Genomic DNA, 50,280 nt, shown 5'->3' on the forward strand with positions numbered 1-50,280 from the left:
GTCGCGCCGCCGGCCGGGCGATCCACGAGTTCCGGGTCACCGAGCGAGGCTGACCCGACGGTCGGGCCGACGAGGGCCCGACCGCGTCACCAGGTGTGGGCGACGTCGATGACCAGGCGCGACCGGTCTCCGGGCCCGTCGAGCTCGGTGACCTTGAAGGGCAGGCGGGCCCGCGTGCCGATGCCCATCGTGGACTGGCCCTCCCAGCTGCCGCCCCAGGCCACCTGGCGGAGAGTGCGGTAGCCCGTGGTGTCAACCAGCTCCTTGCGGTTGGCCGGCGAGTAGGTCGGGTCGAAGTCGTCGTCGTAGGCCGGCGTGCGGACGACGACCTGCAGCTTGGCGCCTCCGCGCAGCGGGATGACCGTGCCGCTGCCGTCCTCGGAGAAGGTCGGGACGTAGCGGACGTCGTAGGAGAGCGAGTGGCGCGGCCGGTCGACGTCGACGACGAGCCGGTCGAAGCACGCGTGCCGCCCGGAGCGGACGTCGGTGAGCGTGCCGAGGCTGTAGTGCCGGTCGTTGGCCTTGGCCAGCGACCCCCACGGGGTGCTGCAGGCGGTGCTGCCCGAGGTGGCCGGTGCAGCCGCCGGGGCGGTGAGCAGGAGTGCCGCGGCGGCCGCGGTCAGGCCGACCCCGATCCGCACGCTGGTGGTCGTCGTCATGATGGTGTTCCCCCCTTGGGTCCGACGGGGGCGTCGTTGCCCCGCGTCGTGAGCACAGACGTGCGAAGGGGGCGGAAGGTTGCCTCGGAGGGCAATGGAGCGGGCGACGGGAATCGAACCCGCGTAGCCAGTTTGGAAGACTGGGGCTCTACCATTGAGCTACGCCCGCGCGCTCGCCCTCGAGTCGGCCTGCGGCGCAACGCGTGGAAGAGCAGGGTTAGCCTAGTGCCCGCTCGCGCCCCGATCACAATCGGGGCCGCGCGGGGTATGGCGCAGCTTGGTAGCGCGTCCGCTTTGGGAGCGGAAGGCCGTCGGTTCGAATCCGGCTACCCCGACCACCTGTCACGCTCCGACGAGCAGCCGCACGCGGACGAGGTCGAGGACCTCGTCGAGCGCCTCCCTCGTCGGCTCGCCCTCGCGATCGACCAGGTGCGTCGTGAGGACCGAGTGCGGGGCGCCGAAGCCGTCGGGGTTGGCGGCCGCGTCCGGCAGCTCGATCGCGACGAAGGCATCGCCCAGCCGGCGCCGCAGCGTCGCGAAGCGCGTGCCCGGCGAGAGCCGGTCGCCCTCGAAGCGCACTCCGAGCACCTGCAGCCCTGCGGCACAACGCTGCTCGACGACCGCCAGGTCCGCCTCGCTGATGTCCGTGGTCTCCCTTCGCCTGCGGCCGAGGGGGAGCGAGGGCTGGGAGAGCACCGGGGCGAGGACGCTCTCGTCGGTGGCCATGGCCAGGGCGAAGCCGCCGGTCAGGCACATGCCCACGGCACCGACCCCCGGGCCACCGCAGCGGGCGTGCTCCGCCCGGGCGAGGGCGCGCAGCCACGGGATGACCGGTGAGGTGCGCCCGAGCGCGAAGAGAGAGAACTCCCGGCTGATGCACACCTGCGCCGCCGTGCGGAGGGCACCGGCCGCGACGCGCCGGGAGGACCCCGCGAGGGCGTCCCGGCCGGGGACCCCGAAGAGGACGGGCAGCACGACGGTGCAGCCCAGGTCGCGCACCCGTCGGGCGAAGCCCGCGACCTGCGGGGTGATGCCGGGGAACTCGGCGATGACGACGACTGCCGGCCCGGTGCCCGAGCGCAGCACCGGGTGGTCGGTGCCGTCGTGGCGGAAGGACGTGCGCGTGAAGTCCTCGAGCCCGTCGTCGGCCATGGTCAGAACTGCTGGTAGCCGGGGGTGCTGGGGCCGGTCGAGCCGCTGAGGGCCGCGACGAGCCCGGAGCGGCCGCCCTCGCGGTCGAGGCTGCGCTCGAGCCGGGTCGCCACGCGGCGGCTGGGCCACACGTGCCAAGCCATGCAGAGCAAGGACCAGAAGGCGCCGATGAGGTACGGCCACGCCGACCCGGTCGAGAAGGCCCACGCGAGGGCGAGGATCGCCGGGGCCTCGGTGATCGCGAAGCGCAGGATCGTCGTCTGCTGGAGGGCCTCGAGACCGGTCCTGAGGGCCGACTCCGGGTCGGCGTCGGGGCGGACCGCCTCGGTCCGGTAGCCGACGACCTCGGCGACGACGAAGGCGAGGACGTTGATCCCGAAGAGCGCCGCCGCCTCGACGGGCGAGGTGTACTCGCCCGTCCCGAGGGCGACGACGGCCACGACCGCGAAGATCACGAGACCCCCGATGAGCGCGCCCGAGAGGATGCGTACGGCCTGCAGGCGCTGCTGGATGGTCGCCTGATCGTTGGTCATGGGCCCAACGTAGCGGCGCATTCGGCCTGCGGGCGGCCAACGGATAGAGTGGCTGCTTGTGTCCCGGACCTCCGGGACGGTGCGTGCGCGCCCGAGGGCCGTCCAGCGGACCCGACAGCTTGCGCCGCAACCCCCTTCGTCGTCCAGATCGTGTGGAGTGCCCCCAGTGAAGAGTGCCGTCGAGAACCTCAGCCCGACCCGGGTCAAGCTGACCGTCGAGGTCCCGAGCGAGGAGCTCCAGCCGCACGTCGACGCGGCCCTGAAGTCCATCGGGAGCCAGATCCAGGTCCCCGGCTTCCGCGCCGGCAAGGTCCCGGCCCGCATCATCGAGCAGCGCGTCGGCAAGGGCGCGGTCATCCAGGAGGCGGTCAACGAGGCCCTGCCCGAGTTCTTCGGCAAGGCCGTCGACGAGACCGGTGTCGAGCCGATCGGCCAGCCCGAGGTCGACATCACCGAGGTGCCGATGACCGACGGCGAGGAGCTGAAGTTCACCGTCGAGGTCGACGTGCGCCCCGAGGTCACCCTGCCCGACTACGACGGTGTCGAGATCTCCGTCGACAACCTCGAGGTCACCGACGAGGACGTCGAGGCCAAGCTCACCGAGCTGCGCGAGCGCTTCGGCACCCTCGTGGGCGTCGACCGCCCCGCCGCCACCGGCGACTTCGTCTCCATCGACCTCAAGGCCACCATCGACGGCGAGGACGTCGACGCGGTCGAGGGCGTTTCCTACGAGATCGGCTCCGGCAACATGCTCGAGGGCCTCGACGACGCGCTCGTCGGCATGTCCACGGGCGAGACCAAGGACTTCTCCGCTCCCCTCGCCGGTGGCGACAAGGCCGGCCAGTCCGCCGACTGCACCGTGACCGTCCAGTCGGTCAAGGAGCGCGAGCTGCCCGAGGTCGACGACGACTTCGCCCAGATGGCCAGCGAGTTCGACACCGCCGAGGAGCTGCGCGCCGACCTGGCCAAGCAGGCCGAGCAGTCCAAGAAGTTCGAGCAGGGCATCCAGGCCCGCGACAAGGTCCTCGACCACCTGCTGTCCAACACCGAGATCCCGCTGCCCGAGGGCATCATCGAGGCCGAGGTCAACCAGCACCTCGAGCAGGAGGGTCGCCTCGAGGACGACGAGCACCGCGCCGAGGTCGACGAGTCGACCCGCTCGACGCTCAAGACGCAGTTCCTGCTCGACGCCCTGGCCAAGGCCGAGGAGATCGAGGTCGGCCAGCCCGAGCTCGTCGAGTACCTCATCATGCAGTCGCAGCAGTACGGCATGGACCCCAACCAGTTCGCCCAGCTGCTCGACCAGCAGGGTCAGGTCGAGTCCATGGTCTCCGAGGTCGCCCGCCGCAAGGCGCTGGCCGCGGCCCTCGACAAGGCCAAGATCGTCGACGCCGACGGCAATGCCATCAACCTCGACGACATCGTCCCCGAGGGCGAGCGCACCGGTGACGTCGAGGAGCTCGCCGACGACGAGGCCGAGACCGTCGAGGCCGAGGGCACCGACGAGCAGGCCTGAGCCTCCAGCACCCCGACGAAGGGGGGTCCCCGCCACGGCGCGGTGACCCCCCTTCGTCCTGTCCCGAAAGGGGAGACCCGATGACGACCGGCGCCCGCAATGCCGTGCTCGCGACGTTTGCGGTCAACGGGCTCGGCTTCGCCTCGTGGGCCTCGCGGATCCCGGCGATCCGCGCCCAGCTCGACCTGACGCCCGGCGAGCTCGGCCGCACGCTCCTCGTGGGCGCGCTCGGGTCCGTCCTCGCGCTGCCTTTCGCCGGCCGTGTCATCACGGGCGTCGGCGCCGCACGCACCGTGGCCATCGGTGTCATCGTCGTGGCGGCGGGTCTGCTCGGCCTGGGCGCGGCCGTCGACGTCCTCGCCGACGTGTGGGCCACCGCCGCCGCGATCTTCGTCATCGCCGTCGGGATCTCCCTGTGGGACGTCGCGATGAACCACGAGGGCGCCGCGGTCGAGCAGCGACTCGCCCGCACGGTCATGCCGGTCTTCCACGCCTGCTTCTCCGGCGGGACCGTCCTCGGGGCGCTCGCCGCCGCCGGCCTGGTGCGCCTGGGCGTGCCCGTCCTCGGTCACCTCGCCGGCGCGGCGCTCGTCGTGCTGCTCGTCGGGCTGTGGGTGCCCCGACGGTTCCTGCCCCGCGGGCTCGAGGTGGCCGAGGGCGACGGGAGCGTCGCCGACCGGCCCGCCAGCGCCTGGCGCGAGCCGCGCACCCTGGCCATCGGTCTCGTCGTCCTCGTCGCGGCCCTCACCGAGGGCACCGCCAACGACTGGATCGCGCTCGCGGTCACCGAGGGGCACGACCAGCCCGAGGAGATCGGGGTGCTCGCCTTCGCGACCTTCCTCGCCGCGATGACCGCCGGTCGCCTCCTCGGGGCCCGGCTGCTGGACCGCCACGGCCGGGTGCCGGTGCTGCGGGTGCTCTTCGGCCTGGCCGCGGTGGGCTCGCTGCTCGTCGTCCTCGGCGACACCCTGGCGGCCTTCGTCGGCGTCGTGCTGTGGGGCGTGGGAGCCAGCCTGGGCTTCCCGACGGGCATGAGCGCGGCGGCCGACGACCCGCAGCGGGCCGCGGCCCGCCTGTCCGTGGTCTCGACGATCGGCTACCTCGCCTTCATCGTCGGGCCGCCGCTGCTGGGACTCCTCGGCGACCACGTCGGCGTGCTCCGCTCGCTGCTCCTCGTCGGCCTGCTCGCCGTGCCGGCGGTCCTGGCCGTGCCCGCCGTGCGAGAGCGCGGTGCCTCCCGGAGCCGACCGCGGACGGCCCCGCCGACCTGAATCCGCATTACCTTAGGGTGATGCGGACATTGAACGCGTGTTCAACCGCCCGTCACGAGGAGGACGCATGACCGACGGCACCTTCGTCTCGCCGTACCCCGTCGAGGACCCGCAGGCCTTGGCCGAGCTCGAGCGGGCGCAGGGCGATCTCGCCCGCGCGGTGGGCCGGCTCGTCGACGCGACCGTGCGCACCCGCCACGAGGGGCCGGTGCTCGACGAGGTGACCGCCCGGGTCGACACGCTCGTCGACCGGCTGCTCGAGCAGGCGCAGGAGGGTCCTCTCGGCATCGAGACGAGCAGCGACGGCCGCCTGCGCGACCATGCCAACCCGATGCTCGGGATGCGCAACCCCATCGCCCCACCCCTGGTCATGACCGACGACGAAGGGGGAGTGACGTGCACCTTTTCGCTCGGAGCCGCCTACGAGGGGCCGCCCGGGTGCGTCCACGGCGGCCTCGTGGCGGCGGTCCTCGACCAGGTCCTCGGGACGGCGGCGGCCCGGCGCGGGGTCCCGGGCCTCACGGCCTACCTCAACACGACCTACCGGCGCCCCACGCTGCTCGGGACCGACCTCGTCTGCCGCGGCCGCATCGACCGGGTCGACGGGTGGAAGATCTTCGCCAGCGGCGAGATCGTCGACCCGCAGGGCGAGGTGACCGCCGAGGCCGAGGCGCTCTTCATCGTCCCCCGATGGGCCCGGGAGCACCTCGGTACCCCGACCGGTGACGCCGGCGACTTCGCCCCGCCGGCCGGGGAGACGGGGGACTCGCCCACGCCGTAGCGTGGGGCGACATGAGCGAGTTCGACCCGCCCGCCGACCAGCCCGAGGCCCTCGAGGTCGAGGAGGACGGCGCACCCAACTTCGCCCAGGTCTTCTTCCCGGCGCGACCCAAGGCGCTGCGGCCGCGGGCCCGCCTTCGCCCCCAGGGGGCACCCTCGGCCGCGCAGGTGCGCTCGGGCGAGCCGCTCGGGTCCAACCCGGTCTACGTCGACTGGCTGCGCGGGCAGTCGATGCTCCAGGACGCGAAGGAGATCGCCGCGCAGTTCACCGGTCTCGGGTCGATGTGGCAGAACCCCTTCGCCCAGCCGGACCCGCGGGCGGCCGTGCAGACCGCGTCCGTGTGGTTCACCGCCTACCCGATCTCGATGATCACCCGGCCGGGCACCTCCTTCCTCGCCTCCCTCGCCGACCCGCGGCTGTGGCAGACCTTCCAGCAGATCGGCATCCACGCCCTGCACACCGGGCCGGTCAAGCGGGCCGGTGGGCTCTCGGGGTGGAGCCCCACGCCGAGCGTCGACGGGCACTTCGACCGGGTGGCCACGCACATCGACGAGCTCTTCGGCAGCGAGGACGACTACCGCGAAATGTGCCGGGTCGCCGCCGGCCACGAGGGCACCGTCATCGACGACATCGTCCCCGGGCACACGGGCAAGGGCGCCGACTTCCGGCTCGCCGAGCTGGGGGTCGACGACTACCCGGGGATCTACCACATGGTCGCGATCCCGCCGGAGGAGTGGCACCTGCTGCCCGACGTGCCCGAGGGGCGTGACTCGGTCAACCTCGACGAGGCGGCCGAGGCGGCCCTGGCCGACGCGGGACACATCGTCGGCGAGATGCAGCGGGTGATCTTCCACGTGCCGGGCCTCAAGGACACCAACTGGTCGGTCACCGCCCCCGTCACCGGGCCCGACGGAGTGACCCGACGCTGGGTCTACCTGCACTACTTCAAGGAGGGGCAGCCCTCGATCAACTGGCTCGACCCCACCTTCGCCGGCATGCGTCTGGTCATCGGCGACGCGCTGCACAGCCTCGGCGACCTCGGCTCCGGAGGGCTGAGGCTGGACGCCAACGGCTTCCTCGGGGTCGAGAAGACGCTCGACGTCGGGCCGGCGTGGTCCGAGGGGCACCCGCTGTCGCAGGCGGCCAACCAGCTCATCGGGTCGATGGTGCGCAAGGTCGGCGGCTTCACCTTCCAGGAGCTCAACCTGTCGATCGAGGACATCCGCGACACCGCGGCGGGTGGGGCCGACCTGTCCTACGACTTCGTCAACCGGCCCGCCTACCACCACGCCCTGGCCACCGGTGACACCGAGTTCCTGCGGCTGACGCTGCGCGAGGCGCACGATCTCGGGGTCGACGCCGCTGGTCTGGTCCATGCCCTGCAGAACCACGACGAGATGACCTACGAGCTCGTCCACTTCGCCAGCCGGCACCGCGAGGACACCTACGACTTCCGGGGCGAGGAGGTCACCGGCGAGGACCTCGCCGCGACGGTCCGGCAGGAGCTGACCGATGCCCTGACCGGGGAGGCGGCGCCCTACAACCTCGTCTTCACGACCAACGGCATCGCGTCGACGACCGCCTCGGTCATCACCGCAGCGCTGGGTCTGCGCGACCTCGACGCGCTCACCGACGACGACGTCGAGCGAGTGACGCGGGCCCACCTGCTGCTCGCGATGTTCAACGCCCTGCAGCCCGGGGTCTTCGCCCTGTCGGGGTGGGACCTCGTCGGCGCGCTGCCGATCCCGCCCGAGGAGATCGAGCCGCTGCTGCGCGAGGGGGACACCCGCTGGGTCCACCGCCCGGCCTACGACCTGCTCGACGTCGCCCCCGAGGCGAACGGGTCCGCCTCCGGCATGCCGCGGGCACGGGCGCTCTACGGTCCGATCGACGCGCAGCTGGCGGACACGCGCTCCTTCGTCTCCCGGCTCAAGGACCTGCTGCACCTGCGCGGCTACTTCGCCATCGCGACGACCCGCCAGGTCGACGTGCCCGATGTCGCCCACCGCTCGATGCTCGTCATGGTCCACGAGTACGAGCAGGTTCCCGGGCAGCTGCAGGTGACCGTGCTCAACTTCTCCGGTGACCCCATCAGCGGCACCGTCATCAGCGAGCACCTCGAGCCCGGCGCACGGCTGATGGACATGGGCGACGGCTCGGCCGTCGGTGAGGTCGACCAGCTCCACGGCTTCCACGTCGAGCTCGACGGGTTTGCCGGCCTCTCGCTCCTGGTGACGCCGCCGAAGGGGTGAGCACCCCCCTTCGTCATGGTGTTGCGCTCAGGGCGAACACGTGCCGAGGGCGGGAAACATGCGCGGGGAGCGGGCGTTAGGGTCAGTGAAAGTCGTGAACACGAGAGCAACCGCCGACACGGCGGAGAAGCGAGTGAGCGTGAGCAACAGCAGCGAGATCGTCGCAGCCGGCCCGCAGGGCGGGATGGGTCTCGACGACCACATCTACCAGCGCCTCCTCAAGGAGCGCATCATCTTCCTCGGGTCCGATGTGCGTGACGACAACGCCAACGCCATCGCCGCCCAGATGCTGCTCCTCGCGGCCGAGGACCCCGAAAAGGACATCTGGCTCTACATCAACAGCCCCGGTGGCTCGATCTCGGCCGGCATGGCGATCTTCGACACCATGAAGTGGATCCCCAACGACGTGGCGACCGTCGCCATGGGGCTGGCCGCCTCGATGGGCCAGTTCCTGCTCTCGGCGGGGACCAAGGGCAAGCGCTACGCGACCCCCCACGCCCGCGTCATGATGCACCAGCCCTCGGGCGGCATCGGCGGTACCGCCTCGGACATCAAGATCCAGGCCGAGCAGATGCTCTTCGTCAAGACGCAGATGGCCGAGCTCATCGCCGAGCACACCGGCCAGACCGTGGAGCAGATCCACCGGGACTCCGACCGCGACCGCTGGTTCGGCGCCCAGGAGGCCAAGGAGTACGGCTTCGTCGACCACGTCTTCGAGCGCTCCGACCAGGCCGGTCAGGGCAACAACCCCGTCAGCGACTGAGCCCCGACCCGCGAGCCTTCCAGGAGACACCATGAACTTCGACGCACAGCTGCGCACCCACCAGCCGGGCTCGGCCCCCCTTCGCCCCGGGCCGTCCAGCCGCTACATCCTGCCGAACTTCGAGGAGCGAACCTCCTACGGCATGAAGCGGATGGACCCGTACACCAAGCTCTTCGAGGACCGGATCATCTTCCTCGGCGTGCAGGTCGACGACGCCTCCGCGGACGACATCATCGCCCAGCTGCTGGTGCTCGAGTCGATGGAGCCCGAGCGCGACATCCTCATGTACATCAACAGCCCCGGCGGTTCCTTCACCGCCATGACGGCGATCTACGACACGATGCAGTACATCCGCCCCGACATCCAGACCTTCGTCATCGGTCAGGCCGCGTCGGCGGCGGCGGTGCTCCTCGGTGCCGGCGCCCCGGGCAAGCGCTTCGCCCTGCCCAACAGCCGCATCCTCATCCACCAGCCGGCGCTCGCCGGCGGTGAGTACGGTCAGGCCTCCGACATCGAGATCCAGGCCAACGAGGTGCTGCGCATGCGCACCTGGCTCGAGGAGACCTGGGCCAAGCACTCGGGCAAGACCGCCGAGGAGGTCCGCGAGGACATCGAGCGCGACAAGATCCTGTCGGCCCAGGAGGCCAAGGACTACGGCCTCATCGACGAGGTGCTCACCCCGCGCAAGGCCTCGCTCGAGGACTGAGCCACACGCGGCGACCGAGCCACCACGACGCAGGGCCCCGGACCAGTCCGGGGCCCTGCCTCGTACCCGGGGACCCGAACGCATGACGGCGGAACCGGCGGGCCGGCCGTGACGTCCAAGGGTCGTGCGACGCCTGCTCCTGCCGCTCCTGGCGGCCCTGCTGGCCCTGCCGGTCGTGGTCCTCACCGCGCCCGCGGCTCAGGCCTGCTCGTGCGCCGTGAGCAGCCCGTCGCGGCTCGTCGAGCGGGCCGCGCTCGTCGCGCAGGGCGAGGTCGTCGCCCGCGACGACCACACGAGCGCCGACGGGATGGCCGGCTCGCGCTACGACGTCGTCGTGCGCCGTGAGTGGAAGGGCCCCGGGCAGCCGCGGATCGCCGTCGTCAGCCGAGATCACTCCGCCTCGTGCGGCGTGCGGTTGGTGGTGGGTCGGGAGTACCTGCTGCTGGCCACACGCAGCCGTGGAGCCTGGCGGGTCGACCTGTGCGGTGGGACGACGATGCTCTCCGCGGGCGCCCGGCAGGGCACGGTCACGGTCGCCGACGTCGAGGCGCGACTCGGTGCGGGGACGACACCGACGACGAGGCCTGCTGCTGACGAGCCGGGGGAGTCGCGGGCCGCCGACGACCGGGGGTGGTGGACCCTGGCGGGAGGTGTCGCCGGCCTCCTCCTCGGGGTGCTGCTCGTCGCGCTCGTCGTCGCGCTCGTGCGCCGGGGACCCGGGCGCCGCGCCGGCTGACCGGTCGTTCCGCTGTCAGCGGACAAGGGCGACGCGCCGTGGCGAAGGGGTGTCCAATGGGATGGCGGCCGCAGCCCGTTGGGTACGGTCGGTGGCACGCGACCAGATCGGTCGAGGCGAGTGAGAGGACACCCTGACGTGGCACGAGTCGGAGAGAGCGGCGACCTGCTCAAGTGCTCCTTCTGCGGCAAGTCCCAGAAGCAGGTGAAGAAGCTCATCGCCGGCCCGGGCGTCTACATCTGCGACGAGTGCATCGACCTGTGCAACGAGATCATCGAGGAGGAGCTCACCGACTCGGGTGACCTCGGCCTCGACGAGCTGCCCAAGCCGCGCGAGATCTACGACTTCCTTGAGACCTACATCATCGGTCAGGACAAGGCGAAGAAGGCGCTCGCCGTCGCCGTCTACAACCACTACAAGCGGATCCAGGCCGACGAGGGCGCGGTCGTCAAGCGCGACGAGGACCACGTCGACATCGCCAAGTCCAACATCCTGCTCATCGGGCCCACCGGCTGCGGCAAGACCTACCTCGCCCAGACCCTCGCCCGCATGCTCAACGTCCCCTTCGCCATCGCCGACGCCACCGCTCTCACCGAGGCCGGCTACGTCGGTGAAGACGTCGAAAACATCCTCCTCAAGCTCATCCAGGCCGCGGACTACGACACCAAGAAGGCCGAGCAGGGGATCATCTACATCGACGAGATCGACAAGGTCGCCCGCAAGTCCGAAAATCCGTCGATCACGCGCGACGTCTCCGGCGAGGGCGTGCAGCAGGCCCTGCTGAAGATCCTCGAGGGCACGACGGCGTCGGTGCCGCCCCAGGGTGGGCGCAAGCACCCGCACCAGGAGTTCATCCAGATCGACACGACCAATGTGCTCTTCATCGTCGGCGGTGCCTTCGCCGGTCTCGAGAAGATCATCGAGTCGCGCGTCGGCAAGAAGGGCCTGGGCTTCGGCTCCGAGCTGCACAAGGCGACCGACCTCGCCGAGGCGATCACCGACGTCATGCCCGAGGACCTGATGAAGTTCGGCCTCATCCCCGAGTTCATCGGTCGCCTGCCGATCATCACCACGGTCACCCCGCTCGACCGCGAGGCCCTGGTGCAGATCCTCGCCGAGCCCAAAAATGCCCTCGTCAAGCAGTACCGCAAGATGTTCGAGATCGACGGGGTCGAGCTGGAGTTCACCGACGACGCCCTCGAGGCGATCGCCGACTCGGCGATCGCGCGCGGCACGGGTGCCCGTGGTCTGCGCGCGATCATGGAGGAGGTCCTCCTGCCCGTCATGTTCGACACCCCGAGCGATGACGGCATCAAGCAGATCGTCGTCAGCGCAGAGGTTGTGCGCGACAACGTCCTGCCGACGATCGTGCGGCACGAGGAGAGCGGCAAGCGCAAGCACAAGCGCTCCGCCTGACGCGACCGCGCTGGTCGACGAGCCTGACAGGATGTGGGTGTGAACGCGCCCTTCCGTCTCGTGCAGGGGTCTTCCGGTCCGCGCCAGCAGAGCCCGACGACCTGCGGGTCGGCCTGTGCGACGGTCTCGCGGATGCTCGTCGACGCCCCCTTCGCCCGGTGGATCGTCGCGGGTGAGGGCAGCCCGGTGCCCGGCGCCGAGGGCTCGACGACCGCCGAGCGCTTCGCCGCGTGGGAGCGGGTCGTGCACGCCCGGACCAACGGCTGGCGCGGCCCCGGGGGCGGCTTCGTCCTCGCCTGGCCGCAGGCCTTGGGCACGCCACCGTGGGGGCTCAAGCACGAGCTCGAGCACGGGGCCGCCCGCGTCGGCACGCGATACCGGGTGATGTCGGTCCGCGCCCACTCCGAGGAGTCGCTGCGTGCCCGCTACCGTCGTCTGCTCGACCTCGTCGTCGACGGCGAGCCGGCGGTCCTCTACGTCGGTAACCGCCTGCTGCCCCGGCACGTCACGCTCGTGCTCCCGGGGGAGCGGCCGGACGTGCTCGACGTCTACGAGCCGGCAAGCGGCACGGTCCAGGTGCTCGACGAGGAGGCCTTCGCCCACCGGCGGCTGCGCCTCGGTGGCTGGTCGGTGCCGTGGATCCTCGTGCAGCCGACCGGGCACCGTCGGGTGCACGACGCCGCGCCGGCGCCGAGCGCGTGGCGGGTGCCGCGGCTGGCTCCCGAGCCCGACCTGCTGCGCGAGGCCGGACGCTAGTTCTTCGGCGGCTTGACGAAGGGGATGAGCTCGACGTCGCGCAGCTCGACCTCGTCGCCCTCGGCGTAGTCGAAGCCGCCCGTCAGGCGCCCGGCTGCGCGCAGGTCGACCTCACCGGCGCGCACCCGCTCGGCGGTCGCGGCCGGAGCGACGAGAGTCGCCGAGGTGATCTCGCTGCGCATGCCGACCTTGGCGTCGGACTTGGCCTTGCGCACCTGGCTCAGGGCCGTGCCGACGGCCGCGAGGACGTGCGGGTCACCGGCGTCGGCGAGGTCCAGCTCGCTCGCCTCGGGCCAGGTCGCGCGGTGCACCGAGCCCTCCTGCCACCACGACCAGACCTCCTCGGTCGCGTAGGGGAGGAAGGGCGCGAGCAGTCGCAGCAGGACCGACAGGGCCAGCCGCAGCGCGGCGCGCGCCGACGGGTCGCCGCCGTGGGCGCGGTCCTTGACGAGCTCGATGTAGTCGTCGCAGAAGGTCCAGAAGAAGGTCTCGGTGACGTCGAGCGAGCGGGTGTAGTCCCACGCCTCGAAGCCGGTGGTCGCGTCCTTGACCACCTGCCCGAGGGCGGCGAGCATGGCGCGGTCGAGCGGCTCGGTGACGACCGAGGACAGACCCTGGCGGTCGTCGAGCTCGGGCTCGCCGAAGCCGAGCGCGAACTTGCTGGCGTTGAGCAGCTTGATCGCCAGACGGCGGCCGATCTTCATCTGGCCGGTGTCGTAGGCCGCGTCGGTGCCCAGGCGACCGGAGGCCGCCCAGTAGCGCACGGCGTCGGCGCTGTGCTCGACGACGACGTCCTCGGGCGTGACGACATTGCCCTTGGACTTGCTCATCTTCTTGCGGTCGGGGTCGAGGATCCACCCGGAGATCGCGGCGTTCTTCCACGGCGCGCTGCCGTGCTCGAAGTGCGCGCGCACGACGGTCGCGAAGAGCCAAGTGCGGATGATGTCGTGGCCCTGCGGGCGCACGTCCATCGGGAAGACCTTGCCGAAGAGGTCGCTCTCGCCGCGCTCGCCTGCGAGCCAGTCACCGGCGATCTGCGGGGTGAGCGAGCTGGTCGCCCAGGTGTCCATGACGTCGGGGTCGCCGGTGAAGCCGCCGGGCTGGTCGCGCTGGTCCTCGGTGTAGCCCGACGGCACCTGCGTCATCGGGTCGATGGGCAGCTGCTCCTCGGTCGGCACGAGCGGGCTCTCGTACTGCGGCTGGCCGTCACCGTCGAGGGCGTACCAGACGGGGATCGGGATGCCGAAGAAGCGCTGGCGGGAGATCAGCCAGTCGCCGTTGAGCCCGGCCACCCAGTTCTTGTAGCGCGACTTCATGAAGTCGGGATGGAAGTCGATCTCGTCGCCACGGGCCTGCAGCGCCTGGTTGAGATCGGCATCGCGACCGCCGTTGCGGATGTACCACTGGCGCGAGGTGACGATCTCGAGGGGCTTCTCGCCCCGCTCGTAGAAGTTGGCCTTGCGCTGGGTCTTCTGGGGCTCGCCGTCGAGGTCACCCGAGGCGCGCAGCGCCTCGACGACGACCTCGCGGGCGGAGTGCACGGTCTTGCCGGACATCTCCGCGAAGGTGGCGGCGCCCCCTTCGCTCTGGATCCAATCGGGGGTCTCGCCGAGGATCCGGCCGGCCCGGGTGACGACGGAGCGGGTCGGCAGCTGCAGCTCGCGCCACCAGATGACGTCGGTGAGGTCACCGAAGGTGCAGCACATCGCGATGCCGGCACCCTTGTCCATCTCGGCGGAGGGGTGGGCGACGACGGGCACCTCGACCCCGAAGAGCGGGGAGGTCACCGTGGAGCCGAAGAGCCCCTGGTAGCGCTCGTCGTCGGGGTGGGCGATGAGCGCGACGCAGGCCGGCAGCAGCTCCGGTCGGGTCGTCTCGATGTGGACGGGACCGTCGGCGCCGTGGAAGGCGACGCGGTGGTAGGCGCCCGGGTAGTCGCGGGCCTCGAGCTCGGCCTGCGCGACGGCGGTCTGGAAGGTGACGTCCCACAGTCCGGGGGCCTCGGCCGTGTAGGCCTCGCCGCGGGCGAGGTTGCGCAGGAAGGCGGTCTGGGCCGTCGCGCGGGAGCGGTCGTCGATGGTCCGGTACTGGATCGTCCAGTCGAGGCTGAAGCCGAGGCGGCGGAAGAGGGACTCGAAGGCCTCCTCGTCCTTGACCGTCAGCTCGTCGCACAGCTCGATGAAGTTCTGCCGGCTGATCGGTACCTGGTCGGCGGCCTTGATGGTCTTCGTCGTGCCCTCGAAGGGGGGCGTGAAGTCCGGGTCGTAGGGCAGCGAGGAGTCGCCGCGCACGCCGTAGTAGTTCTGCACCCGCTTCTCGGTCGGCAGGCCGTTGTCGTCCCAGCCGATCGGGTAGAAGACGTTGAGCCCGCGCATGCGCTTGTAGCGGGCCATGCAGTCGGTGTGCGTGTAGCTGAAGACGTGCCCCATGTGCAGCGACCCGCTGGCGGTCGGCGGCGGGGTGTCGATGGAGAAGACCTGCTCCCGGGCACCCTCGCGGTCGAAGGCGTAGGTGTCCTGCTCACGCCATACGGCGCCCCACGTGTCCTCGAGGCCGTCCAGCGAGGGACGGTCCGGGATGCGGGCTGCGTCGGGGGCGGGGGAGTGCTCGGTCATGGGGTGGATCTTCCCATCACCGGTGTGGCGCGGACCAATCGGTCCGTGCCTGCTCCGGCGACCTACGAGACCGTAGGCTGCAGTCATGCGCCGACCCGAGCCCCTGTACCGCGCGATCATCATCGTCGCGCGGACCATCTTCCTCATCAACGGCTACCGCTTCACCATCAGGGGCGACCGCAACGTCCCCAAGCGTGGCGGCGCCGTCATGGCGATCAACCACACCGGGTACATCGACTTCGTGCTGGCCGGCCTGGGAGCACGACGCAGCAACCGGTGGGTGCGCTTCATGGCGAAGAAGTCGATCTGGCAGCACAAGGTCGCCGGGTTCTTCATGCGGGGGCTGAAGCACATCCCGGTCGACCGGCACGCCGGTGGGGCGGCCTTCAAGGAGGCCGTGGCCAAGCTCAAGGAGGGCGAGGTCGTCGGTGTCTACCCCGAGGCGACGATGTCGCGCTCCTTCGAGATCAAGGAGCTCAAGAGCGGCACCGCCCGCATGGCGCAGGAGGCGGGCGTGCCGATCCTGCCGACGATCGTGTGGGGAGCGCACCGGATCTGGACCAAGGACGTCCCCAAGCGTCTGGGGCGCACCAACTTCCCGATCCACATCACCATCGGCGACCCGATCCCCGTCGGGCCCGACGACGACGTCAACGAGGTCACCGAGCGGCTGCGCGAGGTCATGAAGCAGCTCCTCGACGAGACCATCGCGGCCTACCCGACCCTCACCGGTGACGAGCTGCGCTTCCACCCGGCCCGTCTCGGCGGCACGGCCCCCACCTACGAGGACGCCTGGGCCAAGGACCACAAGGACATGACCCGCACCAAGGACCAGTTCACCAAGGACTGACGGGCGAAGGGGGAGCCGCGCACCTCACGCGGTGAGGGCCAGATCCTCTCCGGCGAGCCGTGCGTAGGCTCCGCCCCGCCGCAGCAGGGCCAGGTGCTCGCCCCGCTCGACGACCCGCCCGCCCGAGAGGACGAGGATCTCGTCGGCGGCCTCGATGGTGCTCAGCCGGTGGGCGATGGTGATCGTCGTGCGGCCCCGGGCCAGGGCATCGAGGGCCGTCTGCAGCTCGCGCTCGGTGTCGTTGTCCAGGGCGCTCGTCGCCTCGTCGAGGACGAGGACCGCCGGGTCGCGCAGCAGGGTGCGGGCGATGGCGATGCGCTGCTGCTCTCCGCCGGAGAAGCGGTGCCCGCGTGCGCCGACGACCGTGTCGAGCCCCTCGGGCAGCGCCGCGACGAGGTCGGCAGCCTGGGCGGTCGCGAGGGCCTGCCACAGCCGAGCCTCGGTGGCCTCGGGGTCGGCGAGCAGGAGGTTGGCGCGCACCGTGTCGTGCGCGAGGTAGGTCTCCTGGGTGACGATGCCGATGACCTGGGTGAGGGTCTGGGGGTCGATGTCGCGCAGGTCCACCCCGTCGACGGTGATCCGCCCGCTCGTCGGGTCGGCGAGCCGGACGAGCAGCGAGGCGAGGGTCGACTTGCCGCTGCCGGTGGCGCCGACGAGCGCGAGGTGCGAGCCGGCGGGGATGACGGCGTCGATGCCGTCGAGGGCGAGCCGGTCGCCGTCGGGGTAGCCGTAGCCGACGCCCTCGATGCGCACGTCGCCGCGCACCGTCGTCGGGTCGAGGTCGACCGGAGCGGCCGGGGGAGTGACCTCGGGCTCGAGGTCGAGGTAGCCGAAGACCCGGCTGAAGAGCGCCATCGAGGCCACCCACGAGGCGCCGACGTTGAGCAGGCCCATGATCGGCCGGAAGATGCCCGACTGCAGCGTCGTGAAGGCGATGATCGTGCCGATGGTCATGCCGCCGCTCGTCGCGGGGAAGCCGGCAGCGAGGTAGATCAGGGCCGGGATCGCGGCGAAGACGATCGACATCGTCGCCATCCGCCAGCGGCCGGCGAGCTCGCTGCGCACCTCGAGGCCGACGAGGTCGGTCGAGGTCTGGGTGAACTCGCGGGCTCCGCGCCCGGACGTGCCCAGCGTCTTGGACAGCAGCGCACCGCTCACCGACAGCTCCTCGGTGACCTGGGCCTGCAGGTCGGACAGCCGGCGCTGCCGCTGGGAGGTGATCTCGCGCCGGGCCAGCGCCACCTTGCGGGTGGTCCAGATCGCCGGCGGCAGGACGAGGAGCGAGAGGAGCGACAGCCGCCAGCTCAGGGCGGCCATGGCGACGGCGGTGGCGACCGCGGTCGTGAGGTTGGAGGCGATCGAGACGGCCGTGCTCGTCACGATCGACTGCATGCCACCGATGTCCTGGGTGATGCGCGAGGTGATCTCGCCGGAGCGGGTACGGGTGAAGAAGCTCATCGACTGCCGCTGCAGGTGGGTGAAGACGTCGGTGCGCAGCCGGTGCATGACGGCCTGGCCGACGCGCGTGGAGATCCACGTCTGCTGCACGCCGATGAGTGCGGTGGCGATGGTGACGAGCAGCATGCCGCCGACGGTGAGCAGGAGCAGGCGCACGTCCTGGTGGGGGAGCGCATCGTCGATGACGGTGCGCAGGAGGAAGGGGGAGGCCATCGAGATCAGCGAGCTGGCCACGATGAGCGCCACCACCGCGGCGACCTGCCAGCGGTAGGGGCGGAAGTAGGCGATGACCCGCCGCGCGCTCACGGGGCTCTCGGCGAGCTGGGCGCGGTCGCGCGGGTCGATGCGGCGGGGTCCGTGCCCGCCACCGGTCTTGGGGGATGTCGTCGGGGTGTCCATGCGGGCCCCTTTCATTCGTCTCAGTTCGTGATGCTGAGGTTACCTCACTATGAGGGAAGGGAGCAACTCGGCTACCGTGGTCGTCATGACGAAGCGGGTGGCCGGGTCGGCCTCGGAGGACCTCGGCGAGCAGCTGCTGCGGGTGGCCCGTGGCCTGCGCCGGGCGTGGATGGTCGACCTGTCGGAGCACGACCTGTCACCCCACGAGGCCCGCGCCCTGCGCGTGGCGGCGGACCGCGCGGAGGCGCCGCGGCTGCGCGACCTGGCCGACTCCCTTCGCATCGCCCCGCGGTCGGTGACCGACGTCGTCGACGCCCTCGAGGGCAAGGGGTATGTCAGCCGCGAGCCGGACCCGCACGACCGCCGGGCGAGCGTCGTCGTCGTCACCGACGCCGGGCGCGCGGTGCGCGCCGCCGTGCACGAGGCCCGCCGACGCAGCGTCGGTGACCAGATGGGAGCGCTCAGCGCCGAGCAGCGCGCGGCGCTCGCCGACGCGCTGACGACCCTCGAGCAGGGGCTGGACTGAGTCAGACCGAGCTGTGCCCCAGGTGGGCCAGCGCCTGCCGCAGCAGCGCCCCGTGGCCACCCGACATCTCGGCGAGCAGCCCGGTCTCGCCGGCCTCCTCGGGCGTGAGCCAGGCCAGGTCGAGGGCATCGTGCTGGGGCGCGCAGTCGCCGCGCACCGGCACGATGAAGCTCAGGGCCACGGCGTGCTGGCGCGGGTCGTGGAAGGGCGTGACCCCCGGCGTGGGGAAGAACTCGGCGACGGTGAAGGGCGCCGGGGAGGCCGGCACCGACGGGAGCGCCATCGGACCGAGGTCCTTCTCGAGGTGGCGCACGAGGGCGTCGCGCAGCCGCTCGTGGTAGTTGACCCGGCCGGCGATGAGCTCGCGCTCCATCGTGCCGGTATCGGAGGCGCGCAGCAGCAGCCCGACCGACGTGACGTCGCCGTTGTCGGCGACCCGCACGGGCACCGCCGCGACGTAGAGGATCGGCACGCGGCCGCGCACGTTGTCGAGCTCCTCGCGGCTGAGCCACGCTTCCTGACGGTCGAGGTCGGTCGGCATGGCGCCATCCTCGCACGCGGTTTCGAGCCTCCGTCGGTGCGTCCTACACTGGTGCCACAGGCGTCTGAGCCGTCATCAGCGGCGAGCCTCCGGCAGAACGGGAGCGGCAGCTCCTCACTAGACCCGGACGGGTGGTCACGTCACGACCGATGGACCAAGGAGCGGTCCACTCCCTTCGTCGCGAAGGGGGTGGACAAGCGGGGTGGTACCGCGGTGGCCGACCGGCCGCCGTCCTCGTGGCAGTTGACGAGTTGACCCGCCGAGTACCCCGGAGCCGCCGCGATGACCTACCCCAAGGTCTCCACCACCGACGCGACCACCGTCGCCTCCTCCCCGAGCTTCCCCGACATCGAGAAGCACGTGCTGAACTACTGGGAGGCGGACGGGACCTTCCAGGCCTCCGTCGACGCCCGTGACGCCGGCACGGACGGCAGCAACGAGTTCGTCTTCTACGACGGACCCCCCTTCGCCAACGGTCTGCCGCACTACGGCCACCTGCTCACCGGCTACGTCAAGGACGTCGTCCCGCGCTACCAGACGATGCGCGGCAAGCGGGTCGAGCGGCGCTTCGGCTGGGACACCCACGGTCTGCCCGCCGAGCTCGAGGCGATGCGCCAGCTCGGGCTGAAGACGACCGACGAGGTCCGCGAGCTCGGCATCGAGAAGTTCAACGAGGCCTGCCGGGAATCGGTGCTCAAGTACACCGGCGAGTGGCGCGACTACGTCACCCGCCAGGCGCGCTGGGTCGACTTCGACAACGACTACAAGACGCTCAACCCCGGCTTCATGGAGTCGGTCATGTGGGCCTTCAAGTCGATGTACGACCAGGGGCTGGTCTACGAGGGCTTCCGCGTGCTGCCTTACTGCTGGCAGGACGAGACGCCGCTGTCCAACCACGAGCTGCGCATGGACGACGACGTCTACCAGATGCGCCAGGACCCGGCCGTCACCGTCGGCCTGCGGATGGACTCCACCGGTGCGGACCCGGTGCTCGACGGTGCCCACCTGGTCGTGTGGACGACGACCCCGTGGACCCTGCCGAGCCACCTGGCCGTCATGGTCGGCTCCGAGATCGACTACGTCGTCGTCGAGGCGCCCGTGCCCGGTGTCGAGGGTGCCACCGCGAAGTACGTCCTCGCCGAGGCACGACTGGGCCACTACGCCCGCGAGCTCGGCGACGAGCCGACGGTCCTCGGCCGCTACACCGGTGCACAGCTGCTCGGCCGCACCTACACGCCGCCGATGTCCTACTACGCCGGCCACGAGGGTGCCTTCCGCGTCGTCGCCGCCGACGACGCCGTGACGACGACCGACGGCTCGGGTCTCGTCCACACCGCCGGCGCCTTCGGTGAGATCGACAAGGAGGTCACCGACCGCGAGGGCATCGCCGCCGTCATGCCGGTGGCCAAGGATGGTCGCTTCATCGCGCCGGTCACCGACTACGAGGGCATGCTCGTCTTCGACGCCAACGGTCCGATCATCGACGCGCTCAAGGCGACGACCCGGGGCGAGCGGGCCGACTCGATCAGCGAGGGCACGATCCTGCTGCGCCGCGAGTCCTACGAGCACTCCTACCCGCACTGCTGGCGCTGTCGGCAGCCGCTGATCTACAAGGGCGTCGAGTCGTGGTTCGTCGAGGTCACGGCGATCAAGGACAAGATGCTCGCCAACAACGAGCAGATCACCTGGACGCCCGACCACGTCAAGCACGGCCAGTTCGGCAAGTGGCTGGAGAATGCCCGTGACTGGTCGATCACCCGCAACCGCTTCTGGGGCAGCCCGGTGCCGGTGTGGAAGTCCGACGACCCGGCCTACCCGCGCATCGACGTCTACGGTTCCTTCGAGGAGATCGAGCGCGACTTCGGGCGGCTGCCGCTCGGCGCCGACGGCCAGCCGGACCTCCACCGTCCCTTCGTCGACGAGCTGACCCGGCCCAACCCCGACGACCCGACCGGCAAGAGCACGATGCGCCGTGTCGAGGACGTGCTCGACGTGTGGTTCGACTCGGGCTCGATGAGCTACGCGCAGGTGCACTACCCCTTCGACAACGCGGAGTGGTTCGAGCAGCACTTCCCGGCCGACTTCATCGTCGAGTACATCGGGCAGACCCGCGGCTGGTTCTACACGCTGCACATCCTCGCGACCGCGCTCTTCGACAAGCCGGCCTTCTCGTCGGTCATCAGCCACGGCATCGTCCTGGGCAACGACGGGCAGAAGATGTCCAAGTCGCTGCGCAACTACCCCGACGTCTCCGAGGTCTTCGACCGCGACGGCGCCGACGCGATGCGCTGGTTCCTCATGAGCAGCCCGATCCTGCGCGGCGGCAACCTCGTCGTCACCGAGCAGGGCATCCGCGAGGGTGTGCGGCAGGTGCTCATCCCGCTGTGGAACAGCTACTCCTTCTTCGCCCTCTACGCCAACGCCCTCGGCGACGGCTACGAGGCGAAGTGGTCGACGGACTCCACCGACCCGCTCGACCGCTACCTGCTGGCCAAGCTGCGCGAGTTCGTCGAGGACACCACCGCACGCATGGACGCCTACGACATCGCCGGCGCCTGCGACAGCACCCGCTCCTTCACCGACGTGCTGACCAACTGGTACATCCGGCGCAGCCGGGAGCGCTTCTGGGCCACCGGTGACGACCGTGCGGATGCCGAGGTCGCCTGCGACACGCTCTACACGGCACTCGAGGTGCTCTGCCGCATCGCCGCCCCCCTTCTGCCGCTGATGACCGAAGAGGTCTGGCGCGGGCTCACGGGGGAGCGGTCGGTGCACCTGGCCGACTGGCCGAAGGTCGAGGACCTGCCGGCCGACCACGACCTCGTCGTCGCCATGGACACCGCCCGCGCGGTGTGCAGCTCGGCCAGCGCGCTGCGCAAGGCCAACAAGCTGCGCAACCGCCTGCCGCTGCGGGACCTCACGGTCGTCGTGCCCGACGCGGCGAAGCTCGCGGACTTCGGCGCGATCGTCGCCGACGAGGTCAACGTGCGCCAGGTGAGCCTGCTCGACATCACCGACCCGGCGGCGGACTTCGGCGTGAGCCAGAAGCTCACCGTCAACGCCCGCGCGGCCGGCCCGCGCCTGGGCAAGCAGGTGCAGGTCGCGATCAAGGGCTCCAAGACGGGCGACTGGTCCGTCGCCGACGACGGCACGGTCACCTCGGGTGGCATCGAACTGGTCGAGGGCGAGTTCACGCTCGAGACCGTCGCCGCCGATGACGAAGGGAGCCACCGCGCCACCGCGATGCTCCCGGGCTCTGTGGGCGGCTTCATCGTGCTCGACACCGAGGTCACCGACGAGCTGGCGGCCGAGGGTCTGGCGCGCGACGTCATCCGGGCCGTCCAGGAGGCGCGCAAGCAGGCCGGACTCGAGGTCTCCGACCGGATCAGCCTGACGATCACCGGCTCGCAGCAGGTGTGGCAGGCGACCGTCGCCCACCAGGGCCTGATCGTCGACGAGACCCTCGCCGGTCAGTTCGGCTCCGCTCCCAACCTCGAGGCGCTGCCGCTCGGCGACGGCGCCGTCGAGACCGAGCTCTCCGGCAGCGAGAGGGTCCGGGTCAAGGTCACGCGCCTGTGAGCCGCCGATGATCAACGGGATCCTGTGGGTCCTCGGCTGCCAGCTCGTCGGGGAGGTCTTCGTCCGGAGCCTCGGCCTGTCGATCCCCGGGCCGGTCGTGGGGATGGTGCTGCTCTTCGTGGTGCTGTCCGTGCGCCGGCCGGGGGAGGTCTCGGGCACGCTGCGCTTCTCCGACGGCCTGCTGCGCCACCTGCAGCTCTTCTTCGTCCCGGTGACGGTCGGGATCATGGTGCACGCGTCGGAGCTGGGGCGGCAGTGGATGCCGGTGACGGGTGGCCTCGTCCTGTCATGGCTGCTGGGCCTGGTGACCGTGGCCGGTCTGGCCTCGTGGCTGCAGGGGCGCCGGGGAGTGCGGGTGCGCTCGCATGACTGAGGCGATCGACTGGCTGCGCGACTCCCCGCTCACGTGGGTCTTCCTCACCCTGCTCGCGTACCGGGCCGGTGTGTGGGTGCGCGACCGCACCGGCGGTCACCCGCTAGCCCAGCCGGTGCTCGTCGCCGCGGCGCTGCTCATCACGCTGCTCGCCGTCCTCGGCATCGACTACGACACCTACATGACCGGCGGCTCGCTCATCCACCTCGTCCTCGGTCCGGCGACGGTCGCGCTCGCGGTGCCGCTGCACCGGCAGGCGCACCACCTGCGCGAGTTGGCCCTGCCGCTGGCGATCGCCCTGCCCGCCGGCGCACTCGTCTCGATCGGGTCGGCCGCGCTCACGGTGCGTGCCCTCGGTGGCTCCGAGGCGCTCGAGGCCACGATCGCGCCCAAGGCGGCGACGACGCCCGTGGCCATCGCGATCGCCGAACACATCGGGGGAGTGCCGGCGCTCGTCGCCGCCTTCACGATGCTCGCCGGCATGCTCGGCGCGGTCTTCGGGCCGTGGCTGCTGGACTCCCTTCGCGTCCACGACCGGCGGGTGCGGGGGCTGGCCATGGGCGCCGTCTCCCACGGTGTCGGCACCTCGCGCTCGCTGCACGACGACCTGACCGAGGGGGCCTTCGCCGGTCTGGCCATGGGCCTGACCGCGCTCCTGACGAGCGTCCTTGTGCCGCTCGTCATCGCCCTCCTCTGACTCTGCATTGCCCTACGGCAATGCAGAGTCTTGATGTCGAGAGGTTGCATTGCCGTAGGGCAATGCGGAAGAAGGGGGGAGGTCGCCGCCGCGGCGACGCGCCGCTTGCTCCCTCCCCCGCCTGCGCGTTCGGGGTCAGGCGGCGCCGTCGGCGGCCGCCGGCTCCATCGGCGCGCCCGTCTCGAGGACGGTCTTGATGCCGGAGAGCACCCAGGGCCAGCCGCCGCCCCCTTCGTTGCTCGGGTCGGGGCTGCCGGCCACCTGCTCAGCCGTCGTCGGCCGGCCAGTGAGGTCGTGCGTGAGGGTCAGACGGACCGAGCCTGGGCGCTCGGCTCGATCTCCCAGGTGAGCGTGCCGGGCTCCTCGTCCTCGATCCAGACCGGCGCCCAGGTCTGGACGAGGCGACGCGGCGGGTCGGCCTCGAGCACCTCACCGGTGACGACGACGTCGGGCATGCCGACCGCCTTCATGTCCTCGCCGGCCCGGTGCTCGAAGTGCCCTCCGGCGCGCAGGTCGTAGTCGACGTCGCCGGCGTAGCCGTAGAGCCGGCTGAACTCCGCCGAGGTGACGGCCGCCCACACCCGCTCGGGAGTGGCGCTGATGAAGATGCGATGGATCTGGATCTCGCTGTCGCTCATGGCTCGTCGTCCTCCAGGACTCGTTTGAGATCGAGCAGCGCGGAGGTCCGCGCCGCCGTGTACTTGCCGATCCACCGGTCGTGGATCGCGCGGATGGGGACGGGGTTGAGGTGGTGCAGCTTGGTCCGCCCCTCCTTGCGGGTGACGACGAGGTTCGCTTCCTCGAGCAGCCGCAGGTGCTTGGCCACCCCGAACCTCGTCATCTCCGTGTGCTCGCGCACGACCTCCTCGAGGTCGGACTGGCTGCGTCCGTCACGCTCGAAGAGCGCGTCCAGCAGCACCCGGCGGATCGGGTCCGCCAGGGCCTTGAAGACGAGGTCGTCATCGCTCACGTCATCATGATAGGTGACCAAATGGTCACCTATCAAGACCTAAGGTGTGAGACATGGACACGACCCTGCACTCCGCCTCCGGACTCCTCGACCTAGCGCCGACGAGCGAAGGGGGTCGCCCCGGCGTCAAGAAGGCGCTCGTGGGCCACGGCTGCCGGGTCGTGATGTTTCGCTTCGCGGCCGGTCAGGTGCTCGCGGAGCACACGGCGGCCTTCCCGATCCTCGTCCAGTGCCTCTCCGGCACCGTGGAGTTCGCCGCGGGGGAGCAGGTGGTGACCCTCGGTCCCGGAGCCGTCGCCAACCTCGACGCGCGGGTGCCCCACGAGGTGCGGGGGGTCACCGATGCCGTCTTCCAGCTGGTCATGCTCGACCCGGCGGCCGCTCCCGCCTAGCGGGTGACCGGCTGCACGTGCGGCACGACCATCGGCGTGCCCGACTGCGGGTCGTCGACGACCTCGGCGCCCAGCCCGAAGACCTCGCGCACCAGGTCACCCGTCAGCACTCGCTCGGGAGGGCCGTCGCCGGCGACACCCCCTTCGTGCATGACGATCAGACGCGAGGCGAAGCGCGCTGCCTGGTTGAGATCGTGGAGCACCGCGACGATCGTGCGGCCCTCGCGGTTGAGACCGGCGAAGAGCTCGAGCAGCTCGTACTGGTGCGCGATGTCGAGGAAGGTCGTCGGCTCGTCGAGCAGGATCACCTCGGTGTCCTGCGCGAGCACCATCGCGACCCAGGCTCGCTGCCGCTGCCCGCCTGACAGGGTCGCCACCGGCGTGTCGGCGAGGTCGGTCAGGTGGGTGCGTTCCAGCGCCGCCGCGATCGCCCGGTCGTCGTCCGGTGACCACTGCCGCAGCACGCTGTGGTGGGGGTGCCGCCCGCGGGTCACCAGTTCGGCGACGGTGATCCCCTCCGGGGCCGTCGCGCTCTGCGGCAGCAGCGAGATCCGCCGGGCCACGGCGCGGCCGGGCATCCGGTGCAGGTCCTCGCCGTCGAGCTCGACCCGCCCGCCGGAGGGCCGGTTGACCCGGCACAGCGTCCTGAGCAGGGTCGACTTGCCGCAGCCGTTGGGTCCGACGACGACGGCGAACTCACCGTGCTCGATCGTCAGGTCGAGCCCGCGGATGACCGGCTCCCCGCCGTAGCCGACGGTGACCTGGTGGGCGCGGACGAGCGAAGGGGGGGTCATGTCGCCTTCTTCCATTCGGAGACGAGCAGCGCACCGAGGTAGACGCCGCCGATCGCGAGCGTGAGGATGCCGACGGGCAGCCCGTCGAAGACCGGGACCTGCTGGGTGGCCAGGTCCGCGGCCGAGAGCAGGAGGGCGCCGGTCACGGCGGACAGCCCGAGCAGCGGACGTGCGCTGCGGGCCAGGCGCCGGGTGATGTGCGGCGCCGTGAGCGCGACGAAGGCGATCGGCCCGGCGACCGCCACCGCGCCGCCGGCCAGCAGGACGGACAGGAGGACCGCGCGTCGTCGGACGGCACCGGAGTGCACGCCGAGCGAGGCGGCCACCTCGTCGCCCATCTCGGTCAGGCCGAGGGGGATCGAGAGGAGGGCGAGCGGCACGACGGCCAGGGCGAGCACGACCCAGATCGTCGCGACGTGGTCCCAGCCGCGCGCGTTGAGGCTGCCGTTGAGATAGGCCGACAGGACCGTCGCCTTGTCGCGGGCGACGACGTAGACGACGTACTGCGTGAAGGCATAGGCCATCGCCGAGACGCCGATGCCGGCGAGGACCATGCGCATGGGGTTGCTCAGCCCCGTTCCGGTGCTCACCGCGACGAGCCCCACGGCGAGGACCGCGCCGAGGACCGAGCCGAGGACGATCGACGTCGCGCTCGGCATGAGCAACCCGACGAAGGCGGCCCCCGCGCCCGCCCCGGCACTCACACCGATGACGTCGGGGGAGCCGAGTGGGTTGCGCGTCACCGACTGGAAGAGCGCGCCCGACGCCCCGAGGGCGGCCCCGGCCCCGAGGGCGACGAGCAGACGGGGCCCACGCAGGTGGCCGAGGACGAAGTTGGCCTTGCCCGTCGCCTCGCCCCGCGCGACGTCGACCATGCCCGCCGGCAGGTCGGGCAGGGCCACCCCGAGGCCACCCATGGTCAGCGTGGCCAGGGCCGTGGCGACGAGGGCGAGCAGGGTGAGCCCGAGGACGCTCGCGCGTCGACGGGCCGGGGCCAGGGCGCTCATGCCTGGGCCTTCCGCCCGAGGCGACGCACGGCGAGCAGCAGGATCGGCGCACCGACGAAGGCGGTGACGACGCCGACCATGAGCTCCTGCGGCCGCAGCACGACCCGGCCGACGACGTCGGCGCCGAGCAGGACGATCGGGCCGACGAGGAGGCACCCGAGCAGCTGGCGGCGCATGTCGAGCCCGACGAGGGCCCGCACGATGTGCGGCACGGCAAGGCCGACGAAGGCGATCGGCCCGACGGCAGCGGTCGCGGCGGCGCACAGCAGCGTCGCCGCGCCGAGGGCAACGGTGCGCACCAGCGTGGTGTTGACCCCGAGGCCCGCCGCGGCTTCGGTGCCCAGGACCAGCGCGTTGAGGCTGCTCGCGCACAGCAGCGCCAGGACGAGTCCCACGACGACGAAGGGGGCGACCGCCCGCAGTTGGTCGAGCCCGCCGTCGCCGAGCGACCCGACGACCCAGAAGCGGTAGTTGTCGAAGTGCCGGGGCAAGGAGAGCGCGATGGCCTGGACGTAGGCGTTGAGCACCGCCGCGACGACCGCGCCGGCGAGCACGAGCCGGACCACGCTCGCGCCGGTGTCCCCGGCCGTGCCGATCGTGTGGACGACGAGGGCGGCGATGCCGCCGCCGAGCAGGGCCACCCAGGCCGAGGCGACGGTCCCGGTGGAGACGCCGAGCCACACGCTGGCGCTCACCATCGCGGCCGCGGCGCCGGCGTTGATGCCGAGCAGCCCCGGGTCGGCGAGGGGGTTGATCGTCACCCCCTGCATCAGGGCCCCGGAGACGGCCAGCGCCGCGCCGACCCCGACCGCCAGGAGGGTGCGCTCGATGCGGGCGTCGAGCACCGTCGCGAGGTAGGTGTCGGGGCGTCCGGTGAGGGCGTCGACCACCTGGGGCAGCGACGTCGGCTTCGACCCGATGGCCAGCGAGAGCAGGCAGACGAGGGCGAGCACGACGACGCACCCCACGAGGACCAGGACGGTCCGTGGGGTGCGTCGAGAGGTCGAGCCAGCAGTCACCCGGCGGAGGCTACTTCGTGTCGGCCTTGGCGATGGCCGCGTCGATCATCTCCGGGTAGGTCTCCAGGGCGTAGGGGACCGTGAGCGGGTTGATCATCGACGAGGCGGTGACGAAGGAGTTGTCGTCGCTCGAGACGACCGCGCCGGCCTTGATCGCGGGGATCGAGGCGTAGAGCTTGTTGCTCATCGCCTGCTTCTTGGCCTTGGGGTCGCTGTAGAAGGTGAAGATCAGGTCGCTGTCGTTGAGCTTGTCGGCGTTCTCGTACCCGATGACGGCGGAGTCGGTGCCCTCGGTCTCCTTCATCTTGTCGACCGCCGGGTCGCTCTTGAGCCCGAGCTTGCGGACCATGTCGGCGCGCTGCTCGGTGGGCTTGAAGACGCCCAGGGTGTCGGGCGTGGTGTAGACGTAGCTGAAGGTGTAGTTCTTCCAGTCCGGGTGCTTCTTCGCCTCGTCGGCGAGCTGCTTCTCGAGGTCCGTGACGAGCTTCGCCGCGTCGTCCTCCTGGCCGAGCGCCTGGCCGATGATCTCGATCTGCTCGTCCCAGTCGATGCTCCACGCCTGGTCGGGGTAGGCGACGGTCGGTGCGATCTCGCTCAGCGAGTCGTACTGCTCCTGGGTGATGCCCGACCACGGGGCGAGGATGACGTCGGGCTCGAGCTCGACGATCTTCTCCATGTCGAGCTCTTCGCCGGCGCCGACGAACTCGGGCAGCTCGCCCCCTTCGTCCTTGACGGCCTCGTTGACCCACGGGGTGTAGCCGGACTTGTCGGCGGCCCAGGCGTACTCCTCCATGCCGACGGGGATCGTGCCGAGGGCGATGGAGGTCTCGGTGGAGCCCTGGCCGAGGGTGACGACCTTCTCGGGCTTCTCGGTGATCTCGGCGGTGCCGAGCGAGCTCTTGATCGACACGGGGAAGGCGCCGTCCCCGCCGGACGTCGCGTCGGCGTCCGAGCCGGAGTCGGAACCGCAGGCGCTCAGGGCCAGGGCTGCGGTCAGGAGGGTGGCGGCACCGGTGGCGCGCAGGCGGGTCAGGGGCATCGTCGTTCCTTGCGAAGGGGAAGCCGGTCCGGTGACCGGCGTGAACGTTAGGACACCCTAACCTAACCTGACCCAACCTGGAAGGGGTGCGGTGCGGGGCGTCAGTCCGTTGCTCCGTCGCGCCGGTGCACGCGGTGGCCGTCCCGGTCGAAGATCATGATCACCTCGGCCGGGCCGTCGACGGCGACGAAGGCGTGGGGTGTCATCGTCTCGAACTCCGCTGCCTCGCCGGCCTCGACGCGCACGACCCGGTCGCCGAGGGTCAGCTCGACGCTCCCCTCGAGGACGAAGAACCAGTCATGTCCCGGGTGCACCCGCGGCTGCGGCCGCGGCCCGGGCTCGAGACGCACCTTCATCGCCGTCGTGCTGCCCGTGGCCTTGGTGAGCATCCACGTGGTGCGTCCGTGCTCGCGGGTCGGGGTGGGGCGGATGACGACGTCCTCGTCGACGTCCTCGGCGAGCAGCGTCTCGACGTCGGTGCGCAGGGCGCGGGCCAGGGGGAGCAGGACGTCGAGGCTGATCGCCCGCTTGCCGGTCTCGATGCGACTGATCGTCGAGGGGCTGAGGTGGGAGCGCTCGGCGAGGTCGTCGAGGGAGAGGGACTGCGCGCGCCGCAGCCCGCGCAGGCGGGTGCGGACGGTCTGCTCGATCTCGCTCACGGGGCTCCTCGGGTGCTCGTTCGTTCTTGCGTATCCTGCAAGGAAGTATGCACTATGCGCAGGCGCGCCTACCGTGGACGTCATGAGCGCACTGCCCCCGCACCCCGCCGTCCACGACTCCGCCGCCCACGACGACGGCTCCCACCACAGCCACCCCTTCATCGAGCGGCACGTCGACGTCGCCGTCGTCGGCGGGTCCGCCGCCGGCCTCGCGGCGACCCTGCAGCTGTCCCGGCAGCGACGCTCGGTGCTCGTCGTCGACTCCGGCGAGCCGCGCAATGCGCCGGCCGCCCACATGCACAGCTACCTCGGGCACGAGGGGCGGCCGCCGGCGGACTTCCTGCGGATCGCGCGCGAGGAGGTGCGCTCCTACGGGGCCGAGGTCCTCACCGGACGGGTCCTCGACGTCACGCGCGAGGACGACGGCTTCCGCCTCGAGCTCACCGGCGGGCACGTCGTCCACGCCCGACGGGTCGTCGCCGCGACCGGCCTGACCGACGAGCTGCCCGACGTGCCCGGCCTCGCCGAGCACTGGGGCGGCGCGGTCATCCACTGCCCCTTCTGCCACGGCTACGAGGCACGCGACGGACGCATCGTCGCGCTCGTCACCTCGCCGATGGGGCTGCACCCGCTCCCGCTGCTGCGCCAGCTCACCGCCGACCTCACGGTGCTCATCCACGCGGGTGTCGACGCCGACGAGCCGCAGCTGCAGACCCTGCGCGACGCCGGCGTGACCGTCGTCGTCCAGCCGGCTGCGGCCGTCGTCAGCGATGCGGCCGGTGGTCTGCGCGGCATCCGGCTCTCCGACGGGTCCGAGATCGCGGCCGACACGATCCTCGTCGGCACCCGCCTGCACGCCCGGGTCGCCCCCTTCGCCGGGGTCGGGCTGGAGGCGGCCGCGCACCCCAGCGGCGTCGCGACGCACGTCGAGGCGGACCCGATGACCGGGGCCACAGCAGTGCCCGGCCTCTACGCCGCCGGCACCCTCGCCGAGCCGATGCTCCAGGTGCTCCCGACCGCGGCCGCCGGCAGCCGCGTGGGCTCCATGGTCAGCTTCGACCTGGCGCACGAGGACCTCGAGCGGGCCGCCCGGCCGAGTGCGCACGCCGCGGACTGGGACGGCCGCTACAGCGGTGACCTGCAGTGGAGCGGCAACCCCAACGGCTCGCTCGTCGCCCAGGTCGCCGACCTGACCCCCGGCAGCGCACTCGACGTCGGCGCCGGCGAAGGGGGTGACGCCCTCTGGCTCGCGCAGCACGGCTGGCGGGTGACGGCCAACGACATCTCGGCCCTCGCCCTCGAGCGGGTCCGGTCGGCCGCGACCGAGCGCGGCCTCGACGTCACCCTCCTGCAGGCCGACGCCAACGCGGCCGCTCCCTTCGCCGGGACGCGCTACGACCTCGTCACCGCCGCCTATGCCTCGATCCCGCGCACCCCCGATGATCGCGGCGTGGCCCACCTGCTCGACGCGGTCGCCCCGGGCGGCACGCTGCTCGTCATCGCCCACGACCCGCAGGACATGGGAGCCGCCGCGGCCGACCCCGAGCAGACCCGGGGCTTCGACCACGAGGCCTATGTCGACGTCGAGGCCTTCGCCACCGCCCTGGCCGAGGCATCGGGTTGGGTCATCGAGACCCACGAGCGAAGGGAGCGCCCCGCCGGCGCCGTCTCGACGCACCACGTCCACGACGTCGTCCTGCGTGCCCGGAGGGAGGGCTGACGGGTGCGACAATCGGGCGCATGAGTCCCGCCCCCGACGCCGCCCAGCGGCAGGCCGCCGCCTCCCTCGAGCAGCGCAAGCGCATGCGCGAGGTCGAGGACGGCATCCTCGCCCGCGCTCCCGAGCACGACCTCGAGCCGAGCCTCGACCGGATCCGCGCGGTCATGGACCTGCTCGGCGAGCCGCAGCGCACCTTCCCCGTCATCCACGTCACCGGGACCAACGGCAAGACGTCGACGGCGCGGATCATCGAGTCGGTGCTGCGGGAGTCGGGCCTGAAGACGGGGCGTTTCACCTCGCCGCACCTGCAGGACATCCGCGAGCGGATCACCATCGGCGGCGAGCTGATCTCCCGCGAGGCCTTCCTCGACGCGTGGGCCGACATCGCTCCCTTCGTCGACGCGGTCGACACGCGCTCGGTCTCCGACGGTGGGCCGCGGATGACCTACTTCGAGGTGCTCGTCGCGCTCGCCTACACGGCCTTCGCGGACGCGCCGGTCGACGTCGCCATCGTCGAGGTCGGCATGGGCGGCTCCTGGGACGCGACCAATGTCGTCGAGGCCGATGTCGCCGTCATCACGCCCGTCGGCATCGACCACCAGCACTTCCTCGGCGACACCATCGAGGAGATCGCGACCGAAAAGGCGGGGATCATCCACCCGGACGCCATCGTCGTCAGCGCCCCGCAGGAGGAAGAGGTCCTGACGATCCTGCGCGACCGGGCCGACGAGGTCGGCGCCCGGCTGCTCGTCGAGGGCCTGGACTTCGGTGTCCTCACCCGCGAGGTCGCCGTCGGCGGCCAGATGATCTCGCTGCGCGGCATCGCCGGTGACCACCCGGACCTGCTGCTCAACCTCCACGGCGAGCACCAGGCCGGCAATGCCGCCCTCGCGGTCGCCGCCGTCGAGGCCTTCGTCGGCGGGGGAGAGCAGCCCCTGGGCGAAGAGGTCCTCGCGGCGGGCCTGGCCGCGGCCACCTCGCCGGGGCGGATGGAGATCGTCCGGCGCAGCCCGACGGTCCTCGTCGACGCGGCCCACAACCCGCACGGGGCCAGGGTGCTCGCCGCCGCGCTCAAGGACGCCTTCACCTTCACCCACCTCGTGGGTGTCGTCTCGATCTTCAAGGACAAGGACGTCGTCGGGATCCTCGAGGCCCTCGAGCCGGCCCTCGACGAGATCGTCGTCACCCGCTCGACGTCACCCCGGGCGATGCGGCCCGGCCGGCTGGGTGAGATCGCCGCCGAGGTCTTCGGCGACCACCGCGTCACCGTGGTCGAGGAGCTGCCCGATGCGCTCGACCGGGCGGCCCAGCTCGCCGACGACGGGGGAGTGGCCGGGGGTGTCGTGGCCACCGGGTCGATCGTCACCGTCGGCGAAGTGCGCCTCCTGCTCGGGGTCTCCGACGTCGAGCGCCCCGTCGCGCCGCCGGTCGAGGTGCCCGTCGAGGTCGAGGACGAGGACTGACCTACCCTTGTCGACCGTGACTCCCGACCAGCAGCCGCGCCCCGCAGGCAAGTTCACGTGGCGGATGCTCGCCACCGTCGTGGGTGGCCAGGCGCTCGTCATCTTCTTCGGCGCCCTGACCAGCCGCGGCCTCGACCCGGACCAAACAGCGGTGGTGGCGGGGCTGACCCCCTTCGTCCTGCTGTGTGCACTGGCCGTCCTCGCGCTGCTCGCGGCCGGGCTGATGCGACGATCCTTCGGGCCCGCGCTCGGATGGGTCGTGCAGGTGCTGTCCATCCTGTCCGGAGTCTTCGTGCCCATGATGTTCCTCGTCGGCGCGATCTTCGCGGTGCTCTACGGCTACTGCCAGCGCCTGGGCCGACGCATCGAGCGCGAGCAGTCCGCCCGCGCCCTCACCGAGCAGGAGAGCTGACCCCCGTGGACTACCTGACCGCGATCATCCTGGGCCTCGTCCAGGGCCTGACCGAGTTCCTGCCGATCAGCTCCAGTGCCCACGTCTCCATCGTCGGCCAGCTGCTCGGGCAGGAGGACCCCGGCGCGGCCTTCACCGCGATCACCCAGCTGGGTACCGAGCTGGCCGTCGTCATCTACTTCTGGAACGACATCACGACGATCATCCGCAAGTGGTTCCTCGCCCTCGCGGGCAAGGTCGCCCAGGACGACCCCGACGTGCGCATGGGGTGGCTCGTCATCATCGGCACGATCCCCATCGGCCTGCTCGGTCTCCTCTTCCAGGACCAGATCGAGTCGACCCTGCGCAGCCTGTGGATCACCGCGACGATGCTGCTCGTCTTCGCCCTGGTCATCATGGCCGCCGAACGCGTCGGCTCCCAGCGCCGCGAGCTCACCGACCTGACCTGGAAGCACGGCATCTTCTACGGCCTCTGGCAGGCCCTGGCGCTCATCCCCGGCGTCTCCCGCAGCGGCGGCACGATCGCCGGTGGTCTCTTCATGGGCTACACCCGCAAGACGGCGGCCCGCTACAGCTTCCTTCTCGCGATCCCCGCCGTCTTCGCCTCCGGTGGTCTGCAGGTCGTCAAGATCGCCGGCGGCGAGGGCACCGGTGAGACCGGCTGGGGCCCGATCATCGCCGCGACGATCATCGCCTTCATCGTCGGCTACGCCGTCATCGCGTGGTTCATGAAGTTCATCGAGACGCACACCTTCACGCCCTTCATGATCTACCGGATCCTCCTGGCGCTCGGCCTGTTCGCCCTGCTGGGTACGGGCACGATCTCCGCGTGACTACGCTGGGCCCCGTGACCGAGACTGCACAGACCGAACGCTCCCTCATCCTCGTCAAGCCCGACGGTTTCCGCCGTGGCCTCACCGGCGAGGTGATCCGCCGGATCGAGGCGAAGGGGTACACCCTCGCCGCGCTCGCGGTGGTCACCCCGACCCGCGACCAGCTCGCGGCGCACTACGCCGAGCACGAGGGCAAGCCCTTCTACGAGCCCCTGCTCGAGTTCATGTCGTCCGGACCGGTCGCGGCCGTCGTCATCGAGGGCCAGGAGTGCATCAAGGGCTTCCGCTCGCTCGCCGGCGCCACCAAGCCGACGGAGGCCGCCCCCGGCACCATCCGCGGCGACCTCGGTCGCAAGTGGGCGGGCACCGTGGACGAGAACATCGTCCACGGCTCCGACTCCCCGGAGTCGGCCGCCCGCGAGATCGGCATCTGGTTCCCGAGCCTCTGACAGTGGCCGGGCCTGCGCGAGGGGCGCGCCTGCGCTTCTCGCGCGACCTGGCGATCGACCTCGGGACCGCCAACACCCTGATCCACCAGCAGGGGCGCGGCGTCGTGCTCGACGAGCCGAGCGTCGTCGCCGTGAGCGCCGAGACCGGCGGCCTCGTGGCAGCCGGAACCCGGGCCAAGGAGATGCTCGGCCGCACCCCCGGCGCCGTGCGGGCCGTGCGTCCGCTCCGTGCCGGGGTCATCAGCGAGCCCGACGCCGCCGAGCAGATGCTGCGGTGGTTCACCGACCGGGTGGGCATGTCGAGCGTCTTCCGTCCCCGGGTCGTCGTGTGCATCCCGAGCGACATCACCGGCGTCGAGCGCCGTGCGGTCGAGGAGGCCGCCCTGCGGGTCGGGGCCCGGCGGGTCTTCCTCGTCGAGGAGCCGATGGTCGCGGCCATCGGCGCGGGTCTGCCCGTCACCGACACCGAGGCCTCGATGGTCGTCGACATCGGTGGCGGCTCGACCGACGTCGCCGTCATCGCCCTCGGCGGCATCGTCGCCTCGCGCAGCACCCGGACCGCCGGCGGCGCCATCGACGACGCGATCGTCGAGCACGTGCGCCGCAACCTCTCCCTGCTGCTCGGCGAGCGCAGCGCCGAGCACATCAAGATCGAGGTCGGCTCGGCCTTCCCCCTGGCCCGCGAGGTGAGCACCCGGGTGCGCGGGCGCGACCTCGTGACCGGCCTGCCCAAGACCGTCGACGTCGGCTCGGCCGAGGTCCGCCGGGCCATCGCCGGCCCGGTCGGCGAGATCGTCGGCCTCGTGCGCGATGTCCTCGACCGGTGCCCGCCCGAGCTCGCCGGCGACGTCCTCGAGCGCGGCGTGACCCTCACCGGCGGCGGAGCACTGCTGCGCGGTCTCGACGCGCGATTGCGCCACGAGCTCGGGGTCCCGGTCACGGTGGCCGAGGCCCCCCTTCGGGCCGTCGTGCGCGGAGCCGGACGCTGCGTCGACGACTTCGCCGCGCTGCAGCCCGTGCTCGTCGACGGTCACCGCTTCTGATGCGTCGCCGCGTCCTGCCGGCCCTGCTGGCGCTCACCGTCCTGGTCCTCCTGGCCGACCTCGCCGGCGCACCGCTCGGCCCCGTGCGCGGCATCGGCGACGCGGTGCTCGGGCCCGTCGAGCGGCTCGTGGCCCCGCGGGCCGACGAGACCGACCGGGTCCGGGCCGACAACGTCCGGCTGGCCGAGGAGGTGCGCCGCCTGCGCGACCGCGAGCGCACGAGCGACCAGGTGGCCGAGCTCGACACCGGCGAGCTGCCCTCTGTCACCGCCCGCGTCGTCGCGCTGGACCGCGCCGGCACCTCCGGGCCGGAGCGGATCACCCTCGACGTGGGCCGTCGCGACGGAGTGCGGACCGACTCCGCCGTCGTGGCACCCGACGGGCTCGTGGGCCGGGTCGTCTCGGTCGGGGAGTGGAGCGCCGACGTGAGCGTCATCGGGTCCCCCGGGTCCGGCGTGGGCGTGCGCACCGGCGCGAAGGGGGTCATCGGCACCCTGTCGGGGTCGGACCCGACGACCGCGCACCGCGCGGACGAGCTCGTCATCAGCCAGCTGACCCGTGACCGGGTGCGTGCCGGCGACGCGGTGACCACGCTCGGCAGCCCGGGCTCGCGCCCCTACCCTCCGGGCATCGCGGTCGGCGAGGTCACCCGCGTCGAGCGGGCTCCCGGCCGGCTCACCGACACCGCGGTGGTGCGCCCCGCCGTCGACCTGGCGACCATCGACGTCGTCGCCGTCGTCACCGGTCCCGGCCGCACGAGCGGACGAACCCCGTGACGGGTCTGCGCTGGCCCGTGCGCCTCGTCCTCCTCGGGCTGGCGCTCGTCCTCGTGCTGGCGCTCGGCGCGCGCGGCGTCCTCGCGCCACCGGACCTCGTCGTCATCGTCGTCGTCGGGGTGGCGCTGTCGGCGGGGTCGAGCTCCGGGGCCCTCGTCGGGCTGCTCGGCGGCTGGCTGCTCGACCTCGCGCCCCCGGTCGCCGCGCCGCTCGGGCTCACCGCCCTCGGCTACGCCGCGGCCGGCTGGGTGGCCGGACTCGCGCGGCGCCGCTCCGGGCACCCGTGGTGGTGGCCGGTGCCCGTGGTCGCCCTCGCACTCGTCGTCACCCGCATCGCCCCCGTGCTCGTCGACCTCGGCAGCGCGCGGCCGGTCGCGTGGGCAGCGCTGGCCTGGCAGGTCCTCGCGACCGCCACCCTCGGGCTCGTCCTCGTCGGCCTCGTCGAGCGGCTCGAAGCCGCCCTCGTCACCCGGCGGTGGGCGTGAGGCGCGGGGGCCGGTCGGTCAGCCGCGTCCGGACGCCCCGTCGCGGCCCTCGCCTCCAGCTGCGGATGCTCGCCTCGCTGGCCGTCCTCACCCTGCTGGCCGGGGTCCTGCTGGGGCGCCTCGGGCAGCTCCAGCTGACCGACCACCCGGCCGGGGACGCCACCCTGGCCGGGCCGGGCACGGCGACGGTGCACCTGCCCGCCCTGCGCGGGCGCATCCTCGACCGCGACGGTCGCCCGCTCGTCGACAACGCGGCGCGCACCGACATCACCATCGACCGCCGGACCCTGGCCGACGCCGAGGACGGCGGGCGGGCCACGGTGCGACGTCTCGCCGAGGCGCTGGACCTCCCCTTCGACCGGCTGTGGGGCCGCACGACCCTCTGCGGGGCGCCGGGGGCCGCCGACCCGCCGTCGTGCTGGTCCGGCTCGGCCCTCGTGCCGGTGCCGATTGCCGAGGACGTCAGCGCGCGAGATGCCGCGGCGGTCACCGAGCGACCCGAGCTCTACCCGGGGGTGGCCGTGACGAGCCAACCCGTGCGGGCCTACCCGAGGGCCGCGGGGGGCGGCGCGCCGCAGACCACCGGGTACCTCGCCAGGCCCGACGCCGAGACGGTCGAGGCATCCGATGGGGCGATCACCGCGGACGACCTCGTGGGGGCCACCGGCCTGGAGCGGCAGTACGACGCGCAGCTGCGTGGCACGCCGGGCGAGCGGGTCGTGCGCGTCGATGCCCGAGGCGTCGCCGTCGAGGAGCTCTCCCGCACCGACCCCGTCCCCGGGGCGGACCTGGTGACCACCCTCGATCTGCCCGTCCAGAAGTCCACCGAGAGGGCTCTCGCCGACGGCGTACGGCAGGCGCGGGACCGAGGCCACCGGGCGGACACAGCGGCCGCGGTCGTCCTCGACCTGCGCGACGGCGGGGTCGTCGCCTCCGCGAGCGTGCCGACCTACGACCCCTCCGTGTGGTCCGAGGGCGTCTCGCAGGGGGAGTACGAGCGGCTGACGACGGGCGACCGCAGCCCGCTCATCGACCGGGTCACCGGCGTGGCGCAGCCTCCGGCATCCACCTTCAAGGCGGTGACGCTCCCGGGAGCGGTCGCGGCCGGGGCCGACCTCGACGACGAGGTCAACTGCACCGCCTCGCACCGCATCGGGGACCGGACCTTCAACAACTTCGAGTCGCGCGCCTACGGCTGGATCACCTGGCGCGAGGCGATCAAGGTCTCGTGCGACACGGTGTTCTACCGGGTCGCCGAGGACGTCTGGCGTGACCAGGGCGGTCTCTCGGCGCGGGACGACGACGGCGATGCCCTCATCGACACCGCCCGCGACCTCGGGCTGGGGGAGACGACCCGCATCGACCTGCCGGCCGAGTCGGCCGGCCGCATCCCCGGTCGGGCGTGGAAGCGTGAGTGGTGGGAGAGCACCAAGGACGCCTCCTGCGCCGAGGCCCGGCGGGGCCACCCCGAGATCTCCGATCGCTCTCGTCGCGACTACCTGACCGCCCTCGCGCAGGAGAACTGCGACAGCGGCTACCAGTTCCGTCCCGGCGACGAGGCCAACCTGTCGATCGGTCAGGGCGACGTCACCGCCACCCTGCTGCAGATGGCGCAGGTCTACGGCACGATCGCGACCGACGGCACCGAGCCCAGCCCCCACCTGGTGCGGGCGACGATCGCGTCGGACGGCACGCGCACCGGCGTCGACGCCCCGGCCACCCGTGAGGTCGATCTCCCGGGGGAGTCCGGTGAGCTGTTGCGCACCGCGCTGGCCGATGTCGTGAGCCGCCCCGGCGGCACCGCCCGGTCGGCCTTCTCCGGGTTCCCCCTGCGGCAGTGGCCCGTCGCGGGCAAGACCGGGACGGCCGAGGTCTATGGCAAGGAGGACACGGCGTGGTTCGTCTCGTACGCCCCGACCACCAGACCGCGTTATGTCGTCGCGGTCGTCGTCTCGCAGGGCGGCACCGGTGGTGCGACCGCCGCGCCGATCGCCCGCGAGATCCACGAGGAGCTCGCGGGCGTCGAGGAGTGACTCAGCAGCAACGCGTGCCGGGGTTGCGCTCCTGCTCCGCCTAGTGGGCCCGCCAGAAGTCGGCCCGTGCCGGCACCGGCCGCTCCGGGTGCACCCGGCGCAGGTGCTCGACGTAGCGCTCGTAGCGGTCGGCCCCGGTCACCCCCGACACGAAGCGGCCGATCCGCCGCACCACGTCGAAGGTGGTGGCCGTCCCCGCGCTCATCAGTGGCCGCCCTTGGCGGCGGGCGAGGGCTCCAGGCCCGCCTCCCGCCACTCGGCGAGGACCTGCTTCTCCTCGGGGGTGGCCATCGGGCCCGAGGGCGCGAAGATCCGCGACGGGACGCCCTCGGTCTCGCTCGTCGGTAGCCCGCCGTGGCGCACGGCGCGCACCATGACGACGACGGCCGCGGCGACGACGATGATGACGAGCACGGCGAAGACGATCGACAGGGTGCCCTGGACGAGCGAGTTGAAGATGATCTTGTCCATGTCGGCCGGGGACGCGGCGCCGGTGAGCAGCTCGCCCTTGTCGCGCGCCTCCACGAAGGCGTCACGCTGCGCGAAGTAGCCGATCTTGGGGTTGCTGCTGAAGATCTTCAGAGCGGATGCCCACAGGGTGATGAGCAGGTCCCACACGAGCGCGATGCCCGGGATCCACGCCCAGCGCAGGTTGCCCTGCTTGACGATGATCGTCGTGACGACCGCCAGCGCGATCGCCGCCAGGAGCTGGTTGGCGATGCCGAAGAGCGGGAAGAGGGTGTAGATACCGCCGAGCGGGTCGAGGATGCCCATGACGAGGATCGACCCCCACCCGGCGACGACGATGAGGCTGCACAGCCAGGCGCCCGGGCGCCACGACGGGTCCTTGAAGCGGGCCATGCCGGGGACATTGCCCAGGGCGTCGGAGAACATGAAGCGCGCGACGCGAGTGCCGGCGTCGACCGTGGTGAGGATGAAGAGCGCCTCGAACATCACCGCGAAGTGGTACCAGAAGGACTTCAGCGACTCGCCACCGAAGACGCTCATGACCTCGCTCATGCCGAAGGCGAGCGTCGGGGCGCCGCCGGTGCGGGAGATGATCGTCTCCTCGCCGACGCTGTCCGCGGCCTGCTGGAGGGTGGCCGCGTCGACCGGTGGCACGGGCCCACCCGACGGGGTGCTGAGCGGCAGGCCGTTGACGTAGTCGGCGGCGCTGCCCGGCTCGCCACCGGTGAGCGCGACCGGGGCGTTCATCGCGAAGTAGATGTGCTGGTCGATGCTCACGGCCGCGACCATCGCCATCACGGCGACGAAGGACTCGGTGAGCATGGAGCCGTAACCGATTGAAGCGGGCCTGGCTCTCCTTCTCGATGAGCTTGGGGGTGGTGCCCGAGGAGATCAGCGCGTGGAAGCCGGAGAGGGCGCCGCAGGCGATGGTGATGAAGAGGAAGGGGAAGAGCGACCCGGCGAAGGCGGGACCGGTGCCCGTCGACGCGAACTCGGTGACCGCCGGCATCTTCACCTCGGGGCGCGCGACGAGGATGCCGATCGCGAGCAGCGTGATCGTGCCGACCTTCATGTAGGTCGACAGGTAGTCGCGGGGGGCGAGGAGCAGCCAGACCGGGAGCACCGACGCGGCCAAGCCGTAGCCGATGAGCAGCCAGGCCAGCGTGATCGGCTCGAGGGTGAAGGTCTGCGACAGCGTCGGGTGCTCGGCGACCCAGCCGCCACCGATGATGGCCGCGACGAGCAGGGCCACGCCGATGAGCGAGACCTCGCCGACCGCGCCGGGCCGCAGGTAGCGCAGGTACAGGCCCATGAAGAGCGCGATGGGGATCGTCATCGCGATGGAGAAGACACCCCAGGGGGAGTGGGCCAGGGCGCCGATGACGACGATGCCCAGGACGGCGATGAGGATGAGCATGATGGCGAGCACGCCGACGATCGCGGCGGTGCCCCCGACCCGTCCGAGCTCGTCGCGGGCCATCTGCCCGAGGCTGCGTCCGCCGCGTCGGATCGACAGGTGCAGGACCATGTAGTCCTGCACCGCTCCGGCGAAGACCACCCCGACGACGATCCACAGGGTGCCCGGCAGGTAGCCCATCTGGGCGGCGAGCACGGGGCCGACGAGCGGCCCGGCACCGGCGATCGCGGCGAAGTGGTGCCCGAAGAGCACCCGCCGGTCCGTCGGCATGAAGTCCTTGCCGTTTTCGAACTCCTCTGCGGGAGTGGCGCGCTCGTCGCGCGGCTTGAGCACCTTGTACTCGACGAGCCGGGCGTAGAAGCGGAAGCCGATGATGTAGGTGCACACTGCGGCGAAGACGAACCAGACGGCGTTGACGTGCTCGCCCCGGACCACGGCGATCATCGTCCAGCCGACCGCCCCGAGCAGGGCGATGAGCGCGAAGACGAGCTTCTCCCTTCCGCTCACCGTGTGTGGCGTGCGGACGGCGACGGGGGGACGACCGGGGTCGGTGCGGACCGTCGTGACGCCGTCCCGTTCGTCCATGACGGTGCTCGATGCGCTGCGCTCGCTCATCCTTTCCTTCGTCCACGTCGTCGTGATCAGGGCTGTGTGCCGAAGGTAACGCAGTCATGGCTAGGCTGTCGGACATGGCTGATTTCGACGTCGTTGTGCTCGGTGCTGGACCCGGTGGCTATGTGGCGGCGATCCGCGCCGCGCAGCTCGGCAACAAGGTCGCGGTGATCGAGAAGAAGTACTGGGGCGGTGTCTGCCTCAACGTGGGCTGCATCCCGAGCAAGGCGCTCATCAAGAACGCCGAGCTCGCGCACACCCTGACCCATGACAAGAAGAAGTTCGGCATCGAGGGCGACGCCACGATGTCCTTCGGCCCGACGCACGCGCGCTCCCGCCAGGTGAGCGCCGGCATCGTCAAGGGCGTCCACTTCCTCATGAAGAAGAACAAGATCACCGAGATCGACGGCTGGGGCACGATCACCTCCGGCAACACCGTCGACGTCGCCCTCAACGACGGCGAGACCAAGACCGTCTCCTTCGACAAGCTGATCATCGCCGCCGGCGCCACCACCCGCATGCTCCCCGGCGTCGAGGTGAGCAAGAACGTCGTCACCTACGAGGAGCAGATCCTCGACGAAGACCTGCCGGGCTCGATCATCATCGCCGGCTCCGGCGCCATCGGCGTCGAGTTCGCCTACGTGCTCAAGAACTTCGGCGTCGACGTCACGATCGTCGAGTTCCTCGACCGGATGGTCCCCACCGAGGACGCCGACGTGTCCAAGGAGCTGGCCAAGCACTACAAGAAGCTCGGCGTCAAGGTCATGACGAGCACCAAGGTCGAGTCCGTCGAGGACACCGGCTCCGGCGTCAAGGTCACCGTCACCCCGGCGAAGGGCGGCGACGCGCAGGTCCTCGAGGCCGACCGCCTCCTGTCGGCGATCGGCTTCGCCCCGCGCACGCAGGGCTACGGCCTGGAGTCGATCGGTGTCCAGCTCACCGAGCGCGGCGCCATCGAGATCGACGAGTACTGCCGCACCAACGTCGACAACGTCTACGCCATCGGTGACTGCACGGCCAAGCTCATGCTCGCCCACGTCGCCGAGGCCCAGGGCGTCGTCGCCGCCGAGCACATGAACGGCGCCGAGACGATGCCGGTCGACTACGACTTCATCCCGCGCGCGACTTACTGCCACCCGCAGATCGGGTCCTTCGGCTACAGCGAGGAGCAGGCCAAGGAGAAGGGCTTCGACGTCAAGACGGCGACCTTCCCCTTCACCGCCAACGGCAAGGCCATGGGCCTGGGCGACGCGGTCGGCTTCGTCAAGGTCGTCGCCGACGCCGAGCACAACGAGATCATCGGCGCCCACATGATCGGCCCCGACGTCACCGAGCTGCTGCCGGTCCTCACGCTCGCGCAGAAGTGGGACCTCACCGCCGACGAGGTCGCGCGCAACGTCTTCGCCCACCCGACCCTGTCCGAGGCGGTCAAGGAGGCCGTCGAGGGCATCGCGGGGCACATGATCAACCTCTGACCCACGCGACGAGGGGCCCCGGGACGGATCCCGGGGCCCCTCGTCGTGCCCGGGGAGGCGGTGCCCGGGGAGGCGGCTCAGGCCATGTCCTCCAGCTCGACCCCCTTCGTCTCCGGCACGAAGCGCAGGACGAAGAGGAGGGAGAGCAGCGCGAAGACGGTGTAGAAGCCGTAGGCGAACCACAACCCCACGTCGGCCATCGAGGGGAAGGTCGTCGAGATGACGAAGTTGGCCAGCCACTGGGCGGCCGCGGCGATCCCGAGCGCGAGGCCACGGATGGTGTTGTTGAACATCTCGCCGAGCAGCACCCAGACGACCGGCCCCCACGAGACCCCGAAGAAGACGACGAACGCGTTGGCGGCGACGAGCGCGATGAGCGCGGCGTCGTCGGTCAGGTTGGGCTGCCCGTCCACGAGCCGGGCCTGGCTGAAGATCCACGCCATGACCCCCAGGCTGGCCGTCATCCCGGTCGAGCCGATGAGCAGCAGCAGGCGGCGGCCGATCTTGTCGATGAGCGCGATGGCGACGAGGGTGACGACGATGTTGGTGACCGACGTGATGACGGTCTGCTTGAGCGCGTCGTCCTCGGTGAAGCCGACGGACTGCCACAGCGTCGACGAGTAGTAGAAGATGACGTTGATCCCGACGAACTGCTGGAAGACCGATAGGGCGATGCCGATCCAGACGATCGGCAGCAGCCCGCCACCGGGCTTCCTCAGGTCGGCGAACGAGGAGCGGGCCTCGCGGACGATGGTCCGCTTGATCTCGCTGATCCGGGTGTCGATGCCGTCGACGAGGACCTGGCCCAGGACGTCCCGGGCGCGCTGCTCGTCCCCGACCCTGATGAGGAAGCGCGGCGACTCCGGGATCGTCACGGCCAGGACGCCGTAGGCCACCGCCGGCAGGGCCTCGGCGAGGAACATCCAGCGCCACGCGTCGAGCCCGAAGGCCATCGGCTCGTTGGAGCCGCCGGCCGCCGCGGCGATGGCGAAGTCGGAGAGCAGCGCGACGAAGATGCCCGTGACGATGGCCAGCTGCTGCAGCGACCCCATCCGACCCCGGATCGCGGCGGGGGAGATCTCGGCGATGTAGGCGGGGGCGATGACCGAGGCGGCGCCGACGCCGACGCCGCCGACGGCCCGCCAGAAGATCATGTCCACGGGCCCGAAGGCCAGGCCCGATCCGATCGCGGAGAGGGTGAAGAGCACGGAGGCGATGACCATGATCCGGATGCGGCCGATCCGGTCGGCGATCCGCCCGGCGAGGTAGGCGCCGAGCATGCAGCCCAGCAACGCCGAGGAGACGACGAACCCGGTGAGGGCCGAGGGCATGCCGAAGTCCTCGCGCATGGCCCCGACCGCCCCGTTGATCACGGCGGTGTCGAAGCCGAAGAGGAAGCCGCCGAGGGCTGCGACCAGGGCGAGCTGGATGACCCTCGCCGTGTGGTACGCGCCGGGTGTCGCCGTCGTCGATGAGCTCATGGTCAACCTCTCCCTCGGGGACGTGACAGCCACGCTAGGGGCGCAGCGTCGGTTCTTGCGGATTAGGGCCCCGGCGGAACTCGCTGCTAATCTTCAACGGTTGCCGTGAGAATCGGCCGCGGATCCACAGAGCCCCGGTGAACCAGCCCGGGCGCGCCGCGCAACAACCCCAGAGAAGGAGCAGTGTCGCAGCATGCCGCTGACCGCTGACGTCAAGAAGCAGATCATGGCCGAGTACGCCACCGTCGAGGGCGACACCGGCTCCCCCGAGGTGCAGGTCGCGCTGCTCACCCAGCGCATCAAGGACCTCACCGAGCACTCCCGCGAGCACAAGCACGACCACCACAGCCGCCGCGGCCTGCTGCTGCTCGTCGGTCGTCGTCGCCGCCTCCTGCGTTACCTGGAGAGCACCGACATCGAGCGCTACCGTGCGCTGATCAAGCGCCTCGGCCTTCGCCGATAACAGCTTCGTGGAGAGCGGTTCCCGCCAAGGGGGCCGCTTCTTCGCGTATCCGGGGGGGAATCTCCCTTCGGCACAACTGAAGAGACCCACAACTGAAGATCGTCACAGCAGAAGACCTACCGGGGCACAACGACGATGCTCCCGGTTCGCAGAGAGAAAAGGAGGACCCGATGGAGGGTCCTGAGATCACCGCCGCCGAAGCCACCATCGACAACGGCTCGTTCGGCACCCGCACCATCCGGTTCGAGACCGGTCGCCTCGCCAAGCAGGCTGGAGGCGCGGTCAGCGCCTACCTCGACGGCGAGACCATGCTCCTGTCGACCACGACGGCCGGCAAGACCCCCAAGGACCACTTCGACTTCTTCCCGCTGACGGTGGACGTCGAGGAGCGGATGTACGCCGCCGGTCGCATCCCCGGCAGCTTCTTCCGCCGCGAGGGTCGTCCGGGCACGGACGCCATCCTCACCTGCCGCCTCATCGACCGCCCGCTGCGCCCGACCTTCAAGAAGGGTCTGCGCAACGAGGTCCAGGTCGTCATCACCGTGCTGTCGGTCCACCCGGACCACCAGTACGACGTCCTGGCGATCAACGCCGCCTCGGCGTCGACGCAGATCTCCGGCCTGCCCTTCTCGGGCCCGATCGGTGCCGTCCGCGTCTCGCTCATCGACGGCCAGTGGGTTGCCTTCCCCAACTTCAGCGACATCGAGCGCTCGACCTTCGACATGGTCGTCGCCGGCCGCGTCGTCGGTGACGACGTCGCGATCATGATGGTCGAGGCCGAGTCCACCGAGTCGACGTGGAACCTCGTGAAGAACGAGGCCAAGACCGCGCCGACCGAGGAGGTCGTCGCCGAGGGGCTCGAGGCCAGCAAGACCTTCATCAAGGTCCTGTGCGACGCCCAGGCCGAGCTGGCCCGGGCGGCCGCCAAGCCGGTCGAGGACTTCCCGATCTTCCTCGACTACCAGGACGACGCCTACGCCGCCGTCGAGCAGGTCACCTCGGCCGACCTCGCGACCGCGCTGACGATCGCCGGCAAGGCTGAGCGCGAGGAGCGCCTCGACGAGATCAAGGAGGCCATGAAGGCCTCGCTCGCGGGCACTGAGGAGGCTCCCGGCGAGTTCTTCGGGCGCGACAAGGAGCTCTCGGCGGCCTACCGCTCGGTGCAGAAGGCGCAGGTGCGCCAGCGCATCCTGCGCGACAAGGTCCGCATCGACGGCCGTGGCCTCGCCGACATCCGCGCCCTGGGCGCAGAGGTCGAGGTCCTGCCGCGCGTGCACGGCTCGGCGCTCTTCGAGCGCGGCGAGACCCAGATCTTGGGTGTCACCACGCTCAACATGCTCAAGATGGAGCAGCAGATCGACTCGCTCGGGCCGGTCACCAAGAAGCGCTACATGCACAACTACAACTTCCCGCCCTACTCGACCGGTGAGACCGGCCGGGTCGGCAGCCCGAAGCGTCGCGAGATCGGCCACGGCGCGCTCGCCGAGCGTGCGCTCCTGCCGGTGCTGCCCCCGCGCGAGGAGTTCCCCTACGCGATCCGCCAGGTCTCCGAGGCCCTCGGGTCCAACGGCTCGACGTCGATGGGCTCGGTCTGCGCCTCGACGATGTCGCTGCTCAACGCCGGTGTGCCGCTGCGCGCCGCCGTGGCCGGCATCGCCATGGGTCTGGTCTCCGACGAGGTCGACGGTGAGACCCGCTACGCGGCGCTCACCGACATCCTCGGTGCCGAGGACGCCTTCGGCGACATGGACTTCAAGGTCGCCGGTACCCGCGAGTTCGTCACGGCCATCCAGCTGGACACCAAGCTCGACGGCATCCCGGCCTCCGTCCTCGCCGGTGCGCTGACCCAGGCCCGTGACGCGCGGATGCACATCCTCGACGTCATGAACGAGGCCATCGACGCGCCCGACGAGATGGCGCCGACCGCGCCGCGGATCATCACCGTCCAGGTCCCGGTCGACAAGATCGGTGAGGTCATCGGGCCCAAGGGCAAGATGATCAACCAGATCCAGGACGACACCGGCGCCGACATCAGCATCGAGGACGACGGCACCGTCTTCATCGGTGCGGTCGACGGCCCGTCGGCCGATGCTGCGCGCAACGCGATCAACGCCATCGCCAACCCGCAGATGCCCGAGGTCGGCGAGCGCTTCCTCGGCACCGTCGTCAAGACGACGACCTTCGGCGCCTTCGTCTCGCTGACGCCGGGCAAGGACGGCCTGCTGCACATCTCCGAGGTGCGCAAGCTCGTCGGTGGCAAGCGGATCGACGCCGTCGAGGACATCCTCGGTGTGGGCCAGAAGGTCCAGGTCGAGCTCAAGGAGATCGACCCCCGCGGCAAGCTGAGCCTCGCCGCCGTCCTCACCCCGGAGCAGGAGGCCGAGCTGGCCGCCGGCTCCAAGGGCGATGACGAGGGTGGCCGCGGTGGTCGCCGTGAGGGTGGCCGTGACGGCGGTCGCCGTCGTCGCCGCCGTGGCGACAACGACTCCGGCGAGTCCGCCGAGACCGAGTCGGCCGACGCGGGCGAGTCGCAGGACGACTGACCGCACGGTTCCTGACGAAGGGGGCCGACCCTCCAGCTGGAGGGTCGGCCCCCTTCGTCGTGCTCGCGGATGAGGGCGCGGCACGGGGCGAGCGCGTGGCTCCGGCTCAGGGCAGGGTGAAGCCGCGTGGCTGGCCACCCGAGGGGTGGGAGTTCTCGACCCACCGGTCGACGGCCTCGGTGTCGATGCTCTGCAGGGCCTCTCGTGCGGCGGGCGCATTGCCGCCCCTGACCTTGCAGTCGAGCGAGCCGGAGCGGATCGTGCAGTCGAGGGTGGAGCCCGGGTGCTGCTCGCGCAGCAGCGCGACCCCCTCGAGCCACCAGGCGATGGGTGCCTTGTCCACCGGCGCCAGGTAGTGCACGTCGGCGGTCGAGTCGAGACCGCGGATCGACCAGTCGGAGCCGCTCCAGCCGTGGGAGACGTTGGCCAGGCGGGTCGCCGACGCGGACGGGGTGTCGAGGATGGCCTGGTCGAAGACCACCTCCGACGTCACGGTCCGGATGCGCCCGCTGCCGGGCACCGGGTTGCTGTCGACCTCGACCTCGCTGACCCCCGGGATCGCCTCGACCTGCTCGGCGAAGGTCAGGGGGCGGGGGTCGGGGCGGGTGGCCGCCTGGTAGCCCAACCACCCCAGCCAGGCCGCCAGGAGCGCGATCGTCACGACGACGGAGACGCCGACGAGCGGCGATGTCGTGGATCGACCGGTGCTCATGCGCCATCTCCCTGGGGGTCTCTCTGGTGGGGGTCCATCATCACCCACGCGGCCTCGCCTGTGGACAAGCGACGCGCACAACCTGCGCATCGCTCATACCGTGGGGCGAACGTCGTTGCGACGGCGCCGAACTCACGCCACACCCCAGGGGGGAACCTTGAAGCCGCTACGCCTGCTCGTCGGATTCATCGCGGTGCTGCTCGTCATCGCCGGCGCGACGGTCACCGTTCTGCTCGGACCGGACGACACCTGGGGCGGTGAGCCCGAGGCAGTGCCCGACGCCAAGCCGGTCATCGTCTCCGGTCCGCAGTTGCTCGACGTCGCCGGGCGACCACTCGGTGAGCCCCTGGGGCGGCCGTGCCGATGGGCGCACGGAGCAGGACGGCCCGGTGCGAGTGCTGCGTGTCAAGCAGGGTCTGCTCGTCATCACGAACAAGCAGTGGGAGCGCAACCTGTACCTCGAGCAGGGATTCGAGTGGAAGCAGGCAACGCGCGAGCGCAAGATCCACGGTCCCCATCACCGTGACCTGGTCTACGACGAGCACTACCTGCTGTCGGCTGCCATCCTCATCCCCGACTCGGGGGCGCCCTCGGTCATCGGCAGCGACGGGGAGAGGGTCCTCGAATTCCCCCGCTGAGTGGGTTGGTCGGGCATGAGGAAGCCCCCGGCACCGTGCGGTGGCGGGGGCTTCCCGGCGTGGGGGAGCGGTCGCTCGGTCAGGCCGCGTGGCGCGCGGTGCGACGGGTCTCGTCGATCCAGCGCATCTCCATGCGGGTCCGGCCGTCCTTGCCGCGCACGGCGACCCAGGTGCAGGTCAGCTTCGGGGCGGTGCGGGTGCTCTTGATGGTCGTCACGGTCATGTCGGACACCTCCTGTTCATGTTCTGTTCACCTACGACACTAACACCAAGGTGAACACAAGGTGAACGACGCGCCGGGTGAGCCGCTGATCGGGCGTCTTCGTAGGCTGACCCCCATGACGATGAAGGTGGCAGTGATCGGCGCCAAGGGGCGCATGGGTGTGACGGCCTGCGAGGCGGTCGACGGCGCGTCGGACCTCGAGCTGGTCGGGCGCTTCGACGAGGGCGACGACCTCGGCGACCTCGGCGGTGCCGACGTCGTCGTCGAGTTCACCGTTTTGGCCGCGAGCGAGCGCAATGTGCGCCACTGCGTCGAGCGGGGTGTCCACGTCGTCGTCGGCACCTCCGGTTGGACCGATGACCGGGCCACCCAGCTGCGCACCGAGGTCGAGGCGAAGGGGGGAGTGGGCGTGCTCATCGCCCCCAACTTCGCCATCGGTGCCGTGCTGATGATGCAGTTCGCCAAGCAGGCGGCGCGCTTCTACGAGTCGGTCGAGGTGGTGGAGCTGCACCACCCGCGCAAGGTCGACGCACCGAGCGGCACGGCCACCCGCACGGCGGAGCTGATCGCCGCCTCGCGCGCCGAGGCCGGGCTGGGGCCGGTCCCCGACGCGACGACCGAGGACCCCGACGGTGCCCGTGGCGCGAGCGTCGAGGGCGTCCCGGTCCACGCGGTGCGCCTGCGCGGTCTGGTGGCCCACCAGGAGGTGCTGCTCGGCAACGAGGGCGAGATGCTGACGATCCGTCACGACTCCTTCGACCGGGTCTCCTTCATGCCCGGGGTCCTCACGGGGGTGCGTGAGGTCGGCAAGCACCCGGGTGTGACCGTGGGGCTGGAGCACGTCCTCGGTCTCTGACCGCCCGCTGCCTGACCGTGAGCCCGACCGACGGTCCGACCGCACAACGGGTCGGTGCGGTCAGCCCCAGCCGAGGGCGCGCAGGCCCGCGGCGAGTGCAGCGGCGGCGAAGACCACGACGACGAAGTTGGCCCGCAGCCACAGCAGCACGACCGCCAGGGCCACGGCGGCGAGTCGGGCATCGATGACGATCCCGTCGTCACCGCCGGCGGTCTGCGTGACGACGAGTCCCGCCAGGAGGGCTACGGGCAGCAGCCCGATGACCTTGGACCGGCGCCGTCCGTCGACGAGCGATTCCGGCACGAGGTAGCCGACGAACTTCGTGGCGTAGCCGAGGATGCACGCGGCCAGGACGCAGACCCACAGGGCCGTGGCGCTCACAGCAGGTCCCCCTCGGGCTGCTCGATGTCGTGGGCGCTGCTCGGCTCGGCGGAGGCGAGGCCGACCACGACGGCCGCCACGGCCGCGAGCAGCACCGGGACGCCCGCAGGCATCGGGGCGAAGCTGATCAGCGCGATCAGGGCGGCTAGATGTACTCAGCCAAGAGGTTGGTGACACTCCGTGTCGGGGTTGACGTAAGGGAGGACCCCCGGGTGCGGTGGGTGATGTCTAAGTCGCCTACCGGACCGGAGGTCCTCATGTCCCACGGTAATGCCCGCCTGAACCAGCACGGTCGTGAACTGCTCGTCGAGCGGGTCATCGGTCAAGGGTGGGCGGTG

General features: G+C 71.2%; 49 protein-coding genes, 2 tRNA genes and 1 pseudogene (1 of these 52 running past the window's edge). 31 read left to right on the plus strand and 21 right to left on the minus strand.

Going from position 1 to position 50,280, the window contains the following annotated elements; translation table 11 throughout:
* On the plus strand, nucleotides 1-53 hold the final stretch of the coding sequence (trmB, locus tag B9B60_RS13945) for a tRNA (guanosine(46)-N7)-methyltransferase TrmB (protein ID WP_084452303.1). Its footprint begins 664 nt before the window's first position; only the last 53 of its 717 coding nucleotides appear in the window; its start codon lies off the left edge, out of view; it ends in the stop codon at nucleotides 51-53.
* A gap of 33 nt (nucleotides 54-86) precedes the next feature.
* On the opposite strand, the gene B9B60_RS13950 is transcribed toward trmB, so the two are convergent.
* Together B9B60_RS13950 and B9B60_RS13955 are read right to left on the minus strand one after the other, a co-directional pair.
* A complete protein-coding gene (locus B9B60_RS13950; RefSeq protein ID WP_143445595.1) occupies nucleotides 87-659 on the minus strand; it encodes an AMIN-like domain-containing (lipo)protein in 573 nt (190 codons plus the stop codon).
* A 95-nt stretch (nucleotides 660-754) separates the two neighbouring features.
* A tRNA-Gly gene (locus B9B60_RS13955) sits at nucleotides 755-828 on the minus strand.
* Nucleotides 829-920: 92 nt separating this feature from the next.
* Here B9B60_RS13955 and B9B60_RS13960 point away from each other — a divergent pair.
* A tRNA-Pro gene (locus tag B9B60_RS13960) sits at nucleotides 921-997 on the plus strand.
* Nucleotides 998-1,001: 4 nt separating this feature from the next.
* On the opposite strand, the gene B9B60_RS13965 is transcribed toward B9B60_RS13960, so the two are convergent.
* Nucleotides 1,002-1,811 carry a dienelactone hydrolase family protein gene (locus B9B60_RS13965; protein ID WP_084452305.1) on the minus strand — a complete coding sequence of 270 codons (810 nt, stop codon included), beginning with the start codon at nucleotides 1,809-1,811 and terminating at the stop codon, nucleotides 1,002-1,004.
* Between the two features lie 2 nt (nucleotides 1,812-1,813).
* Nucleotides 1,814-2,344 carry a hypothetical protein gene (locus B9B60_RS13970; protein ID WP_084452307.1) on the minus strand — a complete coding sequence of 177 codons (531 nt, stop codon included), beginning with the start codon at nucleotides 2,342-2,344 and terminating at the stop codon, nucleotides 1,814-1,816.
* Between the two features lie 166 nt (nucleotides 2,345-2,510).
* Between B9B60_RS13970 and tig the strand changes: the two genes are divergently transcribed.
* From tig to B9B60_RS14015, 9 genes are all read left to right on the plus strand, one after another.
* The gene (gene tig, locus B9B60_RS13975; RefSeq protein ID WP_084452309.1) at nucleotides 2,511-3,860 is read left to right on the plus strand and encodes a trigger factor; all 1,350 of its coding nucleotides are present in this window, start codon (nucleotides 2,511-2,513) and stop codon (nucleotides 3,858-3,860) included.
* Nucleotides 3,861-3,940: 80 nt separating this feature from the next.
* Entirely contained in the window at nucleotides 3,941-5,131 is a 1,191-nt protein-coding gene (locus tag B9B60_RS13980) for an MFS transporter (RefSeq protein WP_084452311.1), read from the plus strand.
* A gap of 67 nt (nucleotides 5,132-5,198) precedes the next feature.
* Nucleotides 5,199-5,912: a PaaI family thioesterase gene (locus tag B9B60_RS13985; RefSeq protein ID WP_084452313.1), complete on the plus strand. Its 714-nt coding sequence runs from the start codon at nucleotides 5,199-5,201 to the stop codon at nucleotides 5,910-5,912.
* 11 nt (nucleotides 5,913-5,923) lie between these two features.
* Entirely contained in the window at nucleotides 5,924-8,164 is a 2,241-nt protein-coding gene (gene treS / locus B9B60_RS13990) for a maltose alpha-D-glucosyltransferase (RefSeq protein ID WP_084452315.1), read from the plus strand.
* Nucleotides 8,165-8,348: 184 nt separating this feature from the next.
* On the plus strand, nucleotides 8,349-8,927 hold the full coding sequence (locus tag B9B60_RS13995) for an ATP-dependent Clp protease proteolytic subunit (RefSeq protein WP_084452390.1): 579 nt from the start codon (nucleotides 8,349-8,351) through the stop codon (nucleotides 8,925-8,927).
* A gap of 31 nt (nucleotides 8,928-8,958) precedes the next feature.
* A complete protein-coding gene (locus B9B60_RS14000) occupies nucleotides 8,959-9,633 on the plus strand; it encodes an ATP-dependent Clp protease proteolytic subunit (protein ID WP_072625038.1) in 675 nt (224 codons plus the stop codon).
* A 124-nt stretch (nucleotides 9,634-9,757) separates the two neighbouring features.
* Nucleotides 9,758-10,369: a hypothetical protein gene (locus B9B60_RS14005; RefSeq protein ID WP_084452317.1), complete on the plus strand. Its 612-nt coding sequence runs from the start codon at nucleotides 9,758-9,760 to the stop codon at nucleotides 10,367-10,369.
* Nucleotides 10,370-10,507: 138 nt separating this feature from the next.
* On the plus strand, nucleotides 10,508-11,785 hold the full coding sequence (gene clpX, locus B9B60_RS14010; protein ID WP_084452318.1) for an ATP-dependent Clp protease ATP-binding subunit ClpX: 1,278 nt from the start codon (nucleotides 10,508-10,510) through the stop codon (nucleotides 11,783-11,785).
* A 39-nt stretch (nucleotides 11,786-11,824) separates the two neighbouring features.
* On the plus strand, nucleotides 11,825-12,541 hold the full coding sequence (locus B9B60_RS14015; protein WP_084452319.1) for a hypothetical protein: 717 nt from the start codon (nucleotides 11,825-11,827) through the stop codon (nucleotides 12,539-12,541).
* On the opposite strand, the gene valS is transcribed toward B9B60_RS14015, so the two are convergent.
* The gene (gene valS / locus B9B60_RS14020) at nucleotides 12,538-15,156 is read right to left on the minus strand and encodes a valine--tRNA ligase (protein ID WP_084452320.1); all 2,619 of its coding nucleotides are present in this window, start codon (nucleotides 15,154-15,156) and stop codon (nucleotides 12,538-12,540) included. The genes B9B60_RS14015 and valS overlap by 4 nt on opposite strands.
* Nucleotides 15,157-15,241: 85 nt before the next feature.
* On the opposite strand from valS, the gene B9B60_RS14025 reads away from it, so the two are divergent.
* The gene (locus tag B9B60_RS14025) at nucleotides 15,242-16,006 is read left to right on the plus strand and encodes a lysophospholipid acyltransferase family protein (protein ID WP_084452321.1); all 765 of its coding nucleotides are present in this window, start codon (nucleotides 15,242-15,244) and stop codon (nucleotides 16,004-16,006) included.
* A gap of 24 nt (nucleotides 16,007-16,030) precedes the next feature.
* Here B9B60_RS14025 and B9B60_RS14030 read toward each other — a convergent pair whose 3' ends face one another.
* Nucleotides 16,031-17,863, minus strand: a complete 1,833-nt coding sequence (locus B9B60_RS14030; protein WP_084452322.1) for an ABC transporter ATP-binding protein — start codon at nucleotides 17,861-17,863, stop codon at nucleotides 16,031-16,033.
* Between the two features lie 85 nt (nucleotides 17,864-17,948).
* On the opposite strand from B9B60_RS14030, the gene B9B60_RS14035 reads away from it, so the two are divergent.
* Nucleotides 17,949-18,389 (plus strand): MarR family winged helix-turn-helix transcriptional regulator, encoded by a 441-nt coding sequence (locus B9B60_RS14035; RefSeq protein WP_084452392.1) that lies wholly within the window; start codon nucleotides 17,949-17,951, stop codon nucleotides 18,387-18,389.
* A gap of 1 nt (nucleotide 18,390) precedes the next feature.
* On the opposite strand, the gene B9B60_RS14040 is transcribed toward B9B60_RS14035, so the two are convergent.
* Nucleotides 18,391-18,930, minus strand: coding sequence for an NUDIX hydrolase family protein (locus B9B60_RS14040; protein ID WP_084452323.1), 540 nt, complete (start codon nucleotides 18,928-18,930; stop codon nucleotides 18,391-18,393).
* Nucleotides 18,931-19,212: 282 nt separating this feature from the next.
* On the opposite strand from B9B60_RS14040, the gene ileS reads away from it, so the two are divergent.
* From ileS to B9B60_RS14055, 3 genes are read left to right on the plus strand one after another with little or no spacing between them, the layout of a single operon-like run.
* Complete coding sequence (ileS, locus tag B9B60_RS14045) at nucleotides 19,213-22,509, plus strand: isoleucine--tRNA ligase (protein ID WP_084452324.1); 3,297 nt, start codon at nucleotides 19,213-19,215, stop codon at nucleotides 22,507-22,509.
* Nucleotides 22,510-22,516: 7 nt separating this feature from the next.
* Complete coding sequence (locus B9B60_RS14050) at nucleotides 22,517-22,882, plus strand: CidA/LrgA family protein (RefSeq protein ID WP_084452325.1); 366 nt, start codon at nucleotides 22,517-22,519, stop codon at nucleotides 22,880-22,882.
* Nucleotides 22,875-23,579, plus strand: a complete 705-nt coding sequence (locus tag B9B60_RS14055) for an LrgB family protein (protein ID WP_234993882.1) — start codon at nucleotides 22,875-22,877, stop codon at nucleotides 23,577-23,579. Before B9B60_RS14050 ends, B9B60_RS14055 begins: the two co-directional genes overlap by 8 nt.
* 135 nt (nucleotides 23,580-23,714) lie before the next feature.
* On the opposite strand, the gene B9B60_RS17720 is transcribed toward B9B60_RS14055, so the two are convergent.
* From B9B60_RS17720 to B9B60_RS14065, 3 genes are read right to left on the minus strand one after another with little or no spacing between them, the layout of a single operon-like run.
* Nucleotides 23,715-23,840, minus strand: coding sequence for a hypothetical protein (locus B9B60_RS17720; RefSeq protein ID WP_255494235.1), 126 nt, complete (start codon nucleotides 23,838-23,840; stop codon nucleotides 23,715-23,717).
* Nucleotides 23,841-23,884: 44 nt separating this feature from the next.
* On the minus strand, nucleotides 23,885-24,217 hold the full coding sequence (locus tag B9B60_RS14060; protein ID WP_234993883.1) for an SRPBCC domain-containing protein: 333 nt from the start codon (nucleotides 24,215-24,217) through the stop codon (nucleotides 23,885-23,887).
* Nucleotides 24,214-24,549, minus strand: coding sequence for an ArsR/SmtB family transcription factor (locus tag B9B60_RS14065; RefSeq protein WP_072625027.1), 336 nt, complete (start codon nucleotides 24,547-24,549; stop codon nucleotides 24,214-24,216). Before B9B60_RS14065 ends, B9B60_RS14060 begins: the two co-directional genes overlap by 4 nt.
* A gap of 53 nt (nucleotides 24,550-24,602) precedes the next feature.
* On the opposite strand from B9B60_RS14065, the gene B9B60_RS14070 reads away from it, so the two are divergent.
* Nucleotides 24,603-24,941 carry a cupin domain-containing protein gene (locus B9B60_RS14070; RefSeq protein WP_072625026.1) on the plus strand — a complete coding sequence of 113 codons (339 nt, stop codon included), beginning with the start codon at nucleotides 24,603-24,605 and terminating at the stop codon, nucleotides 24,939-24,941.
* Here B9B60_RS14070 and B9B60_RS14075 read toward each other — a convergent pair.
* The 5 genes from B9B60_RS14075 to B9B60_RS14095 form a co-directional block, all read right to left on the minus strand.
* Complete coding sequence (locus B9B60_RS14075; RefSeq protein WP_084452327.1) at nucleotides 24,938-25,735, minus strand: ABC transporter ATP-binding protein; 798 nt, start codon at nucleotides 25,733-25,735, stop codon at nucleotides 24,938-24,940. The genes B9B60_RS14070 and B9B60_RS14075 overlap by 4 nt on opposite strands.
* Nucleotides 25,732-26,742, minus strand: coding sequence for a FecCD family ABC transporter permease (locus tag B9B60_RS14080; RefSeq protein ID WP_234993884.1), 1,011 nt, complete (start codon nucleotides 26,740-26,742; stop codon nucleotides 25,732-25,734). Before B9B60_RS14080 ends, B9B60_RS14075 begins: the two co-directional genes overlap by 4 nt.
* The gene (locus tag B9B60_RS14085; protein WP_084452329.1) at nucleotides 26,739-27,761 is read right to left on the minus strand and encodes a FecCD family ABC transporter permease; all 1,023 of its coding nucleotides are present in this window, start codon (nucleotides 27,759-27,761) and stop codon (nucleotides 26,739-26,741) included. Before B9B60_RS14085 ends, B9B60_RS14080 begins: the two co-directional genes overlap by 4 nt.
* A 10-nt stretch (nucleotides 27,762-27,771) precedes the next feature.
* Entirely contained in the window at nucleotides 27,772-28,800 is a 1,029-nt protein-coding gene (locus B9B60_RS14090) for an iron-siderophore ABC transporter substrate-binding protein (RefSeq protein WP_084452331.1), read from the minus strand.
* Between the two features lie 101 nt (nucleotides 28,801-28,901).
* Nucleotides 28,902-29,459, minus strand: a complete 558-nt coding sequence (locus B9B60_RS14095; RefSeq protein ID WP_234993885.1) for a helix-turn-helix domain-containing protein — start codon at nucleotides 29,457-29,459, stop codon at nucleotides 28,902-28,904.
* Nucleotides 29,460-29,541: 82 nt separating this feature from the next.
* Here B9B60_RS14095 and B9B60_RS14100 point away from each other — a divergent pair, with 82 nt between their 5' ends.
* From B9B60_RS14100 to mrdA, 9 genes are all read left to right on the plus strand, one after another.
* Nucleotides 29,542-31,179, plus strand: coding sequence for a bifunctional NAD(P)/FAD-dependent oxidoreductase/class I SAM-dependent methyltransferase (locus B9B60_RS14100; RefSeq protein ID WP_084452335.1), 1,638 nt, complete (start codon nucleotides 29,542-29,544; stop codon nucleotides 31,177-31,179).
* Nucleotides 31,180-31,199: 20 nt separating this feature from the next.
* Nucleotides 31,200-32,642, plus strand: coding sequence for a bifunctional folylpolyglutamate synthase/dihydrofolate synthase (locus B9B60_RS14105; RefSeq protein WP_084452338.1), 1,443 nt, complete (start codon nucleotides 31,200-31,202; stop codon nucleotides 32,640-32,642).
* A 16-nt stretch (nucleotides 32,643-32,658) separates the two neighbouring features.
* Nucleotides 32,659-33,054, plus strand: coding sequence for a DUF4233 domain-containing protein (locus B9B60_RS14110; protein WP_143445596.1), 396 nt, complete (start codon nucleotides 32,659-32,661; stop codon nucleotides 33,052-33,054).
* Nucleotides 33,055-33,059: 5 nt separating this feature from the next.
* Nucleotides 33,060-33,887, plus strand: a complete 828-nt coding sequence (locus B9B60_RS14115) for an undecaprenyl-diphosphate phosphatase (protein ID WP_084452339.1) — start codon at nucleotides 33,060-33,062, stop codon at nucleotides 33,885-33,887.
* 14 nt (nucleotides 33,888-33,901) lie between these two features.
* Nucleotides 33,902-34,336 (plus strand): nucleoside-diphosphate kinase, encoded by a 435-nt coding sequence (gene ndk / locus B9B60_RS14120; protein ID WP_084452341.1) that lies wholly within the window; start codon nucleotides 33,902-33,904, stop codon nucleotides 34,334-34,336.
* Between the two features lie 2 nt (nucleotides 34,337-34,338).
* Nucleotides 34,339-35,379, plus strand: a complete 1,041-nt coding sequence (gene mreB / locus B9B60_RS14125) for a rod shape-determining protein (RefSeq protein ID WP_084452344.1) — start codon at nucleotides 34,339-34,341, stop codon at nucleotides 35,377-35,379.
* Entirely contained in the window at nucleotides 35,379-36,155 is a 777-nt protein-coding gene (gene mreC, locus B9B60_RS14130; protein ID WP_084452345.1) for a rod shape-determining protein MreC, read from the plus strand. Before mreB ends, mreC begins: the two co-directional genes overlap by 1 nt.
* Nucleotides 36,152-36,640: a hypothetical protein gene (locus B9B60_RS14135; protein ID WP_084452347.1), complete on the plus strand. Its 489-nt coding sequence runs from the start codon at nucleotides 36,152-36,154 to the stop codon at nucleotides 36,638-36,640. Before mreC ends, B9B60_RS14135 begins: the two co-directional genes overlap by 4 nt.
* A 65-nt stretch (nucleotides 36,641-36,705) precedes the next feature.
* A complete protein-coding gene (gene mrdA / locus B9B60_RS14140; RefSeq protein WP_084452349.1) occupies nucleotides 36,706-38,673 on the plus strand; it encodes a penicillin-binding protein 2 in 1,968 nt (655 codons plus the stop codon).
* A gap of 40 nt (nucleotides 38,674-38,713) precedes the next feature.
* Here the strand turns inward: mrdA and B9B60_RS14145 are convergent, their stop codons facing one another.
* Entirely contained in the window at nucleotides 38,714-38,878 is a 165-nt protein-coding gene (locus B9B60_RS14145) for a CstA-like transporter-associated (seleno)protein (protein ID WP_084452351.1), read from the minus strand.
* Nucleotides 38,878-41,143, minus strand: a pseudogene (locus tag B9B60_RS14150) (carbon starvation CstA family protein). Before B9B60_RS14150 ends, B9B60_RS14145 begins: the two are co-directional and overlap by 1 nt.
* Before the next feature lie 104 nt (nucleotides 41,144-41,247).
* On the opposite strand from B9B60_RS14150, the gene lpdA reads away from it, so the two are divergent.
* A complete protein-coding gene (lpdA, locus tag B9B60_RS14155; protein ID WP_084452353.1) occupies nucleotides 41,248-42,645 on the plus strand; it encodes a dihydrolipoyl dehydrogenase in 1,398 nt (465 codons plus the stop codon).
* Between the two features lie 77 nt (nucleotides 42,646-42,722).
* Here the strand turns inward: lpdA and B9B60_RS14160 are convergent, their stop codons facing one another.
* Entirely contained in the window at nucleotides 42,723-44,126 is a 1,404-nt protein-coding gene (locus tag B9B60_RS14160) for a sugar porter family MFS transporter (RefSeq protein ID WP_084452355.1), read from the minus strand.
* A gap of 193 nt (nucleotides 44,127-44,319) precedes the next feature.
* Between B9B60_RS14160 and rpsO the strand changes: the two genes are divergently transcribed.
* Both rpsO and B9B60_RS14170 read left to right on the plus strand, forming a co-directional pair.
* Nucleotides 44,320-44,589, plus strand: coding sequence for a 30S ribosomal protein S15 (gene rpsO / locus B9B60_RS14165; RefSeq protein ID WP_072625011.1), 270 nt, complete (start codon nucleotides 44,320-44,322; stop codon nucleotides 44,587-44,589).
* 170 nt (nucleotides 44,590-44,759) lie between these two features.
* Nucleotides 44,760-47,132, plus strand: a complete 2,373-nt coding sequence (locus B9B60_RS14170; protein WP_084452357.1) for a polyribonucleotide nucleotidyltransferase — start codon at nucleotides 44,760-44,762, stop codon at nucleotides 47,130-47,132.
* Nucleotides 47,133-47,238: 106 nt separating this feature from the next.
* Here the strand turns inward: B9B60_RS14170 and B9B60_RS14175 are convergent, their stop codons facing one another.
* Nucleotides 47,239-47,844 carry a hypothetical protein gene (locus tag B9B60_RS14175; RefSeq protein WP_084452358.1) on the minus strand — a complete coding sequence of 202 codons (606 nt, stop codon included), beginning with the start codon at nucleotides 47,842-47,844 and terminating at the stop codon, nucleotides 47,239-47,241.
* A 389-nt stretch (nucleotides 47,845-48,233) separates the two neighbouring features.
* Here B9B60_RS14175 and B9B60_RS14185 point away from each other — a divergent pair, with 389 nt between their 5' ends.
* The gene (locus B9B60_RS14185) at nucleotides 48,234-48,482 is read left to right on the plus strand and encodes a hypothetical protein (protein WP_143445597.1); all 249 of its coding nucleotides are present in this window, start codon (nucleotides 48,234-48,236) and stop codon (nucleotides 48,480-48,482) included.
* A gap of 79 nt (nucleotides 48,483-48,561) precedes the next feature.
* Here the strand turns inward: B9B60_RS14185 and B9B60_RS17215 are convergent, their stop codons facing one another.
* Nucleotides 48,562-48,705, minus strand: a complete 144-nt coding sequence (locus B9B60_RS17215; RefSeq protein ID WP_159451217.1) for a hypothetical protein — start codon at nucleotides 48,703-48,705, stop codon at nucleotides 48,562-48,564.
* A gap of 115 nt (nucleotides 48,706-48,820) precedes the next feature.
* Between B9B60_RS17215 and dapB the strand changes: the two genes are divergently transcribed.
* A complete protein-coding gene (gene dapB / locus B9B60_RS14190; protein WP_084452361.1) occupies nucleotides 48,821-49,561 on the plus strand; it encodes a 4-hydroxy-tetrahydrodipicolinate reductase in 741 nt (246 codons plus the stop codon).
* 60 nt (nucleotides 49,562-49,621) lie between these two features.
* Here dapB and B9B60_RS14195 read toward each other — a convergent pair whose 3' ends face one another.
* The gene (locus tag B9B60_RS14195) at nucleotides 49,622-49,942 is read right to left on the minus strand and encodes an AzlD domain-containing protein (RefSeq protein WP_084452362.1); all 321 of its coding nucleotides are present in this window, start codon (nucleotides 49,940-49,942) and stop codon (nucleotides 49,622-49,624) included.
* Nucleotides 49,943-50,280: the final 338 nt, after the last annotated feature.

This window comes from Janibacter indicus (assembly GCF_900176385.1).
Lineage (GTDB): Bacteria > Actinomycetota > Actinomycetes > Actinomycetales > Dermatophilaceae > Janibacter > Janibacter indicus.

Coding starts and splice junctions, on each gene's coding strand:
- B9B60_RS13950 (WP_143445595.1), bottom strand. CDS start 659: ATGACGACGACCACCAGCGTGCGGATCGGGGTCGGCCTGACCGCGGCC.
- B9B60_RS13965 (WP_084452305.1), bottom strand. CDS start 1,811: ATGGCCGACGACGGGCTCGAGGACTTCACGCGCACGTCCTTCCGCCAC.
- B9B60_RS13970 (WP_084452307.1), bottom strand. CDS start 2,344: ATGACCAACGATCAGGCGACCATCCAGCAGCGCCTGCAGGCCGTACGC.
- B9B60_RS13980 (WP_084452311.1), top strand. CDS start 3,941: ATGACGACCGGCGCCCGCAATGCCGTGCTCGCGACGTTTGCGGTCAAC.
- B9B60_RS13985 (WP_084452313.1), top strand. CDS start 5,199: ATGACCGACGGCACCTTCGTCTCGCCGTACCCCGTCGAGGACCCGCAG.
- treS (WP_084452315.1), top strand. CDS start 5,924: ATGAGCGAGTTCGACCCGCCCGCCGACCAGCCCGAGGCCCTCGAGGTC.
- B9B60_RS13995 (WP_084452390.1), top strand. CDS start 8,349: ATGGGTCTCGACGACCACATCTACCAGCGCCTCCTCAAGGAGCGCATC.
- B9B60_RS14000 (WP_072625038.1), top strand. CDS start 8,959: ATGAACTTCGACGCACAGCTGCGCACCCACCAGCCGGGCTCGGCCCCC.
- valS (WP_084452320.1), bottom strand. CDS start 15,156: ATGACCGAGCACTCCCCCGCCCCCGACGCAGCCCGCATCCCGGACCGT.
- B9B60_RS14025 (WP_084452321.1), top strand. CDS start 15,242: ATGCGCCGACCCGAGCCCCTGTACCGCGCGATCATCATCGTCGCGCGG.
- B9B60_RS14030 (WP_084452322.1), bottom strand. CDS start 17,863: ATGGACACCCCGACGACATCCCCCAAGACCGGTGGCGGGCACGGACCC.
- B9B60_RS14035 (WP_084452392.1), top strand. CDS start 17,949: ATGACGAAGCGGGTGGCCGGGTCGGCCTCGGAGGACCTCGGCGAGCAG.
- B9B60_RS14040 (WP_084452323.1), bottom strand. CDS start 18,930: ATGCCGACCGACCTCGACCGTCAGGAAGCGTGGCTCAGCCGCGAGGAG.
- ileS (WP_084452324.1), top strand. CDS start 19,213: ATGACCTACCCCAAGGTCTCCACCACCGACGCGACCACCGTCGCCTCC.
- B9B60_RS14050 (WP_084452325.1), top strand. CDS start 22,517: ATGATCAACGGGATCCTGTGGGTCCTCGGCTGCCAGCTCGTCGGGGAG.
- B9B60_RS14055 (WP_234993882.1), top strand. CDS start 22,875: ATGACTGAGGCGATCGACTGGCTGCGCGACTCCCCGCTCACGTGGGTC.
- B9B60_RS14060 (WP_234993883.1), bottom strand. CDS start 24,217: ATGAGCGACAGCGAGATCCAGATCCATCGCATCTTCATCAGCGCCACT.
- B9B60_RS14070 (WP_072625026.1), top strand. CDS start 24,603: ATGGACACGACCCTGCACTCCGCCTCCGGACTCCTCGACCTAGCGCCG.
- B9B60_RS14075 (WP_084452327.1), bottom strand. CDS start 25,735: ATGACCCCCCCTTCGCTCGTCCGCGCCCACCAGGTCACCGTCGGCTAC.
- B9B60_RS14080 (WP_234993884.1), bottom strand. CDS start 26,742: ATGAGCGCCCTGGCCCCGGCCCGTCGACGCGCGAGCGTCCTCGGGCTC.
- B9B60_RS14090 (WP_084452331.1), bottom strand. CDS start 28,800: ATGCCCCTGACCCGCCTGCGCGCCACCGGTGCCGCCACCCTCCTGACC.
- B9B60_RS14100 (WP_084452335.1), top strand. CDS start 29,542: ATGAGCGCACTGCCCCCGCACCCCGCCGTCCACGACTCCGCCGCCCAC.
- B9B60_RS14105 (WP_084452338.1), top strand. CDS start 31,200: ATGAGTCCCGCCCCCGACGCCGCCCAGCGGCAGGCCGCCGCCTCCCTC.
- mreC (WP_084452345.1), top strand. CDS start 35,379: ATGCGTCGCCGCGTCCTGCCGGCCCTGCTGGCGCTCACCGTCCTGGTC.
- mrdA (WP_084452349.1), top strand. CDS start 36,706: ATGCTCGCCTCGCTGGCCGTCCTCACCCTGCTGGCCGGGGTCCTGCTG.
- B9B60_RS14145 (WP_084452351.1), bottom strand. CDS start 38,878: ATGAGCGCGGGGACGGCCACCACCTTCGACGTGGTGCGGCGGATCGGC.
- lpdA (WP_084452353.1), top strand. CDS start 41,248: ATGGCTGATTTCGACGTCGTTGTGCTCGGTGCTGGACCCGGTGGCTAT.
- B9B60_RS14160 (WP_084452355.1), bottom strand. CDS start 44,126: ATGAGCTCATCGACGACGGCGACACCCGGCGCGTACCACACGGCGAGG.
- rpsO (WP_072625011.1), top strand. CDS start 44,320: ATGCCGCTGACCGCTGACGTCAAGAAGCAGATCATGGCCGAGTACGCC.
- B9B60_RS14170 (WP_084452357.1), top strand. CDS start 44,760: ATGGAGGGTCCTGAGATCACCGCCGCCGAAGCCACCATCGACAACGGC.
- B9B60_RS14175 (WP_084452358.1), bottom strand. CDS start 47,844: ATGAGCACCGGTCGATCCACGACATCGCCGCTCGTCGGCGTCTCCGTC.
- B9B60_RS17215 (WP_159451217.1), bottom strand. CDS start 48,705: ATGACCGTGACGACCATCAAGAGCACCCGCACCGCCCCGAAGCTGACC.
- dapB (WP_084452361.1), top strand. CDS start 48,821: ATGACGATGAAGGTGGCAGTGATCGGCGCCAAGGGGCGCATGGGTGTG.